Genomic DNA, 56,820 nt, shown 5'->3' on the forward strand with positions numbered 1-56,820 from the left:
GGCGCCCTTCGTGTTCGCGAAGTCGTGGCCGGATTTCAGCGTCTCGACCTTCGCCTCCGGGAAAAAGCGCGCGATCTCCTCGCGCCACACGGGCACGACGCTCGCCGGGCACACGACGATGTGGCGATGCTCGGACATCGGCCGGGCCTTGAGCAGCGCGATGACCTGCGCCGTCTTGCCAAGACCCATCTCGTCGGCGAGCAGGCCGTGGCAGCCGGTCTCGCAGAGGTGGTGCATCCACTCGACGCCGCGGCGCTGGTAGTTGCGCAAATACTCCGGCAACACCGGCGGCTGCACGGGCGGCGTGAGCACCTTCTGGCGCCACGCCTCCACCTCGGCTCCGAGTGTGACCTTGATGCGGCTGTCGTTGAAGAGGGAGAAAATCAGATACGGCGGCACCTCGCCGGCCGAATCGGCCTCCTCGAGGTTCTTTTGCCACTGATGGAGGCTGTCCCACTTTTCCTGGGCCATCGTGACGATGCCGAGATCGGGCACGAGGAACGGCGTGCGGCCGTGCTTCAGCAGCGCGAGGGCCTGCTCGTCGGTCAGCAGCTTTTCGCCAGCGCGGAAAATCCAGCGGAGATTCAGTCCGCCCGCCTCGTTCGCGCCCGCGCCGGCGCGGGCGGCTTTGCGCTCGGCGACGGCCTCGATCTCGATGGTGCGCGCGCCGAGCTTGAGCGAGTCGACCTTGGCGTCGACCTCGACACCGAAATGCTTTTTCCAGTGCGGCAGCACGTCCTTCAGGAAGCCGGGGATGTCCGCCAGCGACTCCATCGCGTAGGCGTGCGTGGCTTGGTTGTAGCGGAAGTGGGCCTTGCGCGCGTAGGTCGCGAGCGCGATCAGCTTCGCCCGCTCGGTGGCGGTCGGGTGGATCGCGGTGTTGCCGAGCGCGGGGATGCGATTCTTGCCCTGCTTCCAGTAGGCGAGAAACACCAACCCCTCGCCCGTCGCGGTGAAACTGAGCAGCAGGTCGCGGTCCTTGCCGTTGCCGTTCGTTTCCGGCTTAGCGCCGTTGCCGTTGGCTTCGCCGTTCGCGTGACCGTTCTTGGTCATCGGCATGGGCGGCGTGCTGCCGACGGCGAGCTTGCCCGACATCTCGTCGGCCACGAGTTCCTCGATTTCGTGCAGACCGGCGACCGCGATCGCGTGCGCGAGCGTGGCGTCGGTCGTCGAGGAGCGGACGCGCAATTGCTCTCCTTCCCACTCGATGACGGCGTATTCCTCCTTCTTGTCGACCTTGCGGTGGATGATCGCGTCCTTGGCGCCGAGCTCGATCTCGCGGATTTCGCTGTCGCGATACATCTGATGCCCCCGCTCCACCGGCCCCGACTCGAAGAACTGTTCCCAATCGGCCGCGAGCTTCTCGAACCAGAACTCCAGAGACTGGGGAGTGTAGACGCGCTTCGGCCCGTGGGAACTCATGCGGATAAAAGCTATCCGTTAAAAAGCGCCACCGGCCACCGGCAACCCTTATTTTCCGGTTTTTCCGAGAGGCGGGAGATTTCCCGACTCCGAGCGAAACGGCGGCGGCGCCACATGCGCTAACCGTTCGTGTAATAACGCCGGCGCGCGCGCACCTGAACGAGCTTGAGCTCGGGCAAGATCACCGCGGTCAGCGCACCGCCGAGGACGCACCCGGTGTCGATGCCGAGCGTCCACTTGGTCTCGGCAACCTTGTCGCGCGGGGTGTGGCCGTAGACGACGAATGGCGGTCCCTTCCACAATTCCGACCAATGCGGCGCGCCGGGCGCCTCGGAGCGCTTGCGCGGCTCGCCGTCCTCGTCGACGACTTGGATGCGCGTCACGACGCGCGCGGGCTGCTTGCGCCAAGGGACGTCCGGCAAAAATCCGCCGTGCACCAACACGATGTCGTGCTCCGCGTCCTCGAAGGTCAGCGGCATCGCCTCGAGGTAGTCCCACGCCTTGCCGTTGAGCTGCTCGAGCGTCGCGTAGTCGTATTTCTTGAGATGGCTCGGGTCGTCGGTCTTGCGGTAGTTGATCAGCCGCAGCTCGTGGTTGCCGAGCAGGGACGCGGTGGCGTGGCGGCGCGCGAGCTGGATGACGCGCGCGCTGTCCGGCCCGCGATTGATCAAATCGCCCAGGAGCACCACGCGGTCGTCGTCGCGCAGCGCCAGTTTTTCGAGCAACTCCTCGAGCTCGTCGGCGCAGCCGTGGATGTCGCCGATGGCGATCAGTCGTCCGCTCATTGATGGTTCAGAGCTGCGGGGCCACCTCGACGGCCGACTCGGCGCGCGCGGTGGCTTCCATCATGAAATAGGCCTGCGCCGAAAAGGCCATCTCGCCCTCGCCGCGCGGCACGGGAGCGTAGACCGCATCGGGCTGGAGGCGGCGCGCGTCGACGTTGTCGCGCAATTCGGCCGGCAGGATGTCGTCGACGATGCGGCGGCGCAGATCGGGATCGTAGATCGGGAACAGCGCCTCGACGCGGCGGAAGAAGTTGCGCGTCATCCAGTCGGCGCTGCCGGCGAAGACCAGGGGCGAGCCGCCGTTTTCGAAATAGTAGATGCGCGCGTGCTCGAGGTAGCGACCGACGATGTTGCGCACGCGGATGTTGTCGCTCTGGCCCTTGATGCCGGGCGCGAGGCAACACGTCGCACGCACCACGAGGTCGATCTGCACGCCGGCCTGCGAGGCGGCGTAGAGGTTGTCGATCGTCACGGGGTCGACGAGTTTGTTCATCTTCGCGATGATGCGCGCGGGCCGGCCGGCGGCGGCGTGCGCGGCCTCGGCCCCGATGAGTTCCTGGATGCGCGCATGGAGGTTGAACGGCGCGACGAGCAAATGCTTGAACTCGGGCGTGCGGCCGAAGCCCGTGAGCGCGTTGAAGAGCTGCGCCACTTCCGCCGTGAGGTCGACGTTGGCGGTGAGCAGGCTCAGGTCGGTGTAGAGCCGGGCGGTCTTCGGGTTGTAGTTGCCCGTGCCGAGGTGCACGTAGCGGCGCAGGCCGTCGGCTTCCTGCCGGACGACGAGGCTGCATTTGCAATGCGTCTTGTGTCCCACGAGGCCGAACACCACGTGCACGCCCGCCTCCTCGAGTTCGCGGGCCCACTTGATGTTGTTCGCCTCATCGAAACGCGCCTTCAGCTCGACGAGCGCCGTGACCTGCTTGCCCCGGCGCGACGCCTCGATGAGCGAACGCACGATGGGCGAATCGCCGCTGGTGCGGTAGAGCGTCTGCTTGATCGCGAGCACCTGCGGGTCCGTCGCGGACTGCTCAATGAAATCGACCACCGGCGTGAACGACTCGTAGGGATGATGCAGCAACACGTCGCGCTCGCGGATCACGTCGAACAGCAGGGGCTTCGCGCGCAGGAAGGGCATCTCCGCGGGCACGAAGGGCGTGTATTTCAGGTCGGGTCGGTCGGTGCGCTCCCAGAGGCTCATCAAACGCAGCAGGTTCAACGGCCCGCGCGTGCGGAAGACGTTTTCCTCGGGCAACGCGAGATGACGGCAAAGCGTGGCGAACGTGTCGTCGTCCACGCCGTCCTCGATCTCGAGGCGCACGGCCGCGCCGCGCCGGAGGTTGCGGAGTTCTTCCTCGATCTTCTTGAGCAGGTTCTCGACTTCCTCCTCGTCGATGTAGAGGTCGCTGTTGCGCGTGACGCGGAAGGCGTGGGCGCTCCGGATCGTGTAGCCCGGGAACAGCGCGCCGGCACAAAGCTTGATGATGTCGCTGAGGAAGACGAAGCGCTGCACCTTCGCGTCGCCGTCGAGCAGGATGAGGCGCGGCAGGCTGCGCGGCACCGGCAGGATCGCGAGGTGCGACTCGATCTCCGGCGTCTCCGGATTGTCGAGCGTGAGCAGCACGTTCATCGTCTTGTTGCCGAGCTGCGGGAACGGATGCGCCTGGTCGATCGCGAGCGGCGTGAGCACCGGCAGGACGTTCGTGGCGAAGTAGTTTTCCACCCACGCGCGCTGCTTCGCGTCGAGCTGCGCGGGGGTGAGGAACACGATGCCCTCCTTCGCGAGCGCGGGCAGCAGCAATTCGTGCCAACAGCGATACTGGTCGCGCACGAGCTTCTCCATCCCGGCGCGAATCTGCCGCAACTGCTCGCCCGGCGTCAGGCCGTCGATGCTCGGCTCGCCGCCAGGCGAATCCTGCTGCTGCTGCAGGCCGGCGACGCGGATCTCGAAGAACTCGTCGATGTTCGAGCTCACGATCGCGAGGAACTTCACGCGCTCCAGCAACGGGTTGGCCGCGCTCTGCGCCTGCTCGAGCACCCGGCGGTTGAAGGCGAGGTAGCTCAGCTCACGGTTGAAATATTGCCGGCTGCGGCCGGCACTTCCCGCGAGGGCGCGACCGACGGCAGCGGTGATCTTGACGGAACGCTTCGGACGTTTGGCGGAACTCATGGATTGGCCGTTTCTGGTAACGGTGCGCCGCGCCCACGGCCAGCGGCAACCCCTCGCGTCACCAGATTGTTACTTTAGTCCGTCCCGCAGCCGGTTTGTTCACGCATTCGTCACGGGTTCGCCGCGAAACAGTCACGCGCGCCCGCGATGCTCCGTCTGCTCGACGACCGGCCGCGCCGTCGCCCGGGCGCCTCTCTTTGCACCTCGTCCTCGTCACCGAAACCTACGCTCCCGAAATCAACGGCGTCGCCATGACGCTCGGCCGCCTCGTCGACGGCCTCGCCGCGCGCGGTCATCGCGTGACCGTCGTCCGCCCGCGCCAGCGCCACGAATCGCCGCGCTACACCACGACGCAGCGCCTCGCCTGCCGCCAAGTGCGCCTGCCGGGCTTCCCGCTGCCGGGCTATCCGCAATTGCGCGTGGGCTTCCCCGCCCGCCGCCGCCTGCGGCAACTCTGGACGCTCAACCCGCCCGACATCGTGCACGTCGCCACCGAGGGCCCGCTCGGCTCGTCGGCCATCACGGCGGCGCTCGAACTCGGCCTGCCCGTCACTTCGAGCTTTCACACCAACTTCGACCAATACGCGCGCGACTACCGCCTCGGCTGGCTCAAGCCGCTCGTCACCGCATGGCTCCGCCGCGTGCACAACCGCACGCGCCGCACCTTCGTCCCCACGCACGACCTGCGCGACCGCCTCGCGGCCGAGGGCTACGCGAACCTCCGCCTGCTCTCGCGCGGCGTCGACACCCGGCTCTTCACACCCGAGCGCCGCGATCAGGACCTCCGCGCCTCCTGGGGCGCCGCGGCGGATGACCTCGTGATCGTCCACGTCGGCCGCATGGCCGCGGAAAAAAACTACCCGCTGCTCTTCCGCGCCTACGACGCCATCAAGGCCGCGCAACCCCGCGCCCGCCTCGTGCTCGTTGGCGACGGCCCGATGCTCGCGACCTACCAGCGGCAGCGGCCCGACGCCGTGTTCACCGGCTTCTACACCGGCGTCAACCTCGCGCGCCACTACGCCAGCGGCGATCTCTATCTGCACGCGAGCTTCACGGAGACGTTCGGCAACGTCGTTACTGAAGCGCTCGCCAGCGGGCTCGCCGTCAGCGCCTTCGACTACGCCGCCGCGCACGAATTCATCCGCCACGAACAAAACGGCCTCGTCGCTCGTCCCGGTGACGAGGGCGCCTTCATCGCCCACGCCGTGCGCCTCGCCAACGACGCCGCGCTCCGCGCCCGCGTTGCCCGCGCCGGCCGCGCCACCACCGCCCGCCTCTCGTGGGACGCCGTGGTCGACGGCTTCGCCCACGACCTCGCCGAGGCGATCGACGAGCACCGCGGCACCCGCGCGCCGGTCCGTGTGCTCTCAACTCTCAACTCCCAGCTCTCAACTTCGCCATGAGCAAACCCGTCCTCCGCGTCCGCACCGCCATCCTCTCCGACGTGCACCTCGGCACGCCGCACTCGAAGGCCGACGAGGCCACGCACTTCCTCAAGCACGTCCGCTGCGACCGCCTCATCCTCAACGGCGACATCATCGACGGCTGGCGCCTCACCCGCGACGGCCGCTGGACAAAGGCTCACACGCGGTTCATGCGCCGCGTGCTCACGATGGTGCAGAAGAAGGACACCGACGTCGTCTACCTACGCGGAAACCACGACGACTTCCTCGCCCGGCTCCTCCCGATGCAATTCGAGCGCATCCAACTCGTCGAGGACTGCGTGCTCGAGACGCCGCGCGGCCGCTACCTCGTGCTCCACGGCGACGTCTTCGACGGCGTGATCAAGAACATGGTCTTCCTCGCCCACCTCGGCGACATGGGCTACTCGCTCCTCCTGCGCCTCAACCGCGCCTACAACTGGTGGCGCAAGGTGCGCGGCAAGGAATACTTCTCGCTCAGCCAGGCGATCAAGGCGCGCGTGAAGCAGGCGGTCTCCTTCGTCGGCAAATTCGAGGACCAAGTCGCCGCCCTCGCCCGCTCCCGCGGCTGCGTCGGCGTTATTTGCGGCCACATCCACACGCCCGCCGACAAGCAGATCGACGGCATCCACTACCTCAACTCCGGCGACTGGGTGGAAACCATGAGCGCCATCGTCGAACACGAGGACGGCCGCTTCGAGCTGATCTACTTCAAGGATTTCCTCGCGCAGTTCCCGATGCCGCAGGCCGAGACCGCGAGCGACGACGCCGACGCGACCGCGCTTCCGCCCACCCTCGCCCTCGCCGCCTTCGGCGCGTGATCCCATGCGCCGCATCCTGATCCTCAGCGCCAGCTACGGCGAAGGCCATAATAGCGCCGCCCGCGCGCTCCGCTCCGCCTTCGCCGAACATCCCGGCGTCGAGGTCGAGGTGTTTGACCTGTTCGCGCAGAAGGCCCCGCGCCTCGACAAGATTTCCCGCGGCGCCTACCTGCGCGTCATCAACCACGCGCCACTCCTCTGGAGCAGTTTCTACCAATGGCTCGACCGTTCGCCGCGCGCCCCGCTCCTCCTGCGCGCGCTCCACGGCCACGCCCAACTGCTCGCGCAAGTCCTCCGCGACCGCCGCCCCGACGCGATCCTGAGCACCTATCCGGTCTACGCCTGGCTGGTGCAGCAGCTCCGCGCCAGCGGCTACGCCGTTCCGCCGCTCTACACCGTCGTCACCGACGCGCTCACCATCAACTCGCTCTGGTATCGCGCGCCGTCGGAGGGATGGTTCGTCACCGACAGCACTTCCGCCACGTTCCTCCACAAAGCAAATGTGCCCGCGAGCAAGGTGCACGTTTCCGGATTCCCCGTCGCCGCGGCATTTCCGGACCGGGATCCGACGCTCCTGCCGCCCGATCCCGCGCGCACGCGCCAGCGCCGCATTCTCTACATGATCAACTCCGGCCGCACCCGCGCGCTCGAGACTGCGCAGGCGCTCACGCTTTGGTCGAACTGGCAGGTCACCTTCACCGTGGGACGCGACGAGGTGTTGAAACGTCAGCTCGAGCACCTCGTGCGCACCGCGCCCGCCCACTGCGAAGTCCTCGGCTGGACCGATCGCATCCCGGAACTGCTCATGACCCACCACGTCGTCATCAGCAAAGCCGGCGGCGCCACCACGCAGGAGGCGATCAACGCACTTTGCCCGATGGTCGTGAATCAGGTCGTCCCCGGTCAGGAGGAAGGCAACTGGCAACTCCTGCGAGCGCACCACGCCGGCGCGCTCGCCCAGACGCCGCACGAGATCTCCCAAACGCTCCACGCCATCTTCGCCCACGACGGCGAGCGCTGGCGCGAAATGCGCGCCGGCCTGCGCCGCATCGCCCGCCCCACCGCCGCACGCGACATCGCCACGCACGTGCTCGCGCGCGTCGGAGCCTCTCCGGCGCTCACTGCCGCGGCGCGAGTTCCGAACGGATGATCGCCAGCGTGCGCTCGGTGGCGCCGCGATTCGCTTCACTCCAAGCCCGCGCGGCCGCGGCCAGCTGCTCGCGCGCCGCGGCGTTCTCCAGCAACTCCACGGCCGTCCGCACGAGCTCGGCGTGCGTCGCGACGCGGCGCACCGCATCGGCGTCGGTCAGCGAACGGACAATGTCGCGGAAGTTCGTCATCGCCGGGCCGTGCAACACGGGTTTGCCGAGGATCGCGGCCTCGACCGGCGTTTGACCGCCATCGTGCGGCGGCAGGCTTTTCCCGACGAACACGAGGTCGGCGAGCTGCGTGAGCTTGCGAAGTTCGCCCGTGGTGTCGCCGACCGCGACGTCGACGAAGGCAGGCGCGTTGCCCTCGGAGCGAAAGTGATAAGTCAGCCCGCTGCCAGAGAGCATCGTGCGGAGCGCGTCGCGGCGCTCGGCATGGCGCGGCACGAGCAGAAGCGACACGCGATGGCCGTGCGCGCGCGCGGTCTTCAACGCCTCGACGAGCGCCTCCTCCTCGCCGGGCCATGTGGACGAGCCGAGGAGCACGAGTCCCTCGGCGGGCAGGCCGACGTCGCGGCGTAGCGCGGCGCGCGCGGCGTCGTCGAGCAACGGGATCGAAACGTCGAGCTTGAGATTGCCAGTGGTCGCCAGGCGATCGGCGGGGAAGCCGAGGGCGCGGAAGCGTTGTTCGTCGCGCTTGGCGGAGGCGAGCACCCGCGTGATGCCGCGCGCGAGCGAGCGGACGGCCCATTTGAATCGGGCCGAGCGACGAAAGCTGCGATCCGACAAGCGAGCGTTCACGCACACGACGGGCACCCCTCGCCTACGCGCCGCGCGCACGTGCTCGGGCCAGCGCTCGCCTTCCATGAGGATGCACAAGTCGGGTTGCACTTGCCGCCACGCCCGCGCGTTGAAGGTCCAGAAATCCAGCGGGAAATAGCCGATGCCGATCGTGAGCAGGGAGTATTTTTCCTTCGCGAGCGCGTAGCCGGTGCTCGTCGTCGTCGTGAGGTAGGTCTCGCAGCCGTCGCGCTTCAAGCCCTCGAGGAGCGGACCGATGGCGAGCATCTCGCCCACGCTGACGGCTTGGAGCCACACGCGTTTCCGCGTTCCTCGCGGCGGCAATTCCGGCACCGCGCCGAAGCGCCCCGAGAAGCCGTCTGCGTAGCCGCCGCGCTTCCGCATCCGCCAGAGATAATACGGCGAGGCGAGGAGGAGGGCGGGCAGGAACAACAATCGGTAAACGTAGATCACAAAACCGCCCTCCTCTGCGGAGAGCGGAGCGCAGAGCGCGGAGCGCCAGAAACACCTGTGCCGGTCAACCGTCGGTAGAGACCGGACGCTTTGGATGCGACCGTCTCGATCTGAGCGAGGAGCTGTTCTTGTTCGACGCCGGTGATGTAGCCCTCGTCCAAAGCGAGAAATGAATCCGACGCGACTTCCATCGCCGAGCCGTAGGCAATCTCCACGAACTGCGCGAAGTCAGCGTCCGAGTTCCGTCCGCTGCCCTCGGCAATGTTGGCGCTCACCGAGCGAGCGGCGCGGCGCATCTGAGAGGTCAGCCCAAACGTCTCCTCCCGCGGAAACTTCTTCAGCAACCGCGCCACCATGCGATAAAGCACGCGGCTCTCTTGCCAAACATCCAGTCGTTGAAACCGGAACCTCGTGGTCGCTTCTGGCATGTTTGGCAGTTTCTGGCGCTCAGCACTTCGCGTTCCGCACTCCGCAGCAAGGGTCTCCTCAACGACCGAGCACCCAGCTGAAGATCAGCGGCGCGACGATCGTGGCGTCGGACTCGACGATGAACTTCGGCGTTTTCTCGCCGAGTTTGCCCCACGTGATCTTCTCGTTCGGCACGGCGCCGGAGTAGCTGCCGTAGCTCGTGGTCGAGTCGCTGATCTGCGCGAAGTAGCCCCAGAGCGGCACGCCGGTGCGGCCGAGGTCCTGGTGCAGCATCGGCACGACGCAAATCGGGAAGTCGCCCGCGATGCCGCCGCCGATCTGGAAGAAGCCGATCGAGCCCTCACCGTTGCGGAGGAGCTTCGCCGTCTTCGTATACCACTCGGCGAGCCACACCATGTATTCGATGCCGGTGCGGACGGTGTGCACGTTCTTGATTTCGCCGGTGACGCAGCGGCCGGCATACATGTTGCCGAGCGTGGCGTCTTCCCAACCCGGGACGATGATCGGGAGGTTCTTCTCGCAGGCGGCGAGCATCCACGAATTCTTCGGGTCGATCTGGTAAGACTTCTTCAGCTTACCCGACCGGAGAATTTTATACATGAACTCATGCGGGAAAAACCGCTGCCCGCTCTGGTCGGCCGCGACCCACTCCTCGGCCACGGCGGCCTCGATGCGGCGCATCGCCTCGCCCTCGGGAATACAGGTGTCGGTGACGCGGTTCATGTGCCGGTCGAGCAGCGCCTGCTCGTCGGCGGCGGTGAGATGGCGGTAATGCGGCACGCGCTCGTAGTAGTCGTGCGCCACGAGGTTGAAGATGTCCTCCTCGAGGTTGGCGCCGGTGCAGACGATGGCGTGGACCTTGTCCTGGCGGATCATTTCGGCGAGCGTGATGCCGAGTTCGGCGGTGGACATGGCGCCGGCAATGGTGACGAGCATCTTGCCGCCGGCGGTGAGGTGCGCCTCGTAGCCCTTCGCGGCATCGAGCAGCGCCGCCGCGTTGAAGTGACGGTAGTTGTGCGCGATGAACTGGGAGACCGGTCCCTTCTTCTTCGCGAGGGCCGCGTTGATGTCCTCGGGACGTTTCGTCAGGCGTTTGGCTTTGCTCATTTTGCCGAGTAGAAAGCCCGTGCGCGATGGGGTCACTAAAATTCTCGCCCGCACAGCCGATGCAGCGGTGCCACGCCAGTCGGAGATCTCACCCGAATTGCCTATGGCCGCGCACTTGCCACGACGGGCCAGCTCGTAGATGGTTCCGGCCATGTTGTCCCGCATCGCGCTCCTCCTGTGCCTCGCGATCGCCCCGCTCACCGCGGCTCCGATCACCACGCAACTTCCCCACGAGACGTCCGACCTGCCCGTCGATTCGACGGTGAAATGGGGCCGCCTCGACAACGGCATCCGCTACGCGATCATGCCGAATCACGAGCCGAAAGGCCGCGCCAGCCTCCGCTTCGTCGTCCGCGCCGGCTCGCTCAACGAGACCGACGAGCAGCGCGGCCTCGCGCACTTCCTCGAGCACATGGCGTTCAACGGCTCCACGCACTACGCACCCGGCACGCTCGTGGAGTTCTTCCAGCGCCTCGGCATGAGCTTCGGCGGCGACACCAACGCCTTCACCAGCTTCGACCGCACCGTCTACATGCTCGAGCTGCCCGACACCCACGCCGAGACCGTCGACAAGGCGCTCACGCTCTTCGCTGACTACGCCGGCGGCCTGCTCCTCCTCGAGGACGAGATCAACAAGGAACGCGGCATCATCCTCAGCGAGAAACGCGCGCGCGACTCCATCGAGTTCCGCCAGTTCATCGGCGAGTTCGAGTTCCTGTTGCCCGACGCGCGCTTCATCCAGCGCATTCCCATCGGCAGCGAGGAAGTCATCGCGAAGGCGCCCCGCGAACGCTTCGTCAATTTCTACAACACCTGGTATCGCCCGGACCTCATCAGCATCGTCGCCGTCGGCGACTTCGACCCGGCCGCGATCGAGGCCGTCTTGAAGGAAAAACTCGCGCCCCTCGCCCCGCGCGCCCCCGCCGCCCTCCAGCCCTCTCTCGGCCAAGTCAGCGCGGCCAACGGTGTCGTCGCCAAGCTCCTCTCCGAGCCCGAAGCCGGCGCCGTGCAGGTATCGATCCAGAGCATCACGCCCTACAGCTACGAGCCCGACAACGCGGCCAATCGCCTCAAATACCTCCCGCGCCAGCTCGCCCTCCGCATGCTCAACCGCCGCCTCTCCATCCTCTCCAAGCAGGAAGGCGCGCCGTTCCTCAGCGGCCAGGTCGGCGCGACGGAGCAATTCGACTTCTTCCGCAACGCCTCCGTCGAGCTCACCTGCAAGCCCGAGCAATGGCGCGCCGCCCTCGGCGTCGGCGAACAGGAACTGCGCCGCGCGCTCGAATTCGGCTTCCAGGCTCCCGAGTTGAAGGAAGCCGTCGCCGCCACCCGCAACGCCCTCGAGCAAGCCGTCCGCACCGCGCCGACCCGCCGCTCCGAGGGACTCTCGATGCAGCTCGTCGACTCACTGGTCGACCAAAACGTCTTCACCCACCCCAAAGCCGAACTCGAACTCTTCGTCCCCGCGCTGGACAAGATCACCGTCGACGACTGCCTCGCCGCCCTGCGCACGACGTTTGACGCAAAGACCGGCCGCCGCCTCTGGGTCACCGGCAACCTCACGCTCGACCAAGCCGAGACGCAGATCGTCGCCGCCTACGAGGCGAGCCGCGCCATCGCCGTGAAGCCGCCTGCCAAAATCGAGGAGCTGTCTTTCGCCTACACCAGCTTCGGCGCCCCCGGCGCCGTGAAGCACGAACAGAAAGTCGACGACCTCGGCGCCACGCTCATCGAGTTCGCCAACGGCGTCCGCCTCAACCTCAAGTCCACCGACTTCGAAGCCGGACGCATCCGCGTCAGCGTCCGCATCGGCGGCGGCCGCCTCACCGAGCCGGCCGACAAGCCCGGCCTCGCGTTCCTCTCGAGCAACACGTTCCTGCTCGGCGGCCTCGGCAAGCACGGCATCGACGACCTCCAGCGCATCCTCGCCGGCAAGACCGTTGGCCAGAGCTTCGCCATCGGCGGCGACGCGTTCGTCTTCAACGCCTCCACCAACAAGAACGACCTCGCACTCCAGCTGCAGCTGCTCGCCGCGTATCTCACCGACGCCGGCTTCCGCCCCGAGTCGATGCGCGTGTTCGCCAAACGCTTGGACGAATTCTACACCCGCCTCGGCAACACCGTCGAAGGCCCGCTCCAAACCGACGTCCCGCGCATCCTCGCCAACGGCGACAAACGCTTCGGCGTCCCGCCCAAGGAAGCCGCCATGGCCCGCACGCTCGCCGAGTCGAAAGCCTGGCTCACGTCCCAGTTCGCTCGCGGCGCGATCGAAATCGCCATCGTCGGCGAATTCGACGCCAAGGCCGCCACCGACGCCGTCGCCGCCACCTTCGGCGCCCTGCCCCCGCGCGAAGCCAAGCCCGCCTACGACGCCGAGCGCAAAGCCGCTTTCGGCAAGCCGGCCGCGCAACAGTTCTTCGTCGTGACCGAAATCCCGAAGGGCATCGTGCAGATCTTCTGGCCGGCCACCGACGGCCGTGAAGCGCACCTGTCGCGCCGCCTCGGCATGCTCGCCTCCGTGCTCAACGACCGCCTCCGCGTGAAAATCCGCGAGGAGATGGGCGACACCTACTCGCCCGACGCCGGCGCCAACCTCAGCGACACCTACAAGGGCTACGGTCACATCATCGCTCAGGCTACCGTCGCTCCCGACAAGGCCCGCGCCGTCGCCGACGCCATGAAGGCCGCCGCCGCGAGCCTGTTCGAGAAAGGCGTGACCGAGGAGGAACTCGTCCGCGCCAAGCAACCCATCCTAACCAACGTCCGCCAGTCGCTCCGCACCAATCCCTACTGGCTCGGCAACGTGCTCGCCTCGGCGCAGGAAACTCCCGAACGCCTCGGGTGGGCGCGCGATCGCCTCGCCGACACCGAGTCGATCACCGCCGCCGAGCTCACGAAGCTCGCTCATCTCTACCTCGATCCGAAGAACTCCAGCGAGTTCATCTCCCTCCCCGAGCCGAAGAAGGCGAACTGAGCGCACGCCGCTTCGCATCGATCGAATTCAAATCCGCGGCCCGCAACGGCCGCGGATTTTTTCTGTTCACGCCCATGCTCGCCACGTTGAATGCGGGTTGCCAAACGGCCGCGATCCTCCGGCCTCTTGGCTCACGGGCCATTCTCAACTCCTGTTCGTGATGCACTCCGCCTCGGAGCGCCGCGCCGCGCTCCCCTTTGCCCACCTGTCCTTCGCTCCCATCGTCGTCGCATTGTTTCTCGCCGCGACCGCCGCCCTGCGCGCCGCCGCTTGGCCGATCGAGACGCCCGACCTCCACCCCGATCCCGCGTGGCGTTGGGGCACGCTCGCCAACGGCCTCCGCTACGTCGTGCGCCAGAACGCCGTCCCCGCCGGACGCGTCAGCTACCGCCTCATCGTGGAAGTCGGCGCAATGCACGAGCGGCCCGACGAGCGCGGCTTCTCGCACTTCGTCGAGCACATGGCCTTCAACGGCACGCGCCACTTCCCCGGCGAGTCGATCCGCGCCGAGATGGAACGCCGCGGCATCGGCTTCGGCCCCGAATCGAGCGCCTTCACTTTCGTCACGCACACGATCTACCAGTTCGACGCTCCGGGCAACGGGCCCGCTGAAATCGACTGGGTGCTCGGTGTCCTCCGCGACTTCGCCGACGGCGTGCAATTCGAATCGCGCGAGGTGAAACGCGAGCGCGGCGTGATTGCCTCCGAGAGCCGCGATCGCCGGTCCGTCGCGCAGCGCTTCGAGCTCCGGCGCCGCCGCGAGCTGTATCCGCTCAGCCCGCTCAGCAACAACGTCGAAGGCGACCCCGAGAAGGCCACACCGGAAAAGCTCCGCGCCTTCTACCGCAAATGGTATCGCCCCGAGCGGATGATCCTCGCCGTCGTCGGCGACGCCGCGCCCGAGACGCTGGCCGCGGCGGTCGAACGCCAATTCTCGTCTCTGGCCGCCCCGGCCGATCCCGCGCCCGTCGTCGACGTCGGGTTCCTGGAAAATCCGGCCGAGGCCACCGCCAGCATCGTGCACGATGCCGAAGCCGGCGGCCTCTATCTCGAAGTCGCCTCGGTCACGCTCCGCCGTGAAGACGGGCTCGCCGAGCGACGCCGCGCCATGGCCGCAGGGATCGCCTCGCAGGTCCTCACGGAGCGATTACAAAAAATCACCCGCGAAACCGGCGGCGTTTTCTCCAGCGCCGGCGCGCGCTTCCTCGCCGCCACGCCTCACGCGACCGAGGCCAGCGTCTACATTCAATCCACCTCGGACGCCTGGAACACCTCCGCCACCACTCTTGCCCGCGAGTTGCGCCGCACCCTCGAGATGACCGTCTACCAGGCGGAAGCCGACGCCGCCAAGTCCCGCGTGCTCCGCAGCAACGAGCTCGCTCTGGCCTCCGCCTCCACGGCCGACTCCAGCGAACTCGCCGCTTGGGTCGCGCAGGAAGCCCTGTGGCGGGTCGTCTCCACCAGCCCCGTCGAGAATCTCCGCATCGCCCGCGAGCTGCTCCCCGCCATCACCGTTTTCGAGGTCGCCGAAGCCTGGCGCTCCCTCTGGCAGCAACGCCGCGCGCGCCTGTTCGGCTACGGCTATTTCCCCGTGCGCGACAGCGCAGCCATGGTCGACGCCGCCTTCACCGCCGAGAACCGGCGCCCCCTCGAAGCTCCCGCCCGGCCGAACGTCGTCGAGTTCCCCTACCGCGAATTCGGCCCCGCCGGCGAGATTCGGTCCCGCCGCCACGACGAGGCCACCGACATCCATCTCATCGAGTTCGCGAACGGCGTGCGCGTCGCCCTCAAGCGCACCGCCTTCGAGGCGAATCAGGTGCAGTTCGCCCTCACCCTCGGCCACGGCCTCCTCACCGCCCCGCCCTACAAAGCCGCCCTCGCCCCGCTCGCCAGCGCGTCGCTCCTCGACGGCGGACTCAATCGCATCCCGGTGGCCGAACTGCACCACCTCCTCTCCGTCGAGCCGATCACGATGCAGTTCTCGGTCAACGAAGGCTCCTTCAACTTCTCGGGCACCATGCCGCCCGAGAAAGCCGATCTCACGCTGCGCTTGCTCTGCGCCTACCTGACCGACGCACGCTGGGATGAGAAAGCCATCGCCGCCGCGAAGACCAACTTGATCAGCCGACACGCGGAATCGCTTCGCACCACCGAAGGCGTGCTCGGACTGCACTCCTTCCACGAAGCAACCCATCACGATGCGCGCTACCGTGCGCCCGCGCCCGAAGACATCGCCAAGATCGAACGCGCCGATCTCCGCACCTGGCTCGAAGTCCCGCTTCGCGAGGCTCCCTTGGATTTCGCCCTCGTCGGCGACTTCGATCCCGAGACGGTCGTGCCCATCCTCGCCCGCACGCTCGGCGCCCTCCCGGAACGCGCCGAGCCGCGCGCGGAGGAATTCCCCGTGCACTTCGTGAAGAAAGGCGGCGAGTTCCCGGTGTCCGGCCCCGTCACCTCCGAGCGCGCCGCAATCCAGTTCCTGTGGCCCGCCGACCAAGGCCGCGATTTCCACGCCTCGCGGCGGCTCGAAGTCCTCTCGGCCGTGCTCGGCGAACGCATTCTCCAACGCGTGCGCGAGGATCTCGGCGCCGCCTATTCTCCGAGTGCTGACTACTGGCGATCGGATATCGGCACGGAGGAAGGCTACCTGCTCGCGTTCGTCACCACCGCCCCGAAGATGGCCGCGAAAGTCCGCAAACTCATTCTACAGGAAGCCGACGATCTCGCCCGCCACGGCGCCACCGCCGCCGAGCTCGCCACCGCCGTTACGCCCATCATCGCGCGCACCCGCGTGCAATTGAAGGGCAACGCCTACTGGCTCTGGCACATCGCACTGAAGGCCCATCGCAAACCCGAAGCCCTCACCTGGCCCGCGACGCGCACCACGGACTTCGAGCGCATTACGCTCGCGGACATCAACCACCTCGCCCGCGAAATCCTGCCGCGCGACCGCGCCCTGCAGTTCACCGTCCTGCCGGCCAAACGCTAGGCGTCAGTCCGCGGTCTCGTCCGTCGTCGCCGGCGCGATGTATTTTTCGAGCTTCAGATTCAGCAACGGCACGAGCGCCAGCAACCCGAGGCAAGTCAGCCCAAGCACCGCATACCCCGCCGTGTCGTGCACCGTGCCGTTGATCGCCTCCGGCCCATAGGCGTAGGCCCAGCCGGTGAGGAACAGGCTGCGCGCGAGATTCATCACGAACGCGAACCCCATTGCCGCGACCACGAGAAAAACCTTCTTCCACAACCGGTCGAAAAACATCGCCCCGAGAAACGATCCCGCGAACAGGCACGCCGTCAGCGACCGGATGCCCGAGCACGCCTCCGCGACGCCCACCGGCCCCTTCGGCAGCATCAGCACGTTGCCCTGCTGCTCCACCGGATACCCGAGCACGTCGAAGACGAACGCCACCACCGTCACGACCTTGCGGAGAAGGAACAAACTCACCTGCGCCTCCACCGCCGACACCAGCGGCGCCGAAATCAACCAAACGCACACCGGAAAAACAAACAGCGCCGCCACGCGAAACCGCGGTTCCCCAAACAGCTCCCGCATCGCCCGGTAGGGGCGGTTGCCCCCAACCGCCCTTCCGTCAGCCCCGCTCGCCGCAGCCACCGTCGCCACCGGCACATTGAAAAACAACAGCGACAGCACCACCGCCACCATGCCGCTCGTCAGCGCAAATGTCCCCGGCTGCGACGTCCCCGCGCCCGCGCGATAAAACGCGCCGAGCAGGAAGAACAGCGCCCCGCTCACCAGCCCGAGCGTCGCCGCCGCGTTCAACGTCCAACGCACCCACCCCGCCGCCGGTCCCACGCGCTCCGCTTCCGCGATTCGCGCCGCGATCTGCGGCCAACGATCATAGACGGCGTAGACCGTGAACAACGGCACAAGCCAGCCGAACGAATAATCCTCCTTCACCCGCCACCAGTGCGACTGATCCCACGCCACGAACGCCACGAATCCGCCCGCCAATCCCAACGCCGCGAGAAATTGCGCCGGCACGCGCGCGGGCGCGGCGACCTGGGTTGGATTAGCGGGATTCGGGACGGCTTCCATGCGTGACGCGCGCCATCGAACGGTCGTGCGCGCCGCTGAGCAATGTCAAAGCTGCCAGCGCGCCGATCAACGCCCACGCCATGTCCGACTGCGTGTCCCACGCGTAACCTTGCGTGCCCAGAAAATCATCCGCCGCCGCGCCGCTCGCCACCGCGGTCCACCACTCCATCAGCTCGTAGAACGCGCTGAACCCGAGACAAACCGCCACGACAAGAAATCCCGTCCACCGACTCGGCCGCCCGTCGCCGCGATTCCCCAGCGGCGACGTCCGCAACAAAATCTCCCGCGCCAGCACCGCCGGCACGAACCCCTGCGCAAAATGCCCGAGCTTGTCGTAATTGTTCCGCGTCCAGCCGAACCACTGCATCCACCACTCGCCCATCGGCACCCGCGCGTAGGTGTAATGCCCGCCGACGATCAGCACCACTGAATGCAGCCACACGAGCACGAGCAGCAAGGTCGACAGCGGAAAACGCCGCCGCACCGCCACGATGAGCGGCACACCGATCAACACCGGCACGACTTCGAGGAACCACGTGAAGAAATCATGCGGCCGCACCGCCGACCAGCCGAGCACCGGCAGCAGTAGGACGAGAAAGACCGTCAGTCTCCGCTCCATCGATTTTTCCTCCGCTTGGATTGTGCGCGCACGCCGCCAGCTTGCGCACCCACGCCTGGCCTTCAAGCCGGCAGGTGGCACGCCAGCCGATCGCCCGCGCCATCCCCGCCCATCTCGCCCTCTTCACCGCAACGCCGCGATAAACTCCACCGCCTGCCGCACGATTTCCGGCGTCGCCAAAATCCGATAGTGCCCCCGGCCGGGCACCGCGACCATCCGCGCCCCGCGCCACATGCCCACGAACTCCTCCGCCGCCGCGAAACTCGCATCCTCGTCCGCCGGATCGTGGAAAACCAACAACGCGCACGGTGCCTGCCGCGCCACGACCCGCATGTCCACGTCCGCACACCGCGACCGCGTCCGCCGCTCCACCGCCGCGAAGAACTTCTCGCGCAGCCCGTCCGCGAGCTGCATCCGCGCCGCCACGCGCGTCAACCGCTCCAGCTGGCTCTGCGGCGGCGCCAGCAGCACCAACCCGCGCGGCGCCGCGCCGAGCGTCGCGCTCATCGCCGCACCCGCCGCGCCCATCGAGTGGCCGATCAGCGCAAAAAACTTCCCCACCTCGCGCTCCACCTCCACCAGCGTCCGCGCCACCAACGGCACATGCGCCTCGTCGCCGGGCGAGTCCCCGTGCCCCGGCAGATCGAGCGTCAGCACGCGAAAACCCGCCGCCGCCAGCGGCGCGGCGAACGCCCCGAGCTGTGCGCCGTGCCCTTCCCAACCGTGCACCAGCCCGACCAGCGGCGCCTCCGCCGCGCCCCATTCCCACGCCGCCAGCTCGCCGTAACTCGTGTGCAGCGTCCGCGGCCGCGCGTTTTCAAGATAGCCGAGTTCGCGCGGCATCCGCCGCGCCCCGCGCATCGGCCGCACGAAAATCGCCGCCGCCAATTCCCCCAGCGCCGCCTCGTCGAGCGAGCCGGGCGGTATGGTCACGCCGCGTTTCGCCGCGGCCTTGAGCAGGATTTCGGACATGCCGCCAAGACACCGCGCGCCGCCCGATTGTCGAGCGCGCAAGCCCGGGCCGCCCGGCCAATCGGCGCTTTGACAACCCTTCCCGCCTGTCCCACCGTCCCGACTCAATGCAACACCTGCACGCCTACTGGCGCATGGAGTATATCGAGACGCCGCGGCTGCCCGACACCGGCGACATCTTCACGGCGTTGCCCGCACTCGGCGACGACGCGCAGGCACTCATCGTCCATCGCAGCGCACTGAGTTACCTCGTGCTGAACCGCTTTCCCTACAACGCCGGCCACCTGCTCGCCGTCCCGTTCCGCGCCGCCACCGATCTCACCGAGCTCACCGCCGCCGAGCGCACTGACCTGATGGACGAAATCGTTTTCGCCAAGGAACTCCTCCAGGCCGCGCTCAATCCGCAGGCGTTCAACATCGGCTTCAATCTCGGTTCCGCCTCCGGCGGCAGCATCCCGCACCTCCACGCGCACATCGTGCCGCGCTGGTCCGGCGACACGAACTTCATGCCCGTGATCGGCGAGACGCGCGTCCTCCCGCAATCCCTCGAAGCCATGTATCGCCGCCTCACCGACACGCTCCCGAAAATCCCCGCCCGCGTGTAGCTCCGCCACTCCCCTTCTTCCGTCCTCAGTCCTCAGTCCTCCGTCTTCCGCTCTTCCGTCCAGTGCCCGCCTCGAAAACCGTCCAGTTCCCCAACGCCCGCCACCTCGCGCAGCTCTACTGCAACGACGAGAAGAACCTCACGCTGGCCGAACAGAAACTCAGTGTCCGCTTCGTCACCCGCGACGACTGGCTGAAAATCGACGGCCCCGAAGCCGCCGTCGCGCGCGCCGACGAGTTCTTCGCCCGCCTCAACGAAGGCCGCACCCAAGGCATGGCGATGCGCTCCGCCGATTTTCGCCGCCTGCTCGAGACCTTCGTCGCCGACGGCGGCCCCGAGCGCCTGCGCGCCCTCTTCTCCGAGCCGCTCCAAATCGGCACCGCGAAGAAAACCATCGTTCCGAAAACGATCGGTCAAAAACTCTACCTCCAGGCCATCCAGAAAAACCCCGTCGTCTTCGGCATCGGCCCCGCCGGCACCGGCAAGACCTACCTCGCCATGGCCGCCGCGATCACCGCCCTGATGAAGAACCAGGTGCAACGCGTCGTCCTCACCCGCCCCGCCGTCGAGGCCGGCGAGACCCTCGGCTTCCTCCCCGGCGACCTCCGCGAAAAAATCCTCCCTTACCTGCGCCCGCTCTACGACGCGATGCACGACCTCCTCTCGCCCGAGGACGCCACGACGCTCGCCGAAAAGGGCATCATCGAAATCGCCCCGCTCGCCTACATGCGCGGCCGCACGCTCGCGAACTCCTTCATCATCCTCGACGAGGCGCAGAACACCACACCCGAGCAGATGATGATGTTCCTCACCCGCCTCGGCGACGAATCGCGCATGGTCATCACCGGCGACGTCACCCAAATCGACCTCCCGCGCACGAAGCCCTCCGGCCTCCTTCAGGCCCCGCGCATCCTCCGCAACATCCCCGGCATCGAGGTCCACCACTTCACCGCCACCGACGTCGTGCGCCACCCGCTCGTGCAGAAAATCATCGACGCCTACGAGCACGCCAAGACCTCCGGCGAGGACGCCCAACGCCCCGGCCACCCGACCGGACCGTAGTTTCTGCTCCGCCTTGTCATTGCGAGGTGCGCAGCGACGAAGCAATCCATCCGACCCTCCGTGCCTCCGCGTCCGATCGAAATCCAAAACCGCCATCCGCGACTCCGCGCCCCCGCCGCGCAAGTCCGCCGCGTGATCGCGTTGCTCGACGAACATTTCCGCGTCGTCCCCGCCGACCTGCCGACCTTCGCCCGCGCGCACCGCGCCAGGTTCTCCCGGGCCGCCCTCCGTTCTCGGTCCTCCGTCAACCGTCGTCAGCTCTCCGTCCCCTGTCCTCCGTCTTCAGTCCTCCGTCCACCATCCTCCGCCCTTCCGCCCGGCGAGCTCTCCCTCGTCTTCCTTACCGACCCCGCGCTGGCGCAACTCCACGAGGACTTCATGGACGACCCGACGACGACCGACGTGATCACCTTCGAAGGCGACGCGGCGGCCGGACTCGCCGGCGAGATCTGCGTCTCCGCCGACACTGCCCGCGCCTACGCCCGCGAGCACGGCCACGACTTCGCCACGGAACTCACGCTCTACCTCGTGCACGGCTGGCTGCACCTCGTCGGCTTCGACGACCTCCAGCCCGCGAAAAAGCGCCGCATGCGCGCCGCCGAGGCCCGCGCGCTGAAGCTGCTCATCGCCCACCGCGCCATCCCCGCCTTCCGCCTGCGCTGAAGCCGCCCAAGGTGGTCGCCGCCGTCCCGGCGGCGACATCCCACGCCTCCGTTCTGCGATCTTCGCACGTCGCCGACATCGTCCCGGGTCACCGCGCGCTCCAGACCACGCTGATTTGCCTTTGCGTCCGGGGCGCATTGCGTGCCCAAATCCGCGCCGTCCATGGCAGAAACCCGCCTCACCTCGCTTCGCAACGCCTTCCTCACCGGCCTCGTGCTGGTGGCGCCGTTCGTCGTGACGATCTGGGCGTTGCGCCTGATCATTAGTTTCGTCGGCGGCTCGATCACCCCGCTGTTCCAGCCCTACCTGCCCGACGCGCTGAGCCACCTGCCCGCGATCGTCTGGGACATCGCGACGACTGTCATCGTCCTCTCCCTCATCGCCGCGCTCGGCTACCTCTCACGCCTCCTGCTCGGTCAATGGGTCGGCGCGATGACTGAGCGATTCATCCAAGGCATCCCGGGCGTCGGCAGCTTCTACAACAGCGTTAAACAATTCATCGACACCTTCGGCACCAAGGACCGTGCGCAATTCAACAAGGTGGTCCTGGTGCAATTCCCGCGCCCCGGCGCGTGGACCATCGGCTTCGTCACCAACACCGCCCGTGGCGAACCGCATCAGCATCTCGCCGGCGACCACTGGGCCGTCTTCGTGCCCACCTGCCCGAGCCCGGTGAACGGCTTCTTCATGTTTCTCCCCTCGGCCGAAGTCGTCGAACTCGAGATGAGCGTCTCCGACGCCATGAAGACCGTCATCTCCTGCGGCGCCGTGCTCCCGCACTGGAACGACCCCGCTGCCGCCAAGGCCGCCCTCAAAACCTGGGCCGCCGGCACCTGAGTCCGGAACCCGCGTCAGCCTTCGCCGGCGCCGTCCTCCGTCCCCATGCCCGGCCAACAGCTCACGAGCGTCGCCTTCATCCTCGGTCGCCAGGCGTCCGGCTCCGACACTTTCGAGCAACTCACCGCCTTCAGCGAAGAACACGGCATGCTGCTCTGCCTGCGCCGCGTCTCCACGAAAGCCGCCACGAGCACGCCGCCCCTCGATCTTTTCGACGAAGCCGAACTCGCCCTCGACTCATCCTCGCAAGGCCGCACCTGGTTCATCAAGGAACACCGCCATCTCCGCCGCTTTCCGGGCATCGGCCGTAGCTACGACGCCCTCCGCGCCGCCGCCGCCCTCGCCACGCTGATCACCCGCAACCCCGTCGCGGACGAGTCCCGCGCGCCGATCGTCGCGTTGCTCCGCCAAAGCCTCAGCTCGCTCGAAACCGGCGCGCGCCCCGATTTGGTCTGGCTGAAATCGCTCTTCGTCTTCCTCCGCGACGAAGGCTACCCGGTGAAACAACAGTGGTGGCAACAACTCGGCTCCGTCGAGCGCGAGGCCGCCGCCCAGATTCTCAACCAGCCCATCGCCGGCCAGAATCCCGAGGCCGCCACCGTCGCGCAACTCACCCAGCGCCTCGAAGCCTGGGTCGCCGGCGACACCGAGATTCGCCTGCGCTGAACGGCGCGACGCCGGTGTTGACGCTTTGTCAGAGTCGTTGCACGGTGCGCCCATGAAAAAACGGACCAACTCCACGCGGCGTCCGTCGCCTGATCGCGAAAAACGCCGGCAGGAAATCCTCCGCGCGGCCACCCAGCTGTTCGCCGAGCGCGGCATGGAAAACGTCACCTTCGGCGACATCGCCCGCTCCGCGCGGTTGAGCCGGCCGCTCGTGTATTTCTATTTTCCGGACCTCGAGACGCTCTTCCTCGAAGCGGTCGTCGTCGCCACCAGCAAGCTCCAGCAGCGCTTCCTCCACTCCCTCCGGCCGAGCCTAAACGGCCTCGACCAGCTCATGGCGCTCGGCGCCGCCTACGTGCAATTCGCGCGCGACGAGCCGGCGCTCTTCCAGCTCCTGGCGCACCGCGAAACCAAATCCAATTCCGCGGAAAAATCCGCGCATCCGCTCGAGACCGAGTGCCACACGCGCTTCAGCGGCATCATGGACGTCCTCGGCGCCACCTTGCGCCAGGGCATCGCCGACCGCTCGATCCGCCCCGACGTCGGCGACCCGGCGCAGGTCGCCGTGTGCCTGTGGGGCCTGACGCACGGCCTGATTCAAATCAGCACCACGCAGCTGCCCACCATCGAGAGCAAGCTCGGCGCCGCCGCCGCAGCCGGCCTGCCCGACTTCGGCATGGACCTTCTCCGCCGCAGCCTCGCGGCGCGCACACGCCGTTCTTGACAACCTGTCAGCGCTGACAAACTGTCAGCGCCCATGTTTCGGCCGCCTGCTTCCTTCGCTCTGCTTCTGCTCGCTCCGCTCGCCTTTGGCGCAAGCGAGACCCCGCCCTGGCCCGCGCCGCCACCCGCCGTCGACGCGCTCGTCGCCGAGGCGTTTCACTCCAATCTCGCTCTTGTCGGCGAGTCGCTCGAGGTCGAGCGCGCGGCCGCCCGCCTCGCGGAGGCCCGCAGCCAGTTTCTCCCACGCGTCGATCTGCTCGCCCGCTACAGCGCCGCCGACGGCGGCCGGACCATCGACTTCCCCGTCGGCGATCTGCTCAACGGCGCCTACGGCACGCTCAACCAGTTCCTCGCCACGCAGGGCCAGCCCGCGCGCTTTCCGACGGTCTCCAACCAGTCCATCCCGCTCCTCCGTAGCCGCGAGCAGGAAACCAAGCTGCGCCTCACCCAGCCGCTCTACGCGCCGGAAATCACGCGCAGCAATGCCGCCGCCCGCGCCGGACTCGCCGCCCGGGAAGCCCAGCTCGCCGCCTATCGCCGTCACCTTCGCGCCGCGGTCATCGAAGCCTTCTTCCGCCACGAGCAGGCCGCCGCCGCCGTCGCCACCTACCGCTCCGCGCTCGAGCTCGTCACCGAGTCGCTGCGCGTCAACCGCGTCCTCGTCGCCAACGACAAAACCACCGACGATGCCGTCCTCCGCGCCACTGCCGAACTGGCGACGGTGCAACAGCAGCTGGCCGACGCGGAGAAAGACTGCGCCCTCGCCCGCAGCTATGTGAATTTCCTCCTCAACCGCCCGCTCCCCACCCTCATCGCGCCGCTCGACGAAGCCGAAGCCGAGCGCTACACCGCCGAGCTCGCACGCGCCGCGGTGCCGGCCCTCGACGCGCAATCCCGCGAGGAGATCGCCGCGCTCTCCTCCGCCCGCACCGCCGCGCGCGCCACGACCGAGGCCGCCCAATCCCGCCAGCGCCCCTCGCTCGGCCTCGCGGTCGAAACCGGCATCCAAGGCGAGTCCTACCGCACCGGCGCCGGCAGCAACTACACCATCGGCTCGGTCGTGCTCGAGTGGAACCTGTTCGACGGCTCCGAACGCCGCCATCGCGTCGCGCAGGCGCGCATCGACGAGCGTCAGGCCGACCGCGCCCTGCGGGAAACCCGCCAGCAGCTCGACCTCCAGCTCCAGCAGGCGCGGGACGAGTTTTCGACCGCCCGCCTCGCGCTCGCATCCGCCGTCGCGCGTCGCGATGCCGCCCGCGCCACCTACCACCTCGTGGCTCGCCGCGAGGCCGAAGGCATCGCCAACCAACTCACCGTGCTCGACGCCCGCCACACACTGACGGCCGCCGAACTCAATTTCTCCATCACCCGCGCCCGCCTCGCCATCGCCGCCGCGCAACTCGACCGCGCCTCGGCGCTCACTCCCCTCCCCTGATCCCGCAACTCTCATGTCGCCGCGTCCCTCCCTCCTCCTCGCCCTCGCCTCCCTCGCCAGCCTCGTCGGCTGCGATCGCGCGCCCGCCCCGACTTCCACCGCGTTGCCTCCTCTCGTCATCGAGGCCGCGCCCGCGCAACTCACCACCGACGCGATTCCCGTCGAAGGCACCGCGCTCGTCAGTCGTCGCGCGGAGTCCACGCTCTCGTTCAAGACCGGTGGACTCATCGCCACGATCCCCGTCCGCGCCGGCGACACCGTGCGCGCGGGCCAGACGCTCGCCACGCTCCGCCTCGATGAGATCGACGCGCTCGTCGCCCAAGCCCGCACCGCCGAGGAGAAATCCCGCCGCGACCTCACCCGCGTCCAGGCCCTGCAAGCCGAACGCGTCGCGACCCTCGAGAACCTCCAGGACGCCCGCAGCGCGCTCGACGCCGCGTCCGCCGCGTTGCGCGCCGCCGAGTTCAACCGCGCGCACTCCGTCATCGTCGCTCCGACCGACGGTCGCATCCTTCGCCGTCTCTCCGAGCCGGACGAACTCGCCGCGCCGGGCCGCCCGATTCTCGTCTTCGCGGGCGACACCGCTGGATGGATCGCGCGCCTCGGTGTGACGGAGCGCGAAATCGTGCGCCTCCACCTCGGCGATCGCGCCGAGATTTCCTGGCAAGGCGCCGCGCCCGTGCCGGCGACCGTCGCGCAAATCGCCGAGTCCACCGATCCCGCCACGCGCACGGTCGAGGTCGAGCTGGCGCTCGACGCCGCCGCGCCCGTCGGCGCGCGCAGCGGTTTCATCGTCGACGCGCGCATCTTTCCGCAACCGCTGCCCGCGCCGCGCACGACTGTGCCGCTCGCCGCGCTGGTCGAGGGAAGCGAGCACCGCGCGCACGTCTTCGTCGTCGCGGCCGACCAGAAGACTGTCCATCGCGTGCCAGTCGAGGTTGAGGCGTTGCGCGGCGACCGCGCTTACCTCCGGACCGCGCTCCCCGCCGGCAGCCGGGTGGCGACCACCGGCGCCGAGTTTCTCTCCGACGGACGCGCCGTGACCCTGGCCGGCGCCAAGCCCTAACCCCGCCGCCACACCGCGCCATGAAACTGACGGACTTTTCCGTTCGGAACTACCAGTTCACGATCATCGTGTTTCTGCTCCTCGTCGCCATCGGCGGCGTCGCGCTCCAGACCATTCCGCGCACCGAGGACCCGCAACTCTCGTTCCCGGGCTATCACCTCGTGATCGTGAGCCCGGGTGCCAATCCCACAGACCTCGAGCGGCTCGTCGCCCGCCCGCTGGAGGACGCGATCAAGGAACTCGACGACCTCACTAAACTCCAAAGCACCGTCCGCGACAGCGTCGTCTACATCGAGGTGGAGTTCAAATACGGCATCGATATCGATCGTAAATACGACGACCTGCTCCGGCAGGTTAACCAGGTGCGCCCGACGCTGCCGGCGGGCATCACCGATTTCGAAGTGAAGAAGGAGCAGACGAACCACGTCGCGATCCTGCAAGTCGCGCTCGTCTCCTCCGAAGCCAGCTACGCACGCCTCCAGGATCTCGCCGAGACGCTCCGCAAGCGCCTCGAGCTCTCGCCCGGCGTCGGCAAGGTCGAGAAGTGGGCCTATCCGGAGAAGCAAATCCGCGTCTCGCTCGACCTCGAAAAGATCGCGCAGCTGCAGCTCTCCATCTCGCGCATCACCGAGGCGATTGGCGCCGCCAACGTGAACATCCCGGGCGGCACCGTCGAGACCGGCGGCCGCCGTTTCACCGTGAAAACCAGCGGCAGCTACGCCTCGCTCGAGGACATCGGCGACACACCGGTCGCCGGCAGCGGCACCGCCGTCGTGCGCCTCCGCGACATCGCCGCGATCAGCTGGGACTACGAAGACCACGAGCACATCGGCCGCTTCAAGGGCGAGCGCGCCGTCTTCATCACCGTGCAGGCGCAAAAGGGACAGAACACCTTCGACGTCACCGCCGGCATGAAGCCCGTCCTCGCCGCGTTCCGCGCCACTCTGCCCGGCGACGTGCGCCTCGAGGAGGGCTTCGAGCAGGCCCAGAACATCGAGCGGCGCCTCGGCCGCCTGCGGACGGACCTGCTGGTGGCGATCGGACTGGTCGCGCTCACCGTCGCGCCGCTCGGTTTCCGGGCCGCGCTGATCGTGATGATCTCGATTCCATTGTCGCTCGCGATGGGCGTCGCCGCGCTGCAATGGTTCGGCCACACGCTCAACCAGCTCTCGATCGTCGGCTTCGTCATCGCGCTCGGCCTGCTCGTCGACGACTCGATCGTCGTCGTCGAGAACATCGCGCGCTTCCGCCGCGCCGGCTACGCGCCGCAGGAAGCCGCCATCCAAGCCACCAACCAGATCGCCGTCGCCGTCCTCGGCACCACCGCGACGTTGTTGTTCGCGTTCCTGCCGTTGCTTCTGCTCCCGGGCGGACCGGGGCTGTTTATCCGCGCGCTGCCGCTCGCCGTCGAAGTCACCGTGCTCGCCTCGCTCGGCGTCGCGCTGACCATCGTGCCGTTCCTCGCCAGCCGTTTCCTCGCCGCCCATGAAGAGGCGGAAGGCAACTGGCTGCTGCGCGCTCTGCAACGCGTCATCCACGTCACCTACCGGCCGGTGCTGCACTGGGCGATGCAACATCGCATGGCCACGCTCGCCGGCGTCGCCGTGCTCTTCGCGGCCTCGCTCGCGCTGGTGCCCGTAATCGGCTTCAGCCTCTTCCCGAAATCCGGCACGCCGCAGTTCATCATCAATCTCGAGGCCCCCGAGGGCGCCGGCCTCGCCGCGACCGACCGCATCGCGCATCAGGTCGAGGACGCCCTGCGCGCCACGCCGGAGATCGACTGGTGGTTCACCAACGTCGGACACGGCAACCCGTTCATCTACTACAACTCTTCCCCCGCACAGCAGAAGGCCAACCTCGGCGAAGTCTACGCGCAGGTGAAACCCGAGTTCGCCAGCGACCAGCGCACGCCCGCCATCCTCGCCGGCTTGCGCCGGAAACTCGCGGGCATCGCCGGCGCGCAGATCCTCGTGCGCGAATTCGAACAAGGGCCGCCGATCGAGGCGCCGATCGCCGTGCGCATCTTCGGCGACGATCTCGACCGCCTCGCCACGCTCGCCGGCGACGTCGAAACCGTCCTGCGCCGCACGCCGGGCACCGAGAACATCGGCAATCCAGTGCGCACGCGCCGCACGGATCTTCACGTGCGCATCGACCGCTCGGCCGCCGCACTCCTCGGCGTGCCCGACGCCGAGATCGACCGCGCGGTTCGTCTCGCGCTGGCCGGACTCGACGTCGCCCGCTTCCGCGACGACGACGGCGACGAATACAACATCCAGCTCGCCCTCCCGCGCGGCGAGCACGCCGATCTCTCGCGCTGGCCCAAGATCCAAGTGCAGACCGCCAGCGGCGCATTCGTGCCGCTCGCGCAGGTTGCCACGCTCGAATTCGACTCCGCGCCCGCCGTCATTCTCCGTTACCTGCGCGAGCGCTGCGTCATCGTCACCGCCTACGTGCGCGACGGCTACAACGTCGGCAAAACCACCGAACTCGTCGCCGCCGAACTGGCGAAGCGCGACTGGCCGGCCGGTTATCGCTTCGAGTTCGGCGGCGAAGTCGCAAGCCGCAAGGAGAGCTTCGGCGGCCTTGGCTCCGCGATCCTCATCGCGGTTTTTGGCATCCTCGCGATCCTCGTCCTCGAATTCCGCAGCTTCCGCGGCACCTTCATCGTCGCGTCGATCATTCCCCTCGGGGTCATCGGCGGCATCGTCGCGCTGTGGCTCACGGGATATTCGCTCTCGTTCACCGCCACCGTCGGCTTCGTCGCGCTCATCGGCATCGAGATCAAGAACTCGATCCTCCTCGTCGACTTCACCAACCAGCTCCGCGCCCAAGGCGTGCCGCTCCGCGAGGCCATCGAGCAAGCCGGCGAAGTGCGCTTCCTTCCCGTCGTGCTGACCACGCTCACCGCCCTCGGCGCGCTCGTGCCGCTCGCCGTCCAAGGCGCCGGCCTCTACTCGCCTCTCGCCATCGTCATCATCGGCGGACTCCTGAGCTCGCTCCTCCTCTCGCGCGTCGTCACGCCCGTGCTCTACAGCCTCATGCCCCCGCCCGGACCGGAAACAGAAACCGTTCCCGCGACGCCGTCCCCGAAACCTGCGCTGTAACCCACGCCCAAAGCGCGTCGGTCTCGCCGCGCTCGCCGCAAGGTAGCCCGCGCTCTCCAAGCGCGGGCCAGCGCGGTCGCCGAGCGCCCCGCCGCCCGCCCGCACTCCTCGCTTGCGCCCTGCGGTGAAGCGGAGAATTCATCTCGGTTCCCGATGCAATTCTCCCTCGCCACCCGGACCGCCAGCCTGAGCGTGGGCGAATTCTCGGACTTCGCCCTCGGCCCGCGCGAAGCCGGCAGCGGTGGCTCCGCCGGCCTCTGGCGCGCGCAACTCGGCCAGCACTGGCACAACGAGCTCCGCGTCCAAACGGAACGCGCCCACACCCGCGATGGCGCGCTCGCGCCCGATGTCGCGTTCGAGGTTTCCATCGAAGGCCGCCTCGCCCACCGCGGCTGGACGCTCACGCTCGGCGGCCGCATCGACCAGCTCGTCGGCTCGACACTGCGCGAGATCAAGACCGTCACGCGTCCGCTCCCCGCCGACGAAGCCGAGCTGCGCGCCGACTACGGCCCCTATTTTCTCCAGCTCGCCACCTACGTCGTCCTCGCGCGGACCAAGGCTCTCAACTCTCAGCTCTCAACTCTCAACTCCTCGGCCCTCCGCGCCGAACTCATCTTCGTCGAAGCCGGCTCCGGCCTCTCGCAAACGCTCACGCTCACCGCCTTCGACGAGGCGCTCGTCACGCACCAGCTCGATGCCGTGGTCGAGTTTCTCGAGCTGCAAAGCCGCGCCGCCGAGCGCCGCCACCGGCTGAACTTCCGTTCGCCGTTCCCCTCGCTCCGCCCCGGGCAGGAAACGATCCACGCCGACCTCGCCGCCGGCTTCGCCCGCGCACCCGTCGTCCTGCTCGAAGCCCCCACCGGCTACGGCAAGACCGGCTGCGCGCTCGAGTTCGCCCTCGGCGAGCTCCGCGCCGCGCGCTACGACCGCCTGATCTGGCTCACCGGCAAATCCACCGGCCAGCTCCAAGTCGTCGAAACCCTCCGCCGGATGACCGCCCCGCCGCCGAGTAACCTAATAGGTTACTCCGCTGGAGAGTCGCACGCCAACTCGGGTAACCCAATAGGTTACCCGGCACGCGAGCCGCTCGCCTTCTGGCAGGTGCGGAACAAGGGCGAGCATTGCGTGAACGTCGAGTTCCACTGCGTGCGCGACAACTGCGGCTACCTCGCCGGCGCCGAGGAGCGCTGGCCGGCGAGCGGCCTCTCCCGCTTCTACCGCGACCCGATGCAAGCGCGCGATCTCGACACTCTGCGCGCCGCCGGACGCGAGGCGTTGATCTGCCCCTACGAGATCACGCGCACCGCGCTCGCGTTCAACGACGTCTGGATCGGCGACTACAACTACGTCTTCGCGCCCGACAACCGCGGCCTCTTCTTCGAGCAGCCGGGCTTCGATGCCGCGCGCACGTTGCTCATCGTCGACGAAGCGCACAACCTGCCCTCGCGCGTCGCCGACGCCTACTCGCATGCCGCCCACGACGGCGACGTGCGCGCGCTCCTCGCCGAACTCGATCACCAACGCGCGCCGACTCCGCTCATCCTCGCCGTCGAAACCTGGGCCCGCACACTCGCCAGCGTTTCGCCCTGCGAAATCCTCGACGGCGCGCTCGAGGCCGATGTGCGCGACGCGCTCGACCGCCTCGCCGAACTCGTCACCACGCTCCCGCTCGACTACGCCGCGCTTGGCCCGCACCACAGCGAGACGCTCTGGCAATTCGCCAAGCTGAACGACTTCCTGCACGACACCCGCCTGCGCCGCCTGCTCTGGTCCCGCCGCGAGGGCGAGCTGGAGTTCACGTGCGTCGACGCCACCGAGGCCATCGGCGAATCGCTCGCGGCTTTCGGCGGCGCGCTCCTGATGTCGGCGACGCTCGCGCCGTTCGATCAATTCGCCGCATCGTGCGGTGTTCCCGCCTTCGCCACGCTGCGGGCGCCCGCGCCGTGGCGCCACGGTGCCTACGACGTCGCGGTCGACCTGCGAGTGTCCACGACGCTGCGCGAGCGCACCGCGAACTACCCAGCCACCGCTGCCACGATCGAGCAGCTCTTCGGCACCGCCGGCCGCGCGGTGGTGGTGTTTTTCCCGTCCTACGCCTACGCCGAGGCCATCCAACGCACACTCGCGCAAATCGGCTCCGTCGTGCGCGTGTCCCTGCAACCCAAGCTCCCCGACCTCGCCGCGCAAGCCGCCTGGGTGGAGGAAAACCTCGCGCTCTCCGACGCGCTGTTCCTCGTGCTCGGCAGCAGTTTTGCGGAGAGCATCGACCTGCTCGGAGGGCGCGTGTCGCACGCCATGGTCGTCGGTCCGGCGTTGCCCGAGGTAAACGCTGTGCAACGCGCGCGCCTCGACGCCTTCAGCGCGCTCGGCCGCGACGCCGCGTTCCGCCGCGTCTACCAGATTCCCGGCCTGCAAAAAGTAAACCAGGCCCTCGGCCGCCTCGTGCGCGGTCCCGGCCATCACGCGAAAATTCTCCTGCACTGTCGCCGCTTCGCCGAACCGAGCTACGCCGGCCTGCTCGACCCCGAGTGCCAGCAGTATCGCGAGGTCGTGACGACGGCCGATCTCGGTGCCTGGCTGGACGGAACCTGAAATCACTGGCCGGGCATCGGAAGCGTCAGCCCGCACTGGCGTTGCGCACGAATCGTTCGAGCATAATACGCGACGGCAAGCGTCGGAGTCTCGTCTGCACCCGGCGCGAGTTCCCACGCGTCACCGCGTCGCACCCGGGGCCGGTCGAATAAAACGTTCTCCCACGAAAACGGCGCAAGCACGACAAACCACAGGCCGCGCGCGGTTCTTGGATTGTTTTGAACCGACACCACGCCTGTCGAGCGTTGGAACACCGCATTGAGCCAGCTCTCGTTGAACGCGTCGTAGCGCACGATCGAATATACGTCCCGGGTCGTTTGCGTTTTCTCTTTTCGATCCCTGGCATCCGAGACCACCCGAACTCGTGCGCCACCGCCGACCGCTTCTGCTCCGGCGACGAGCGGCGCTTGCAACTGCGGCACCGGACGACGGAAATCCAACCGCACGTCCGCTTTGCATTCGGGCCTTTGCCAGGAGAAGCGGTCCGCCAGCTCCACCGGCACAAACAAATCTCCGGTCAACTCGACGATATCCCCGCGGTCGACCTGCGGCATGTTCCGATCTTTCGCGCGCGCCGCCTTGGCGTCGGCAATCTTCTTTTCCCGAAACGCCTTCGTTTCCTCGTCCGTCAAACGAATGTCGGGCCCGACGCCGAGCATACTGCGCGCAACCCACACGCTTTCGGCCGCGCGGAGTCCGGGATTTTGGATCACCTTTCGACCATCCGGCCAAATCAGCGAAATTCTTGCGCGCCCACCGGCGAGGCGCAGCCACTCCGGAACATTGCGCACCTCGAGCCTCAACTGAAATCGCGCGTAGCCGGGAGCCAACTGGAATTTGTCCGCCGTCGTGGAGCGAGTCAGCGAAACCCACCGCACCTCGACCGCCTCGACTCCCGCGTCGCTCATAGTCTCTCCCCGCCAACTCTGCGTGAACGCCCATGGCCAGGCCCGACCGGCCCAGATGCCGAGGACAATTCCCGCCGCCGCCAGAGTGGTGCTCAACACCGTTCGCCGCGCCCGGTATTGGCACCAAACCGCACCGAGCACGCCTGCGGCGATCAAGACTGCCGCCGCGATTTCGCGCGCCAGTGAAACATCGCTGTCCACCACTGGAGCGGCGAGATATCGACCGGCCGAAAACAAACCCGCCACGAGCAACAGCAGCAGAGCCGTCAGCAGCAGAAGCAGCAAGCGACTCGATTTGCCGGTAAGTGCCGCCGTGAACAGCGCGGCCAGCGCAGCGAGGCCATACAAGAACACAACCGACATCGCGCCCGCCCACAGCGCCCATCCTCCACCTCCGCAAGACAACCACCACGGCATCCACACCAGCACCGGAACCACCACGAAGAACAGCCCGAGACCGATTCCCTTTGCGGCCAGCAGCCGCAACCCGGAGATCGGGCGCGTCGCCCAGAACATGCGCGCCCCCACCAACTCATCTTCGAGCGCGAAACTAGCCGCCAACAGAAATCCGGCCACCGCGGCAATCGCGGTGGTGAGTCCGTAGGCGAGTTGCAACTGCTCGACGCGCTCGGCCTCACTCGAGGCGAGTGCTTGGATGCAGATCACGATCTTTGCCACCAACAATCCCACCCACAGCAGATACGGTATCCAGTGCCGGCGGATATCTTTGCCGACGATGTGCCAGACGAGTTTCATGGGCGGAACGGGGCGTCAGCTCGATTGCCAGTTGGCGATCAACGCGGCGCCGGCGACGCCGACACCGAGGAGCACGCGCGACAGTCGCTCCTGTCGCCGGAAGTATTGGTTCGCGATCACCAGCGCGGCCAGGGCCACGCAAAACACATCCGAAGCCACGCCGCGCGCGGGCTTGAAGTTCATCCCGAGCTGCGTGTTTCCGCCGCCGCTGAAGAAGCTCACGCCGTTCTTCAGGATCACATACGCAAAGAGGCACGCGATGGCCACGATCACGAAGCGCCCCTGGTCCTTCGTGCACGCGCCGATGGCGGCGCTCATCGCGGCGATCGTCAGCCACAGGAAGAGAGTCGAGTTGACCGTCTCGAAATTCATCGGCGCCGCGCCGCGAAACAGGAAGAGCGACACCGCCGCCGGCACGAGCACGAACGTGAACCCGATGAGCGAGAGCTTCACCGTGAGCAGCCGCCCCGGGCTCACCGGCCGGGTGCGCCAGAAGACGTTGGATTCGGTCGGGTGATCCTGCTGCATCGCCTTCGCGGCGAGCACGCCCGAGAGGAGAATCACGAGGAGCGAGCCGACCGCGTAGACGAAGAGAGCCCCGACTCCTTGGTCCCTCGGCGAGGGACGCCCGGCGAAAATCAGGCAACCACCCGCGAAGGCCCAAACAACCAGCCCCCAGCCGAGTTGGCGCACTTCGTGGCGAATTTGATGGAGGAAAAGGTTCATGCTGCCGCTCCTTTCCCGGCGCGCCGGCCGTGGCGCGCGAGGGCAATGAAGATTTCCTTCAACGTCATCGGGTGCGCCGTGACGCTGCCCGTCGGGAAGCGTTCACGGCAGGCGCGCTCGGTCGCGGCGGCTTCGAACGCGCTGTCCACGAATTGGACGCGCGGCCCGCGCTGCTCGAAATCCCACCACGAGGGCAAGGGAGCCGCGCCGGACGGAGTCGCGCCGTCGAGGGTCACCTCCACGCGGCGGAATCGCTGCGCGAGCGCTTCAGTGGACTCCTGCAAAATCAACCGGCCGCCGTCGATCACCGCCGTGCGATCGACGAGTCGCTCCACGTCGTCGATGTCATGCGAGGAGACGAGGACCGTCCATTCGCCGAGGCGCGCCGCCTCGATGAGACCGGTGACGAAGTCGTGCCGCGCCAGCGGATCGAGGCCGGTGAACGGCTCATCGAGCACCAGCAGCCGCGGCCGATACGCCAGCGACGAGAGCAGCACGGCCTTCATCAGCATGCCGCGCGAGAGGTGCGCGAGCTTGCGGTCCGGCGGCAGATCGAAGTCCGCGAGCAACTGCTTTTCGAGCGTCGCGTCCCACGTCGGATAAAACGGCCGGCAGTAGTCGAGCAACTGGCGCACCGTCATCCACAGCGGCTGCTGCTGGTTTTCCGAGACGTAGCCGATCTGCTGGAACTCGCGTTCGCCGAGCTGGCGCGAGTCGACCCCGAGCACGCGCGCGCTGCCCGACGTGGGTGCCAGCAGGTTCATGAGCATCTTCAGCGTCGTGGTCTTGCCCGCGCCGTTCGGGCCGAGGAGCGCGCACACGCTGCCCTCGGGCACGGCCAACGAAATTTCGTGGACGGCCTCGGTGCGCCAGTAGCGGCGCGTCAGTCGGTCGGTTTCGATCAGGTTCATAGGGAGATCATCTGCGGCCCAATTTCTTCCAGTGCGCGGCGAGGCCGCCCTGCACTTCGTCGAGCGTCAGGCCGAGTTTCTTCGCCTCCACGACGACGCGCTCGAGTTCGTCGCCGAGCAGCTCCGCCTTCGCCACGCGATCCGTCGCGCCGCGCTCGGCCACGACGCTGCCAACGGCCGGCGTCGTCACCAGCACGCCCTCGGTCACGAGCGTCGCGATGATCTTGTGCGCGGTGTTCGGGTTGATGCGCAATTCCGTGCTCAGCACGCGCACCGACGGAAACGGCTCACCGGGCTTCAGCTGGCCGGCGACGACCGCCTTCTTCACGGCGAACAGCACCTGCTCCGTGATGGGCAGGCCAGGCTTCAGTTCGACCGGGAAGGACAGCATGGGCAACCTTGGTCAGTTCCGCTCTTCCAGCATCTTTCGGATCGCCCGCAACTCGTCGTGGCACTTCTTCGCCCACGCTTGGGCGGAGTAGGCGCAGATCAGGAGGCCCAGCAGGGCGACTGAAGCGAAGGTGGTCGTTGCCATGCCGTCCTAGTTGCGCTAGGACAGATAGGACGGCAAGCAGAATTTAAATACCGCTCTTTTGCCGCACTGCGGCGCGTTCAACCGGCCTCGGCTTCGCCCAGCAGGTTGGCGAAGATCATCTTGCCGCCGCTGGTCGGCAGCACGCCGGTGATCTCGGCCGTGACGCGCTTGCCGAGGTAGGCGCGTCCATTGTTCACGACGATCATCGAGCCGTCGCTCAGGTAACCGACCGCCTGGCCCTCGTCCTTGCCGGCCTTGCTGAGTTCGACCTCGACGCTTTCGCCGATGACGATTTCCGGGCGCAGCGCCTTGTCGAGCGCGTGGAGGTTCAGCCACGGCACGCCGTGGAACTGCGCCATCTTCGCGAGATTGTAGTCCGTCGTGAGCAGTTTCGCGCGCATCGACTGCGCGAGGAACACCAGCTTGGCCTCCAAATCCTGCCGGCGCGTGACTTCGCTCTGGTGGATGCGGATGTCGAGGTGCTTGATGCGGCGCAGCTCGTTGAGGACCTCGAGGCCGCGTCGACCGCGGGCCTGTTTCACGGGATCGGGCGAGTCCGCGACGTGTTGCAGCTCCGTGAGCACGAACGACGGGATCACGAGCGCCGCGCCGAGGAACTGCGTCTCGCAAATCCGCGCGATGCGCCCGTCGATCAACGCGCTCGTGTCCACCACGACCAGCGGCACATCGACCTCGTGCGGCACGAAGCGCACGTAGGGAATCACGAGATTGAACTCATCCTTGCCGCGCAGCGCGACGACGGCGCCGAGGTAGCTGCAGATCACGAAGAGGGCGAGCTGGCTCAGGTAGATCATCTGCTCGTCCGCCCGCTTCAGCAGCGGCGAAGTGCCGAGCAGCCACGCAATCACGGCGCCGATCGCCAGTCCGAACGTGATCGCCGACAACCCGCGCAGGGAAAATCCCTTCAGCAGCACGTCGACGAGCACGACGAGCACGCCGATCAAGCCGCCGACGGTCACCGCCAGACCGCGATAACGGTCCCACTCGGGGATCGTGTAGCACAACAGCCACGACCCGAGCACGCACAGCACGAGAAAGCAGATCCGGATCGTGAACAGCGTCTTTTTCATCGCTCAATGCGCCGCCGACCGCCGGAGAAACCACAGCACGACGAACGGGATCACGAGGAACAAGATCATCACCCCGTAAAGGATCCATTGCGCCCGCTCGGCCTTTTTCTTCAACTCGGGGTCTTGCTCCTCCATGGCCGCAAGAAACCCCGCTCCTCCACGCATGACAACGCAATACTGGCTCGTGAAACAGGAACCCGAGGACTACTCGTGGGCCGACTTCGTCCGCGACGGCGCGACCGCCTGGACCGGCGTGCGCAACTACGCCGCTCGCAACCACCTCAAAGCCATGCGCGCCGGCGACGAGGTATTCTATTACCACAGCGGCGACGACAAATGCATCGTCGCCCTCGCGAAGGTGAAGCGCGCCGCGTTCCCCGATCCGACCGCAGATTCGCCCGACGAGGGCTGGGTCGCCGTCGAACTCGTCCCGGTTAAGCCGCTCCCCTCTCCCGTGACGCTCGCGCAGGTCAAAGCCGAGCCCTCGCTCAAGGACATCGCGCTTGTCCGCATCAGCCGCCTCTCCGTGCAACCGGTCAAACTCGCCGAGTTCGCCCGCATCCTGAAACTCGCCGGCGCCAAATAGCGCGACGCCAGCGCGAGAACTTCGCCCGCCCCGCGAAGCGCCCGACCGACGAACAATCACCCGTAGGCAGCGAGCTTGCTCGCGCCACAGCACCACGCCGCGCGACTTACTCGACCGCGTCGAGTCGCGCCAAGTCCACTTCGACCACCACGCGGAATCCCCGCGTGCGCGAGCGCTCCGCGCGCGCCGCCGAGGCGACGCCCTCCGCACCGCGCCACACGTTCGCCTCCGGCGTTTCGCGTCCGCCCGTCGAAGCGAGCCACTCCTCCAGCCCGCCGTTCACGTTCTGCGCGTCACTCCCGGCGTCACGCAACTCGTCCGCACTCGGCAACCGCACGCGCCAGCCGAGCAACCAGCCCAGCCGCCGGCAAAACTCCTCGGCCTCGACATACGTCACCGAATCCACCGGCAACGCGCGCCCCGGATTGCGGCTCGGATTGCTGCTCATCACCTTGGCAAAATCCGCCTGGAGCACTTCGGTCTTCAGCAGCGCACGCGCGCCGGTGAGCGGCACGAGCTGATCGAAAACGCGATCCTGCAGGAGCGCGATGTCCGCCGAGCGAACGTTCAGGTAAGCCAGGGTTGTCCGCACGGAATCGTCGGCCTGTCGCAGTTTCGGAAAACGCTTCGCGACGCCCTCGCTGATCTCCAATCCCTCGCGCACGCTCTGCTGCGCTTGGAAGACCTGCCGCTTGCGCAGGAACCGGCGGGCCGAGGCCTCAGCCGCCGCCGCCGCGCGCAACGGTTCGGTCGCCAACATGGTCTGGCGTGCGACCTCGATTTGTTCGAGCCGCTCCATCGAGAGAAACCGGCTTTTCGCAAACCGCTCGTTCAGCTGGCGCTGCGCGTCGGCCGCCGCGACGAGCTCCTTCACGGCGCGGTCGACGTCGCCCGCCGCACGAAACTCGTCGGCCCGGCGCATGGCCGCGCGCACCTCCGCGTCGAGACCGCTCGCCGTCAGCGCCGCAATTTCCGCGTCGAGACGCCCGATGGCCTGCAGATCGGAGAAACGGGTGCGCGGAAAATCGCGGTTCAATTGATCCTGCGTGTCGCGGGCCTCGCGGAACGCCGCCAGCGCGCGCTCCCATTCAGCCGCGCCCAGCGCCGCCTGCGCCTCCGCCGTCTTCGCGGCGACGGTCTTCACCAACGGCTCGGCCACCCGCTCCTCCAGTTCCCGCTGCAGCCGCAGTTCGCGATCGAAATTCGTGCCCTTGTCCACCGTCGACACCTTGCGTTGCAGCTTCAACGCCTCGTGGAGCAGCGCGACACCGCCTTCGCTGTCGCCTTGCGCGAGGAGCGCCCGCGCAGCCGCTTCCTTTTCCTCCGACGCCTTCTGCGTCAGGTCGGCGTGCATCGTCTCGATCTGCCGTTCGGTCCGGCGCAGTTCCTCGACTTCCGAGGCAAAACGCTCCGGACGCATCGCGGCGCGCCGGCGCTGCCAGCCCGCCAGCTTTTCCCAGCGACGCACCGCTTCCTCCGGCGAGAGTCCCGCTTCCTGCGTGGCACTCCGGGCTGAGGCGAGCTGTGCATCCACCGCCGCGATCGCGGCGAGTTCCTGCTCTTTCAGCCGAGCGGCTTCGTGCTGCTCGTTCCACAACCAGACGCCGCCGGCCGCGACCGACGCCGCCAAAGTCAGGCCAATCAGCCACGCGCGCCGCCGCCACCGCTGCGCCGCTGTCTCCTCCACGAACTCGGCCTCTTTTTCAAACCGCACGGAGCCAGCGCAGCGGGCTTTTCGCGTCATGGCAACGCCATTGGTCGGCGCGGGGCTCGACAAGCGTGTGTCACCTCGGTTTCGTGCCCGGGATGTTCACCCGGCTCGCGATTCTCGCTCCCGGCCTGCTTGGCGGCTCCGTCGCGCAGGCAGCGAAACATTTCGGCGCGGCCGCGCAGGTGACAATTTGGTCACGGCGACCCGAAACGCGCCTCGCCCTGCGCGGCCAGCCGTGGTGCGACGCCGTCGCCGACACGCCGGCCGACGCCGCCCGCGGCGCCGATCTCGTCGTCATCTGCTCGCCCGTCGACCAAATCGTTCCTCTCGCCCGCCAGATCGCCGACAGCCTCACGCCGCACGCGCTCATCACCGACGTCGGCAGCGTGAAGGGCGAGATTTGCCGCCACGCCACCGCCGCGCTCGCTGGGCGTGCAACGTTCGTCGGCTCGCATCCGATGGCGGGCTCGGAGAAGACCGGTTGGGAACACGCCCGCACCGACCTGTTCAAGGGACGCATCGTGTTCGTCACGCCGCTCCCGGAAACCGCGCCCGCCGCCGCCGATCGCATCGCGGCATTCTGGCAGGCGCTCGACGCGCAGGTCGCCACCGTCGCGCCCGACGCGCACGACGAGATCGTCGCGCACATCAGCCACCTGCCCCAAGTGCTCGCCTCCACGCTCTGCGCCTCGCTCGCGAAACGCGATCACGCCTGGCGCAATTTTTCCGGCGGCGGCCTGCGCGACACCACGCGCATCGCCGGCAGCGACCCGAAGCTCTGGAAAACCATTCTCGAGCAGAACCGCGACGAAGTCCTCCGCGCCCTGCGCGCCTACCAGGACGAGTTGCACGGCATGGAACGCGCGCTCGCCAACCGCGATTGGTTCGAGGTGCAGGCCATCCTCGAGCGTGGACGCGCCTACCGCGACCAGTTCCGCCCGATCCCATGAGCGCGCTGCCGCCGGAGTTGCCGATCCGTCCCTTCACGCGCCCGGTGCGCGGCAGCGCCACGCTGCCCGGCTCGAAGAGCATCACGAACCGCGCGCTGATTCTCGCCGCCCTTTCCCGTCGCACGGTCACGCTGCGCGGCGCGCTCTTCAGCCGCGACACGCGCATCATGATCGCCGCGCTCCGCGCGCTCGGCTTCGCGGTGGAATTCGACGAGGCGGCGCTGACGATCACGATCACCGGCCACGGCGGCCAGATCCCGAATCGCGAGGCGCGCATCGACGTCGGCAACGCCGGCACCGCCGCGCGTTTCCTCACCGCGTTCGTCTGCCTGCGCCCTGACGGCGTCTATCATTTCGACGGCGACGAAGCCATGCGCCGCCGGCCCATCGGCGCGCTCCTCGACGCGCTCGCGATGCAAGGCGCGCAAGCCGACTCGCGCGCGTTCCCCTTCACGCTGCGCACCGCCGGCCTGCCCGGCGGCACGGTCGAACTCGACGCCTCCGAAAGCAGCCAGATGCTCTCCGCGCTGTTGATGGTCGCGCCGCACGCGCGCACGCCGCTCCGGGTGCAACTGACCAGCGAGGCCGGCTCGAAGCCGTTCGTCGTGATGACCGAGGCGATGGTGAAACAGTTTTCGCCCGCGCCCGCCGTCTACGACATCGAGGGCGATGCGTCCGCCGCGAGCTACTTCCTCGCGCTCCCGCTCGTCACCGGCGGTGAACTCGCACTGCCCAACTACCACGGCTCGCTGCAGGGCGATTTCAAGTTCCGCGAAGTCCTCGCGTCCGTCGGCCTGCTTTCCGGCGCGGAGGCTGGTGCATTCACCTGCTCGGCCGCGCGCGGCGCACGCCACCTCGGGGTGACGCGCAACTTCCGCGAGTTTTCCGACACCTTCCTCACCCTCGCCGCCATCGCCCCGCTGCTCGACGGCCCGACGCTCATCAGCGGCATCGCCCACACGCGCAAACAGGAAACCGACCGCGTCGCCGGCATGGCGCGCGAGCTGCGCAAGCTCGGCCAGCACGTGATCGAGCAGGAAGATTCGCTCGAAATCCACCCGCGCCCGCTCGTGTCCGGCGTGCCGATCGAGACCTATCACGATCACCGTTTCGCGATGAGCTTCGGCATCCTCGGCTGCCACGACCTGCACGGCGACGGGCGCCCCTGGCTCACGATCAAGGACCCGGCCTGCTGCGCGAAGACCTTTCCCGCATTCTTTGACTTGCTGGCCCGCCTTCACGCTGGCTCACATTGAGGCGCGCATGGGCCTCCCGTTCATCATCGTCGCCATCGACGGCGGCGCCGCTTCCGGCAAATCCAGTTCGTCCCGCATCCTCGCGGAGCGTTTCAACCTGCTCCACGTCGACACCGGTTCGTTCTATCGCCACCTCACCAGCGAACTGCTCCGCCGCCGCGTGCCGCACACCGATCTGCCCGCGCTGCGCGCCGTGCTGCCCGAGCTGAAATTCGACACGCGCCTCGAAGGCCGCTCGGCCCGCATGCTCATCGGCGGGCAGCCCGCCGGCGACGAGATCCGCAGCGCCGCGGTGAACGAACACGTCGCTCAATACTCCGCCGTGCCCGAGGTGCGCGAAGTCCTCATCGGTTACCAGCGCGGCCAGGCCGACGTCGCGAAACAACACGGTTTCCGTGGTCTCGTGATGGAGGGCCGCGACATCGGCTCGAAGATTTTCCCCGCCGCGGATTGCCGCTTCTTCCTCTTCGCCGATCCGGCTGAGCGCGCGAAACGCCGCGCCGCCGAGGGTCGCCAGGATGTCATCGGCAAGCGCGACACGATCGACAGCGTGCGTCTCAACCAGAGCGCGCAGGGCGCGATCGCGATCGACAGCACGTTCCTCACCCTCGAGCAGGTCGTCGACTCGATGGCCAAGCTCATCGCCGAAAAAATGGGAGCCTGATCCGCCATGCCGCGCACGACCGACCACCTGACGATGCGGCCGTTCTACTCGTTCTTCCACTATTGGGTGGCGCAGTGGCACTCGATGTGGTTCCGCGGCGAGGTCGCCGGCACGCACCACATTCCCGCGACCGGCCCGTTCCTCATCGCCGGCAACCACGCCAGCCTGCTCGATCCGCCGTTCGTCGGCTGCCAGGTGCCGCGCCAGATGCGCCCCTTCGCGCGCAAGACACTCTGGAGCGGCAAGGTGTTCAGCTGGTGGCTCGACCAAGTGGAATGCATCCCCGTCGATCGCGACAGCGGCGACGTCGGTGCCATTCGCAAGGTCCTCCAAGCGCTGCACGACAACCGCGGCATCATTCTTTTTCCGGAAGGCACGCGCTCGCCCGATGGCCAATTGCAAAAGCCCAAGGCCGGCGTCGGCCTGATGGCGTGCAAGACCGGCGCGCCCGTCGTGCCCGCGCGCATCTACGGCTCGTTCGAAGCGTTTGGCCGCGGCGCATCCGTGCCGCGCTTCGGCACGCGCGTCGATGTTGTGTTCGGCCCGCCGATCACCGCCGCGGAATACGACGATCCGTCCGCCGGCAAGGAGCGCTACCAACTCGCCTCCGAGCGCATCTTCGCCCGCATCGCCGCCCTGCCGCGCCCGCACTACGCGGTGATTTGAAGTAGCGCAGGCTTCCAGCCTGCTCCGAAAGAGGCTGGGCGCCGATCTTCTCACCTGCCGAGCGACAGCGTAATAGGCAGCGAGCTTGCTCGCGCCTCGAGCGATTGGCGCGAGCAAGCTCGCGGCCTACCTATCCGCGCACCACGCACTCGCGCGTGATCTCGCCCACGCTCCGACACCCCGCGAGGCCCATCGTCAGGTCGAACTCCGCGAGGACATTCGCGAGCACTTCGCGCACGCCGTCCTCGCCCGCGAGCGCTAGTCCATAGACGTAGGGCCGCCCGAGACACACCGCACGCGCCCCGAGCGCCAGCGCCTTGAACACGTCCGCGCCGCCGCGCACGCCGCTGTCGAAGAGCACGGGGATTTTCCCGCCCACCGCTTCCACGACGCCGGGCAACGCGTCGAGCGACGCGATCTCGCCGTCGATCTGTCGCCCGCCGTGATTCGAAACGATAATCCCGTCTGCACCGTGCGCGACCGCGAGCCGCGCGTCGTCGGCGTGCAGGATGCCTTTGAGCACGATCGGGAGTTTCGTGTGTTGCCGGAGAAACTTCAGGTCGTCCCACGTGATATTTGACCGCGAGTAAGTCGCCACAAACCGCGCCACGGCCGCGCGCGGGTCGGACGACGCGAGATTCTTCAACAAGCCGCCCGGAAAATTCGCCTTCTGCGCCAGCGCCGTGGCGATGGTCTGCAACGACAAGGTAGGGCGAACCGTCCCCGGTGAGCCGTCGCCCGAACGCGGCTCGTCGGGACGACTCGCCCTACCCGCCTCGCGCACCTCGCGCATGAACACGGGATCGCTCGTGTATTGCGCGATGCCCTTGCCTTCGAGAAACGGCAGGTAGGCGAGATCGAGATCGCGCGGCCGCCAGCCGAGCATCGTCGTGTCGAGCGTCAGCACGATGACGTCGCAACCGCAGGCCTCGGCGCGGCGCACGAAGCTGGCGACGACGTCGTTCGACTTGCTCCAATAGAGCTGAAACCACCGCGGCGCCGCGCCCATCGCCGCCGCGCAACGCTCCATCGGCACAGAAGCTTGGTTGGAGAAAATGTGCGGCACGCCCCAATGAGCCGCCGCGCGTGCCACGGCGAGATCGGCGTCGCCGTGCGCCATCTCCGCCACGCCGATGGGCGCGAGCAGGAGCGGCGTCGGGAGCTTGCGGCCGAACAGCTCGACGGAGAGGTCGCGCGTCTCGCAATCGCGCAGCCGTCGCGGGACGATCTGCCAGCGGTCGAGCGCCGCGCGGTTGTTGGCCATCGTGCCCTCGCGCCCCGCGCCGCCCGCGACGTAGGCGAACGCCTCCGGCGCGATCACGCCCTGCGCCGCCTTCTCCAACTCCACCTGCGCCACCGGCACGCGCGGCCGCCGTCCGCCAACACCGGCGACGTAAACTTCACGCTGCCGCTGCCGTCCGATGTCCGATGAGTCTGAATTCATTTAACCACGGATTTCACGGATGACACGGATGAGAACCAGGTAGGAAGGCGCTAAGCGTGATCCGTGAGATCCGTGCAATCCGTGGTCAAAACTCTGCCCGATTGATCAAGAGAGCTGGAGCGCCAGTCCCGCCTGCGCCTCGCGGTATTCCGCGATGGCCTCGCGGATGTTGGCGAGAGCCTCGTCGCGTGTCGCGCCCTGCGAGCAACAGCCAGGCAACTGGTCGCACCAAACGGCCCAGCCCTCGTCCGACTCGATGAGAGTCACGGCGTATTTCATGCGCGGAACCTAGCTTCAGCGGATGCTGCGTCAAGTCGACCAACACCATCTACTTTCTCTGCGGTCGCCTTCGCGCTTCTCCGGGAATGGTTAAATCTGGGCGAACCGGAAACGACGAGTCCTCAAAGGATAGCCATCTCGGTGCCATAGGCAGCAAGTGCACCGCAGAGGCAAACTCCGTTGGCAAATAGACGCTCGTGCCGAGGCATTGATCCGGATTTTTCCTACGCCATTCGGCAAAGTTCTTCGCTAACTTGAAGTCGATATGGAGAAGGCATGTCAGCCCGTGGCGGACAGCCGTAAGGACGTGATAGGCATCAAGGCTGTTTGCTTGGCCGAATATCGACAGCAGCGACAAGAACAGCGGATCCTCACACGCCTGCACCCTCTCAAGTTGTTTCCTTTGCGCGTCGGCCAGATCCACAATGCGTCCATCGACACTTCTTATGTCCAAGCCCGAGAGCAGATTCAAATCAAAGGAAGAATAGCCGGAGAATCGACCAGCGGGCTGCCGAAACTGCTCCGCCAGCAACTCTGCAGACGTGAGTAACTGGACATAGCCTAGTCGAGCGAGGTGTGCGATTCCTGGCAGGAAACGTATCTGCTCGAAACTCTTGGCGTTGCAGTCAAGGCCATGAACTGGAATGCGGGCCGCAAATCCCGTCTCGATAGGATGCGTTCCCCAGTTCGTCTTTCCGGTCGAGACCCACGCGGTCTCATGAGTTACCGCATGAAAGTGAATCGTAGTGTCTAGCAATACGCGAATCGGCTTACGCCTACTCAGGCGAAAACGTGCCGGGGCCGTAGTGATGAATCGAAGAAGACGACCGAAGCGCTGAAGTATCACCCTGCGTCGCGGAGAAGGCGGTCGATCATGCATCGCAGGAACAAACTTGGCCCGCACGGAGCGTGCGGAGATGCACAAATCACCGCAGCCCGCAATTCTTCCGCGCGCGGGCTAGCGTCTGCTCGGCGACGGCGCGGGCGCGGGCGGCGCCTTCGCGGAGGACTTGCTCCACATAGTCGGGCGCGGCGGCGAGTTCGGCGCGGCGGGCGCGGTAGGGCGCGAAGTGATTCCAGTAGTGCTCGAAGAGCGCCTTCTTCAGGTCGCCGTAACCGAGTCCGCCGGCGCGGAGCCGGTTCTCGAAGTCGAGCGTGACGTCCTTGGGCGCGAAGTAGCGGAGGAGTTGGATGGCGAGGTTCTTGTCGGCGTCGGGCTTGGGCTCCTGCGGCGTGCGGGAGTCCATGACGATGCCCATGATTTTTTTCCGCAGCGCCTTCTCGTCGCCGAAGATCTCGATCGTGTTGCCGTAGCTCTTGGACATTTTCTGGCCGTCGAGGCCGGGGATGACGGCGACTTCCTCGGCGATGCGCTCCTCGGGGACGACGAAGGTCTCGCCGTAGGTGAGGTTGAACTTGATCGCCATGTCGCGCGTCATCTCGAGGTGCTGCTTCTGGTCCTTGCCGACGGGGACGACGTGGGTGTCGAAGAGGAGGATGTCGGCGGCCATGAGCACCGGGTAGGCGAAGAGGCCGAAGTTGGGCGCGATGCCCTTGGCGAGCTTGTCCTTGTAGCTGTGGGCGCGCTCGAGCAAGGCCATGGGCGTGAGTGAGCCGAGCATCCAGGTGAGTTCGCAGACCTCGGGAATGTCGCTCTGGCGCCAGAAGACGGACTTGGCGGGGTCGAGGCCGCAGGCGAGCCAGTCGAGGGCGATGCCGTGGCTGTAGGCGCGGCGCTCGGCGGGGTCGGTGATGACCGTCATCGAGTGGTAGTCGGCGATGAAATAGAACGCGTCGCCGCCGGCCTGCAGCTCGATGGCCGGGCGCATGGCGCCGAAGTAATTGCCGATGTGCAGGGTGCCGGAGGGCGTGATGCCGGTTAAAACGCGAGGCATGGCTGAAAAGGAAAGGTCTGGATCGTTCTCGTTCTCTTAATCGTTCTCGTTCTCTCGGAGATTCCCGAAAGGACCCAACAGAGAGAACGAGAAAGAGAACGAGAACGAGAAAGATTTCTGTCTCGTGCGGGCCGGCCGGGCGAGGCCACTCAATCGCGGCGCGGGATCTGCGTCAGCGACGTCCGGGCGTGGGCGATGGTCGCCGCCGGCAGGTAGCCGCTGAACGGCACGCAAGGCATCACCAGCGCGCGCTTGCCCAGCACCGAACCGGGATTCAGGACGGCGTTGCAACCGACCTCGGCCGCGTCGCCGAGCACCGCGCCGAACTTGCGCAGGCCAGTGCCGACGGGGCCGGACGGCAGGCGCACGGTCACCTCGGCTTGGTCGAGGCGAAGATTGGAGCAGATGACGCCGGCGCCGAGGTGGGCCTTGTTGCCGAGGATGGTATCGCCGACGTAGTTGTAGTGCGGCGCCTGGACGCCATCGAGCAGGAGGCAGTTCTTGAACTCGCTGGCGTTGCCCATGACGCAGCCCTCGCCGGCGATGACGTTGCCCCGGATGAAGGCACCCGGGCGGATCTCCGTCCGCGGCCCGATCCACGCCGGGCCGATAATCGTGGCGTAGGGCGGAAGCTTTACCGAGCGATCGAGCCATACCCGGCCTTCGAGGTGGACTCCCGCCGGGACGTGTTGCCCGAGGTGCCCGAACTCCACGGAACCGAGCGCGGCGCCGATTTGCTTCAGCCACTCCCACGGCGGCACATCGGCCGGGAAGAACGGGGCGAAACGCGCCAACGACGGCGGCAGGGCGAAGAACTCGGAGGCGTTCACGCTTCGAGGGATAAGGAAAAAACCGCTGGAAACCAGCGGTTTTTGAAAGTGCCGTCGCCTTTCCCGTCCGGAAAAAAGAAGAGGCCGCCGGGGTTGATTCCGGCGGCCTTTTCAAAATGGAGCGGGCGAAGAGACTCGAACTCTCGACGTCCACCTTGGCAAGGTGGTGCTCTACCAACTGAGCTACACCCGCGAGAGAGAGGCCGAACAAAGGGAGCGCGCGCGGCGTCGTCAACGAGAATTTTCTCGGAAGCGATTTCTCCTCCGGCATCCCGCGAAAATCCCTCTCGCCGGTGCCGCATTTCGCGTCAAATTCCCAAAATCCTTGGCACGGTTCCGGCATCCATGAAGCGACACTTGATCAGCCAACAGCACATCGCCCAGACCGTATCCGGCGTCAGCGCCGAGGAGATTGCCGCGCACTTCAATCTCCTCCCCGAGCGCTATTTCGCCCAGACGGACGAGGCCGACGTCGCCCTGCACATCGGCATGGTCAATCGCCTGCTCCACAACATCTCCGCCGCCGACTCCCTCGGCTCGCTGCGGCCCGTGATCGAGTGGCGCGACCTGCCCGAGCGCGGCTGTAGCGTGGCCCACGTCGTCACGTGGGACCGGGCGGGCCTTTTCTACAAGCTCGCCGGCGCCCTCAGCGTCGCGGGCCTGAACATTCTTTCCGCGCGCATCACGACGCGCACCGACCACATCGCGATCGACAGCTTCGTCGTCACCGACGCCGCGCACGGCACCGTGCAGGACGAGGTCGCCCGCGAAGTGTTCACCCGGACCGTCGAGTCCGCCCTCGTCGGCAACAAGGACCTCGCGCCCGCCATCCGCGCCCAAGCAGCCAAATTCGCCTCGCCCGCCTCGTCGCTCGATGCGCCGGTCGTCGAGGTCTACCTCGAGATCGCCACGCCGCGCGTCATCGTCGAGGTGCACGCCGCCGACCGCTTCGGTCTTCTTTATCGCGTCGGCCACGTCATCGCCGACCAAGGCTTCAGCCTCACCGCCGCGCGCGTGCACACCGAGCGCGGGCTCGCGATCGACGCCTTCCACTTGGAGCCCTCCGACACGCGCCCCGTCGACGCCGTGCGCCTGCGAATCCTCCGCGACGCCCTCGTCGCCGCAGCGGGTGCGGCATTGGGCTGAGAAAACCGGATTGCGGATCGCGCAAACCGGATAGACTGGCCGCGCATGACGCGCGAACAGTTCAAAGCCCGCACGAAAGCCTTTGCGCTGCGGGCCGTATCCGTGGCCGAATCGCTGCCGAGTGACCCCATTTCGCAAGTCTTCGTCCGCCAGCTCGTCCGCTGCTCCACGTCGGTCGCGGCCAATTACCGCGTGGCCGTCCGGGGCAAATCACGAGCCGACTTCATCGCCAAGATGGCGATCGTCGAGGAAGAGTGCGACGAAACCCTCTTCTGGCTCGAAATGCTCGTCGACACAAAGCGTCTGCCCGCAGCTCGCATCGCCAACCTACAGCGAGAGGGCGATAAAATCCTCTCGATTGTCGTAGCTTCGATCAAAACCGCTCGACGTGGACGCTAACCCTAACCTTTCCGACTCTCCGGTCTCCGGTATCCACGATTCCGCGGCCGACCTCGCAGTCCTCTATCGCATCGCCGCGCTGGCGTCCGAGGACGAATCCGTCGCCGCCGCCGAAAACGCGCTCCTGAGCGAACTCATGCGGGCCTTCCCCGCCGACAGCGGTTCGCTCTGCCTGCTCAATCCGCACACGGGCTACCTCGAGATTTCCAAGCACCACGGCCTGCCGACCGACACCGGCAATTTCGCCCTCAAGCTCGGCCAAGGCGTCACCGGCTGGGCCACGCTGCACAAGGAGCCGCTGCTCATCCCCGACGTCGTCGGCGACCCCCGTTACATCGCCGCCCGCGCCACCGTTCGCTGCGAAATGGCCGCACCGCTCATCTATCAGGAGCAAGCGATCGGTTGCCTGAATCTCGATTCGGATCACCCGCACGCGTTCACGGAGCAGGACCTCGCCCGCCTCGCCCGTTTCGCCGCCCAAGCCGGACGCACGCTCCACCGCATCTGGCAGCTCGACCGCCTCCAGCGCGAGTCCGCCCAGCTCGAGACGCTCGTCGAACTCGGCCACTCGCTCGTCGCCCGCCTCGAGGAAAGCGACCTCCTCACGACCCTCACCCGCTCCGGCCGCAGCCTCTTCGACGCCCGCCTCTGCACGCTGCACGCCTGCGATCCGTCGCAACGCATGTTCGAGCTCCAGGCGTGGAGCAGCGAAATGTCGTTCTCCGACTCCACGCTCCGGCGCGAGCCGTTCGGCGCCGAGCACTCGCTCATCGCCACCGCGCTGCGCGTCGGCAAGGTCGTCGAATTCCAGGAACTCACCGGCACCGCCGGGCACGGCGCGGTCGACCTGCCGGCCGATCCGGAGCTTTGCTCGATGCTCGCCGCCCCGCTTCTCGTCGACGGCGCGCCGACGGGCGTCCTCGCGATCTACACGAACCGCCCGCACCGTTTCTCCGACGCGCAGAAGCGCCTGCTCGCCGCGCTGGCCAGCTTCGCGTCCGTCGCTCTGCACAACGCCCGCCTCTACGCCCGCGTCTTTCAATCCGAGGAATCGCTCCGCAAGGCCCAGACGCTCACCACGCTCGGCCTCCTCGCCGCCGAGATCGCGCACGAGATCCGAAATCCCCTCACGGTCATCAAACTCCTCCACGGCGCACTCGGCACGGACTTCGCCCCCGACGACCCGCGCCGCCGCGACCTACAGGTCATCACCGAGAAGATCGAGCAACTCGAAGGCATCGTCGCCCGCGTGCTCTCGTTCGCGCGGACGCCCGGCGTTATCCACTCGCGCTGGCAACTCGCCGGCATCATCGAAGACACGTTGCTCCTCTTGCGCGCGAAGCTCGGCCAATCGGGCGTTCAGTTGCGCTATGCGCCCCCGCCGCGTCCCTTCCAAGTCGAGGCGAACAAGGGCCAGCTCCAGCAGGTTTTCCTCAACCTCGCGCTCAACGCCGTGCAAGCCATGCCGCACGGCGGCACGCTGGGGGTGAACTTCACCGAGGCCGCCGGAGCGGTCGGACAGGTCGTGCACATCGATTTCACCGACAACGGCACCGGCATCCCGGAAGCGATCCGCACGCGCATCTTCGAGTCGTTCCTTTCCGGGCGCGCCGACGGCACGGGCCTCGGCCTCGGCATCGCGCAACGCATCGTGAAGGACCACCACGGCGAACTCTCCCTCGTCAGCACCGGCAGCCAAGGCACCACGATGCGCGTCACTCTGCCGCTGCGCTCCTGATTTCTCCGCCCCCACCCTATGCCCTTCGTCCGCCTCGCCGCGCTGCCCGCCAAGGAGATTTTCAACGGCACCATTCGCGGCCACTACGCGCATCTCGAGCGCAGCACGTTCGGCGAGGTGCACCTGGCGCCGCACACGGTCGTGCCCGTGCACCAGCACCCGCACGAGCAATTCACCTACGTGATCGAGGGACGTTTCGAGTTCACCGTCGGCAAAGAAACAACCGTCCTCGAACCGGGCATGGTGGCGATCATCCCGGCCAACGTCCCGCACGGCGGCAAGACGCTGACCGCCGTCCGCGTCATCGACGTGTTCGCCCCCACGCGCGAGGACTACCGCGTTTGAGCAACGGCACCGACAACCCCGCGCGCCGCTCGCGCTTCGCCGCCGCCGCGGTGATGCTCGCTTGGCTCGTCGCGTGCGTCGCGGTCCTCGTCGTCTTTCGCGGGACGCCGCCGCGCTTCCGCGTCTACTTCGCGATCTTCACGCTGCTCGGGTTGATCTGGGCCATCGGAGCGCTGAAGGCGCGTTTAGCGAAGTAACTCCGTCCGCCATCCCGGTAGCCCGCGACCTCCGGGCGCGGGACTGGGTTTCCGCATCCCCCGCCCCGTCCTCGGAGAGAGGCAGGGCCACCTGCCCAGCCGCAGCCGCAGGCGGCGCACCTTCCGCCCCCCAAACAAAATCGGCCGGTGCGTGGGCCGGCCGTTTTCGGGTTTGCTTGGGGTAGCTAACGCAATGGCGGGGTGGTGCCACTATTCCTCGAGCTCTACATTCCAATACGCGAGGTCGAGGAAATCCTTCCACTTTTCGTGGCCGTGGTTGCCGAGCACGAGCGAGATCACCGGACGCCACTTCGGGCGGACCGGCTTGCGCATCAGGCGCATGTGAGCCTCGTGCGGGAGGCGATTGGCCTTTTTCGTGTTACACTTGATGCACGAGCACACGATGTTCTCCCACGTCGTCTTGCCGCCGTAGTGGCGCGGGATCACGTGATCGAGGTTCAGTTGCTCGCGGTCGAACACGCTCCCACAATACTGGCAGCGATCGCCGTCGCGCTCGAAGACGTTGTTGCGCGTCAGCTTCAGCTCCTTGCAGGGCAGCTTGTCGAAAAACGTCAGCAGGATCACGCGCGGCAAACGGATCGAGCGGTTGATCGTGTGCACCGTCTCGAGCGCATCGATCGGCGGGTTGTAGGTCGAGAAGTCGACCCAATCCATCAACGAGAAGGTCTTGAACGCGTCGTCGGTCTGGTGGACGACCTGCGCATGCCCGCGAGCCAGGAGCGCGAAGGCCCGGCGCGCGCCGATGATGTTCACCGCCTGCCAAAGGCGGTTGAGCACCAACACCGGCTGATCGAGCGCGGTAAGCATGACGCCAATTGGGTTACGGGTGTGAATAACCTCTGTCAAGCGGCACGTCCGGCGAATCCGCTCAACGCGTGAGCGCCGCGATCTCCGCCGCGAAAACCGGATGACTGGCCACGAGTTCCGCCCGCGCGCCGAGCACAAAACCCGCGTCCACATATTCGGGAGCCACGACGCATGACACCAGCCCCCAACGCCCGCCGGCCTTCAAGCGCGCCCCCTGCCACGCCCCCGCCGGCACCATCTCCTGCAACGTCTGCCCCGCCGCCACCTCGCCCCCGAGAATCGCCCTCCGCCCGGCGTCGCCGCCCTCGGCGAGCACCAGCAGCTCGATCGGATCGCCCGCGTGGAAACACCACGTCTCGACGGCATCGACCCGATGCAGCGCCGAAAAGCCCTCCGGCGTGACGAGGAAATAGATTGCGGAACACGCGCGACGCCCGCCGTCGGCCGCACGCAGTTCCGACTCCGCCACGCGCCGAAACCACCCTCCCTCGCCGGGCAGTGGCGCCAAGCGCAAGAGGCGAATGACGTCGTCCGCCGAGTGCGTTTCGGGCGAAAGCGGACGCGATTTCACGACGGCAAACGCCCCGACGCTCAGCTCTCCGGCACTACGACGGCCGGATGCAGCGGGACATCCTTCAACCGGATGCCCTCGAGCTTTTTCACGACCGTGTCCGCCACCTCGGCCGCGACATCGACGTGCGAATGGGCCTCATGGATGTCGATCGCGCCGACCACAGCGGCCGGCAGGCGCGTGACGCCCGCAATCTTGCCGACGATGTCCGCCGGCGTGATCTCGTGCTGCGCGCCCACGTTGAGCGAAACAACCGTGTAGCCCGGCTCGCGTCCCGTGCGCGGCTTGCGCTCGTAACCGCGCTTCTTGGGTTTCTCCACCGGTCGCGCGCCGCCTTCCGGCTCGGCCGAGCGGGGCGAGGCTGGCGCAACGGGTTTGGCGGCGGGAGCCTTGGGCGCTTCCGGTTCGACGCGCGCCACCTTCTCGGCTTTCGCCGCGGCCACCCACGCGGGCGGCGGCTTCACAGCGGTCGTCGCGGCAGCGGGTTTCGACGGCGCAGGCTCATCCGCCCCACCCGCCTCGACCGCTCCGCCTTTCAGCAAATGAATCAGCGCCGACGCGATGTCGGTGCTCGCGTAACCCTGCTCCAGCAGCGCATCCACGATGCGATCGTGCGAACCAAACTGCTTCGCATCGAGCACACGACGGATCTTTTCGACGAAGGCCTCTTCGCGCGCCTCCTCCACTTCGTCGAGCGACGGGATGCGGCCGCGCGCGATCTTCAATCGCGCATAGTGCGCCATGCTCTGCAGCTTGTAGATCTCGCGTCCGCACACGAACGTCATCGCCACGCCCGTCTTACCGGCGCGGCCCGTGCGGCCGATGCGGTGCGTGTAGTCCTCGGCATCGTTCGGGAGATCGTAGTTGAACACTACCTCGAGGTCGTCGACATCGAGGCCGCGCGCCGCGACGTCGGTCGCGATGAGGAACTCGAACCCGCGCCGGCGGAACTTCTCCATCACGCGGTCGCGCTGCATCTGGCTGAGATCGCCATGCAACCGATCCACCGCGTAGCCGCGGGAGTGCAGCTGTTCGTCGAGTTCGTCCACCATCACCTTGGTGCTGCAAAAAATGATGCCGTAGCGGAAATCGTGCAGATCGATCAGCCGCGTGAGCGCCTCGCCCTTGGAACGGCGGTCGACTTCGTAGAAAACCTGCTCCACCTGCGGCGCGTTCGCCGCGTGCGCCTCGATCCGCACCCACGCGGGGTCGCGGCTGTAGCGCTTGATCATGTCCTGGATCAACCGCGGCATCGTCGCCGAGAAGAACAACAGCTGCCGCGTCTCCGGCACCGCGCTCAGAATGTGCTCGATGTCGTCGCGGAAACCCATGTCGAGCATGCGATCCGCCTCGTCGAGCACCACGACGCGCAAGCCGTCCAGCTTCAGCGAGCCGCGTTGCATGTGATCCATCACGCGCCCCGGCGTGCCGATCACGATCTGCGCTCCCGCCGCGAGCCCGCGGTATTGGCGCTCGTAGCTCTGTCCGCCGTAGATCGGCAGCTCGAGCAGCCCCTTCTTGAACGCGCCGAGCTTGCCTACCTCCTCCGCCACCTGCACCGCCAGCTCGCGCGTCGGACAAAGCACCAGCGCCTGCACCCCGCGCTTGGAGGCGTCGACTTTTTCGATGGCCGGAATGGCGAACGCCGCCGTCTTGCCGGAACCGGTCGCCGATTGGCCAACGACGTCGCGGCCCGTAAGCGCGTGGGGAATAACCGCGGTTTGAATCGGCGACGCCTCCTCAAAGCCCATCTTGTCGACGGCTTTCAAAATTTCCGGCGAGAGGCCGAGTTCGCTGAACGGGCGTTTTTCCATGCCCGCAGCGTGCCCGCAAGCCGCGCGAAAGCACAGCGCAAACATCGTGCGCCTTCCACGCGCCCACCGCCTCGCGGACAAAGTTGCTCATTAAGAACTTTGTCTCCCCGCACGCCACCTCCACCCGCCGGCCCAAACGGGATGTTCCTAATACGCAACTTTGCCGCCGCTCACCTGCTGCCGGCGGAAGGGCGTTGTTGCTCAATAGGAACATTGGCGGAGCCGCTCACCCCAACGCTGCTTCGGCCTTCCGCCGTCCCGCAAAATCTGCTGCGCTCCGCTCGTGCACCTTACCCACCTCGTTTGCACCGCCTGCAGCGCCACGCACGACGCGAGTCGCCCGCAAAACGTCAGCTCGTGCTGCGGCAAGCCCCTCTACCCCGCCTACGATCTCGCCGCCGCCGCGCGCACGCTGACGAAGGACGCGCTGCGCGGCCGCGTCAGCTCGATGTGGCGCTACCGCGAGGTCATGCCGGTGCGCACCGACGCCGACATCGTCACGCTGAACGAAGGCTTCACGCCGCTGCTACCCGCCCCGCGTCTCGCCGCCCGCGTCGGCGTCGGCCAACTCTGGATCAAGGACGAGTCGCAGAATCCCACGCAGAGCTTCAAGGCCCGCGGCATGTCGGCCGCCGTCTCGATGGCGAAGCAGTTCGGCCTGAAAAAACTCGCCGTGCCCTCCGCCGGCAACGCCGCCGGCGCGATGGCCGCCTACGCTGCGCGCGCCGGGATGGAGGCGCACATTTTCATGCCCGCCGACACGCCGAAAGCCAACGTCATCGAGTGCCGCGAACTCGGCGCGCACGTCACGCTCATCAACGGCCTCATCACTGATTGCGGCGCCGAAGTCGCGAAGCGCAAGGCGGCCGAAGGCTGGTTCGATGTCTCGACGCTGAAGGAACCTTACCGCGTCGAGGGCAAGAAGACGCTCGGCTACGAACTCGCGGAGCAGCTCGACTGGCAGTTGCCCGACGTCGTGATTTATCCGACCGGCGGCGGCACCGGTCTCGTCGGCATGTGGAAGGCCTTCGACGAGATGGAGCGCATGGGCTGGATCGACACGAAACGCCCGCGGATGTTCAGCGCGCAGGCCACCGGGTGCCAGCCGATCGTCCGCGCCTTTCAGGCCGGAGAGAAATTCGCCGCCGAACATGTCGGCGCGCAAACGCGTGCGTCCGGCCTGCGCGTGCCAAAGGCGATCGGCGATTTCATCATGCTCGACATCCTGCGCGCGTCTGGCGGCGGGGCGGTCGCCGTGCCGGATGACGAGATGATCGCCTGCACGCGCGAAGTCGGTGCAACCGAAGGCCTCTTCGTCGCGCCGGAAGGCGCCGCGACCTACGCTGCGCTGAAACACCTGCTCGCGAGCGGCACGGTGAAACCCAGCGAGTCCGTCGTCCTCTTCAACACCGGCGCCGGCGTGAAATACCTCGAATGCTACGGCGGCTGAGGCTTCGCGCTCTGTGGGAGCGAGCTTGCTCGCGACTCAGCGCATTCGTAGCTCTGCAAGATGTCCACCGACCCGGCTAAAGGCTATCGAGCCCTCCGGGAGGGTCGCTTCTCGGCGAATGGCGAGACATATTTCCTGACCTTTTGCTCAACTGCGCGTGCGCCCGGGCTGCACCACACCGAACTCGCCCAGGAGATCGTCGAAGAGCTGAAACTCATGGAGCGCGACTGCATTTGGACGATGCGCTGTGCGACCATCATGCCCGATCACGTGCATTTGCTCGTTACGCTGGGAAACCGACTGCCGCTCGGCCGCTCCTTGGCGCGGCTAAAGGCCAGAACCGCGTCGAAGCTACGCCGATCAGGGTTAAGCTGGCAGCAAGGCTACTTTGACCACCGTCTTCGCCCGCGAGAAGAGCAACTCGGGTATTTCCATTATGTTTTCCTGAACCCATATCGCGCCGGACTGATTGCCACGGGAGACAAATGGCCGTGGTTCGTCTGCGGCAAAGAGGACGAGAGATGGTTCATGACCTTGCTGAACGAAGCCCTACCGGAGCCGGCATGGTTGTCCGGATTGCCATAGCGGCAGCTGTCGCGAGCAAGCTCGCTCCCACATCCAACCCCCGCTGCGACACCTTACTTCACTTCACCGCACCTGCAGCGTGCTGCCGTCGTATTCCAGGCCGAGCGAGGGAATGACGACCGCCTTGCGCGCGCCTTCCTTGCGCACACGGCCGGCGATCCAGGCATCGTAGCCGGACGCGCGCGCCGCGGCGACGACCGCATCGGCGGTTTCCGGCGCCACGTAAGCGGCGAAGCCGACACCTTGGTTGAAGGTCGCATACATCTCGCGGCGCGAGATCGGGCCGGCTTGCTCGAGAAACTTGAACAGCGCCAGGGGCTCGCGCGGCGTCGTGATCTCGTAGACGAACGACTCGTCGAGCCGCATGAGCTTGCGCCAGCCGTGGCCGGTCACGTGCGCGACGTAGTTGAGCTTCAGTCCGCGGCGCTGGCACTCGCGCACGAATGCCACGTAGATGACCGACGGCGCGAGCAGCGCCTCGCCATAGGTGCGCGCGTCGCCATGGCCGATCGGCGTCTGGTAACCTTGCGGGAGCTTCGACGCGATGAGCCGGCAGAGCGACAGGCCATTCGTCTGCACGCCCGAACTGGCGAGGAAGACAATGGCGT

The 56,820-nt window shown here is 67.2% G+C and carries 52 protein-coding genes and 1 tRNA gene (2 of these 53 running past the window's edge); 27 read left to right on the forward strand and 26 right to left on the reverse strand.

Annotated features, from left to right (window positions below; all coding sequences use genetic code 11):
• The 3 genes from HZA32_02285 to ppk1 all read right to left on the reverse strand — a co-directional run.
• Positions 1 to 1,422, reverse strand: partial view of a DEAD/DEAH box helicase gene (locus HZA32_02285; GenBank protein ID MBI5422886.1) — the 5' portion only. Its footprint begins 1,131 nt before the window's first position; only the first 1,422 of its 2,553 coding nucleotides appear in the window; the start codon lies at positions 1,420 to 1,422; its stop codon lies beyond the left edge, outside the window.
• A 119-nt stretch (positions 1,423 to 1,541) separates the two neighbouring features.
• Positions 1,542 to 2,207: a metallophosphoesterase gene (locus HZA32_02290; GenBank protein MBI5422887.1), complete on the reverse strand. Its 666-nt coding sequence runs from the start codon at positions 2,205 to 2,207 to the stop codon at positions 1,542 to 1,544.
• 7 nt (positions 2,208 to 2,214) lie between these two features.
• Complete coding sequence (gene ppk1 / locus HZA32_02295) at positions 2,215 to 4,374, reverse strand: polyphosphate kinase 1 (protein ID MBI5422888.1); 2,160 nt, start codon at positions 4,372 to 4,374, stop codon at positions 2,215 to 2,217.
• Positions 4,375 to 4,625: 251 nt separating this feature from the next.
• Here ppk1 and HZA32_02300 point away from each other — a divergent pair, with 251 nt between their 5' ends.
• The 3 genes from HZA32_02300 to HZA32_02310 are packed head-to-tail and all read left to right on the forward strand — an operon-like array spanning position 4,626 to position 7,766.
• Positions 4,626 to 5,777, forward strand: a complete 1,152-nt coding sequence (locus tag HZA32_02300; protein MBI5422889.1) for a glycosyltransferase family 1 protein — start codon at positions 4,626 to 4,628, stop codon at positions 5,775 to 5,777.
• A complete protein-coding gene (locus HZA32_02305; protein ID MBI5422890.1) occupies positions 5,774 to 6,616 on the forward strand; it encodes a UDP-2,3-diacylglucosamine diphosphatase in 843 nt (280 codons plus the stop codon). The genes HZA32_02300 and HZA32_02305 overlap by 4 nt, the downstream gene beginning before the upstream one ends.
• A 4-nt stretch (positions 6,617 to 6,620) precedes the next feature.
• Positions 6,621 to 7,766, forward strand: coding sequence for a galactosyldiacylglycerol synthase (locus tag HZA32_02310; protein MBI5422891.1), 1,146 nt, complete (start codon positions 6,621 to 6,623; stop codon positions 7,764 to 7,766).
• Here the strand turns inward: HZA32_02310 and HZA32_02315 are convergent.
• Genes HZA32_02315 through HZA32_02325 form a run of 3 tightly spaced genes read right to left on the reverse strand, consistent with a single transcriptional unit; the run spans position 7,735 to position 10,554 of the window.
• Positions 7,735 to 9,018: a 3-deoxy-D-manno-octulosonic acid transferase gene (locus HZA32_02315; GenBank protein ID MBI5422892.1), complete on the reverse strand. Its 1,284-nt coding sequence runs from the start codon at positions 9,016 to 9,018 to the stop codon at positions 7,735 to 7,737. The genes HZA32_02310 and HZA32_02315 overlap by 32 nt on opposite strands.
• Positions 9,015 to 9,446, reverse strand: a complete 432-nt coding sequence (locus tag HZA32_02320; GenBank protein ID MBI5422893.1) for a four helix bundle protein — start codon at positions 9,444 to 9,446, stop codon at positions 9,015 to 9,017. Before HZA32_02320 ends, HZA32_02315 begins: the two co-directional genes overlap by 4 nt.
• A gap of 58 nt (positions 9,447 to 9,504) precedes the next feature.
• Positions 9,505 to 10,554, reverse strand: coding sequence for a deoxyhypusine synthase family protein (locus tag HZA32_02325; GenBank protein MBI5422894.1), 1,050 nt, complete (start codon positions 10,552 to 10,554; stop codon positions 9,505 to 9,507).
• A 151-nt stretch (positions 10,555 to 10,705) separates the two neighbouring features.
• Here HZA32_02325 and HZA32_02330 point away from each other — a divergent pair, with 151 nt between their 5' ends.
• Positions 10,706 to 13,528 (forward strand): insulinase family protein, encoded by a 2,823-nt coding sequence (locus HZA32_02330; protein MBI5422895.1) that lies wholly within the window; start codon positions 10,706 to 10,708, stop codon positions 13,526 to 13,528.
• 160 nt (positions 13,529 to 13,688) lie between these two features.
• Positions 13,689 to 16,517, forward strand: coding sequence for an insulinase family protein (locus HZA32_02335; protein ID MBI5422896.1), 2,829 nt, complete (start codon positions 13,689 to 13,691; stop codon positions 16,515 to 16,517).
• 3 nt (positions 16,518 to 16,520) lie between these two features.
• On the opposite strand, the gene HZA32_02340 is transcribed toward HZA32_02335, so the two are convergent.
• From HZA32_02340 to HZA32_02350, 3 genes are all read right to left on the reverse strand, one after another.
• Entirely contained in the window at positions 16,521 to 17,585 is a 1,065-nt protein-coding gene (locus HZA32_02340) for an exosortase/archaeosortase family protein (GenBank protein MBI5422897.1), read from the reverse strand.
• Positions 17,560 to 18,204, reverse strand: a complete 645-nt coding sequence (locus HZA32_02345; protein MBI5422898.1) for a DUF2238 domain-containing protein — start codon at positions 18,202 to 18,204, stop codon at positions 17,560 to 17,562. Before HZA32_02345 ends, HZA32_02340 begins: the two co-directional genes overlap by 26 nt.
• Before the next feature lie 123 nt (positions 18,205 to 18,327).
• Complete coding sequence (locus HZA32_02350; GenBank protein ID MBI5422899.1) at positions 18,328 to 19,176, reverse strand: alpha/beta hydrolase; 849 nt, start codon at positions 19,174 to 19,176, stop codon at positions 18,328 to 18,330.
• Positions 19,177 to 19,283: 107 nt separating this feature from the next.
• Between HZA32_02350 and HZA32_02355 the strand changes: the two genes are divergently transcribed.
• The 10 genes from HZA32_02355 to HZA32_02400 all read left to right on the forward strand — a co-directional run bounded on the left by HZA32_02355 (position 19,284) and on the right by HZA32_02400 (position 31,931).
• Positions 19,284 to 19,781 (forward strand): HIT domain-containing protein, encoded by a 498-nt coding sequence (locus HZA32_02355; GenBank protein ID MBI5422900.1) that lies wholly within the window; start codon positions 19,284 to 19,286, stop codon positions 19,779 to 19,781.
• 62 nt (positions 19,782 to 19,843) lie between these two features.
• On the forward strand, positions 19,844 to 20,842 hold the full coding sequence (locus HZA32_02360) for a PhoH family protein (protein MBI5422901.1): 999 nt from the start codon (positions 19,844 to 19,846) through the stop codon (positions 20,840 to 20,842).
• Between the two features lie 177 nt (positions 20,843 to 21,019).
• Entirely contained in the window at positions 21,020 to 21,505 is a 486-nt protein-coding gene (gene ybeY, locus HZA32_02365) for an rRNA maturation RNase YbeY (GenBank protein MBI5422902.1), read from the forward strand.
• Between the two features lie 162 nt (positions 21,506 to 21,667).
• Entirely contained in the window at positions 21,668 to 22,342 is a 675-nt protein-coding gene (locus tag HZA32_02370) for a DUF502 domain-containing protein (GenBank protein MBI5422903.1), read from the forward strand.
• Positions 22,343 to 22,387: 45 nt separating this feature from the next.
• Positions 22,388 to 23,008, forward strand: coding sequence for a hypothetical protein (locus tag HZA32_02375; protein ID MBI5422904.1), 621 nt, complete (start codon positions 22,388 to 22,390; stop codon positions 23,006 to 23,008).
• 52 nt (positions 23,009 to 23,060) lie between these two features.
• Positions 23,061 to 23,732, forward strand: a complete 672-nt coding sequence (locus HZA32_02380) for a TetR/AcrR family transcriptional regulator (protein MBI5422905.1) — start codon at positions 23,061 to 23,063, stop codon at positions 23,730 to 23,732.
• A gap of 33 nt (positions 23,733 to 23,765) precedes the next feature.
• Positions 23,766 to 25,166, forward strand: coding sequence for a TolC family protein (locus tag HZA32_02385; protein MBI5422906.1), 1,401 nt, complete (start codon positions 23,766 to 23,768; stop codon positions 25,164 to 25,166).
• 13 nt (positions 25,167 to 25,179) lie between these two features.
• Positions 25,180 to 26,232 carry an efflux RND transporter periplasmic adaptor subunit gene (locus HZA32_02390; protein MBI5422907.1) on the forward strand — a complete coding sequence of 351 codons (1,053 nt, stop codon included), beginning with the start codon at positions 25,180 to 25,182 and terminating at the stop codon, positions 26,230 to 26,232.
• 20 nt (positions 26,233 to 26,252) lie between these two features.
• Positions 26,253 to 29,339 (forward strand): efflux RND transporter permease subunit, encoded by a 3,087-nt coding sequence (locus tag HZA32_02395; protein MBI5422908.1) that lies wholly within the window; start codon positions 26,253 to 26,255, stop codon positions 29,337 to 29,339.
• A 153-nt stretch (positions 29,340 to 29,492) separates the two neighbouring features.
• Positions 29,493 to 31,931, forward strand: coding sequence for a helicase (locus HZA32_02400; protein MBI5422909.1), 2,439 nt, complete (start codon positions 29,493 to 29,495; stop codon positions 31,929 to 31,931).
• A 2-nt stretch (positions 31,932 to 31,933) separates the two neighbouring features.
• Here the strand turns inward: HZA32_02400 and HZA32_02405 are convergent, their stop codons facing one another.
• From HZA32_02405 to HZA32_02430, 6 genes are all read right to left on the reverse strand, one after another.
• Complete coding sequence (locus HZA32_02405) at positions 31,934 to 33,595, reverse strand: hypothetical protein (protein ID MBI5422910.1); 1,662 nt, start codon at positions 33,593 to 33,595, stop codon at positions 31,934 to 31,936.
• 15 nt (positions 33,596 to 33,610) lie between these two features.
• Complete coding sequence (locus tag HZA32_02410; protein ID MBI5422911.1) at positions 33,611 to 34,321, reverse strand: hypothetical protein; 711 nt, start codon at positions 34,319 to 34,321, stop codon at positions 33,611 to 33,613.
• On the reverse strand, positions 34,318 to 35,232 hold the full coding sequence (locus HZA32_02415) for an ABC transporter ATP-binding protein (protein MBI5422912.1): 915 nt from the start codon (positions 35,230 to 35,232) through the stop codon (positions 34,318 to 34,320). Before HZA32_02415 ends, HZA32_02410 begins: the two co-directional genes overlap by 4 nt.
• A 7-nt stretch (positions 35,233 to 35,239) precedes the next feature.
• The gene (locus HZA32_02420; GenBank protein ID MBI5422913.1) at positions 35,240 to 35,623 is read right to left on the reverse strand and encodes a GntR family transcriptional regulator; all 384 of its coding nucleotides are present in this window, start codon (positions 35,621 to 35,623) and stop codon (positions 35,240 to 35,242) included.
• A 221-nt stretch (positions 35,624 to 35,844) separates the two neighbouring features.
• Positions 35,845 to 36,858, reverse strand: a complete 1,014-nt coding sequence (locus HZA32_02425; protein ID MBI5422914.1) for a TRAM domain-containing protein — start codon at positions 36,856 to 36,858, stop codon at positions 35,845 to 35,847.
• A gap of 3 nt (positions 36,859 to 36,861) precedes the next feature.
• Complete coding sequence (locus tag HZA32_02430; GenBank protein ID MBI5422915.1) at positions 36,862 to 36,993, reverse strand: DUF2116 family Zn-ribbon domain-containing protein; 132 nt, start codon at positions 36,991 to 36,993, stop codon at positions 36,862 to 36,864.
• 28 nt (positions 36,994 to 37,021) lie between these two features.
• Here HZA32_02430 and HZA32_02435 point away from each other — a divergent pair, with 28 nt between their 5' ends.
• Positions 37,022 to 37,444 (forward strand): EVE domain-containing protein, encoded by a 423-nt coding sequence (locus tag HZA32_02435; GenBank protein ID MBI5422916.1) that lies wholly within the window; start codon positions 37,022 to 37,024, stop codon positions 37,442 to 37,444.
• Positions 37,445 to 37,550: 106 nt separating this feature from the next.
• Here HZA32_02435 and HZA32_02440 read toward each other — a convergent pair whose 3' ends face one another.
• Entirely contained in the window at positions 37,551 to 39,188 is a 1,638-nt protein-coding gene (locus HZA32_02440) for an SUMF1/EgtB/PvdO family nonheme iron enzyme (GenBank protein MBI5422917.1), read from the reverse strand.
• A gap of 62 nt (positions 39,189 to 39,250) precedes the next feature.
• Here HZA32_02440 and HZA32_02445 point away from each other — a divergent pair, with 62 nt between their 5' ends.
• The 4 genes from HZA32_02445 to HZA32_02460 are packed head-to-tail and all read left to right on the forward strand — an operon-like array spanning position 39,251 to position 42,691.
• Positions 39,251 to 40,105, forward strand: a complete 855-nt coding sequence (locus HZA32_02445; protein ID MBI5422918.1) for a prephenate dehydrogenase/arogenate dehydrogenase family protein — start codon at positions 39,251 to 39,253, stop codon at positions 40,103 to 40,105.
• Entirely contained in the window at positions 40,102 to 41,361 is a 1,260-nt protein-coding gene (gene aroA / locus HZA32_02450) for a 3-phosphoshikimate 1-carboxyvinyltransferase (GenBank protein ID MBI5422919.1), read from the forward strand. Before HZA32_02445 ends, aroA begins: the two co-directional genes overlap by 4 nt.
• Before the next feature lie 7 nt (positions 41,362 to 41,368).
• A complete protein-coding gene (locus HZA32_02455; protein MBI5422920.1) occupies positions 41,369 to 42,025 on the forward strand; it encodes a (d)CMP kinase in 657 nt (218 codons plus the stop codon).
• A 33-nt stretch (positions 42,026 to 42,058) separates the two neighbouring features.
• Entirely contained in the window at positions 42,059 to 42,691 is a 633-nt protein-coding gene (locus HZA32_02460; GenBank protein ID MBI5422921.1) for a 1-acyl-sn-glycerol-3-phosphate acyltransferase, read from the forward strand.
• Between the two features lie 130 nt (positions 42,692 to 42,821).
• Here the strand turns inward: HZA32_02460 and HZA32_02465 are convergent, their stop codons facing one another.
• The 6 genes from HZA32_02465 to HZA32_02490 all read right to left on the reverse strand — a co-directional run bounded on the left by HZA32_02465 (position 42,822) and on the right by HZA32_02490 (position 47,332).
• The gene (locus tag HZA32_02465; GenBank protein ID MBI5422922.1) at positions 42,822 to 44,135 is read right to left on the reverse strand and encodes an alpha-hydroxy-acid oxidizing protein; all 1,314 of its coding nucleotides are present in this window, start codon (positions 44,133 to 44,135) and stop codon (positions 42,822 to 42,824) included.
• Positions 44,136 to 44,240: 105 nt separating this feature from the next.
• The gene (locus tag HZA32_02470; GenBank protein MBI5422923.1) at positions 44,241 to 44,414 is read right to left on the reverse strand and encodes a type II toxin-antitoxin system HicB family antitoxin; all 174 of its coding nucleotides are present in this window, start codon (positions 44,412 to 44,414) and stop codon (positions 44,241 to 44,243) included.
• Between the two features lie 49 nt (positions 44,415 to 44,463).
• The gene (locus HZA32_02475) at positions 44,464 to 45,294 is read right to left on the reverse strand and encodes a hypothetical protein (GenBank protein ID MBI5422924.1); all 831 of its coding nucleotides are present in this window, start codon (positions 45,292 to 45,294) and stop codon (positions 44,464 to 44,466) included.
• 46 nt (positions 45,295 to 45,340) lie between these two features.
• Positions 45,341 to 46,309 carry a tryptophan--tRNA ligase gene (trpS, locus tag HZA32_02480; protein MBI5422925.1) on the reverse strand — a complete coding sequence of 323 codons (969 nt, stop codon included), beginning with the start codon at positions 46,307 to 46,309 and terminating at the stop codon, positions 45,341 to 45,343.
• Between the two features lie 149 nt (positions 46,310 to 46,458).
• Entirely contained in the window at positions 46,459 to 47,139 is a 681-nt protein-coding gene (locus tag HZA32_02485; GenBank protein MBI5422926.1) for a UDP-N-acetylglucosamine diphosphorylase, read from the reverse strand.
• Positions 47,140 to 47,256: 117 nt separating this feature from the next.
• A tRNA-Gly gene (locus tag HZA32_02490) sits at positions 47,257 to 47,332 on the reverse strand.
• A gap of 152 nt (positions 47,333 to 47,484) precedes the next feature.
• On the opposite strand from HZA32_02490, the gene HZA32_02495 reads away from it, so the two are divergent.
• Genes HZA32_02495 through HZA32_02515 form a run of 5 tightly spaced genes read left to right on the forward strand, consistent with a single transcriptional unit; the run spans position 47,485 to position 50,964 of the window.
• Complete coding sequence (locus HZA32_02495; GenBank protein ID MBI5422927.1) at positions 47,485 to 48,285, forward strand: hypothetical protein; 801 nt, start codon at positions 47,485 to 47,487, stop codon at positions 48,283 to 48,285.
• 45 nt (positions 48,286 to 48,330) lie between these two features.
• Positions 48,331 to 48,684 (forward strand): four helix bundle protein, encoded by a 354-nt coding sequence (locus HZA32_02500; GenBank protein ID MBI5422928.1) that lies wholly within the window; start codon positions 48,331 to 48,333, stop codon positions 48,682 to 48,684.
• Complete coding sequence (locus tag HZA32_02505) at positions 48,674 to 50,422, forward strand: GAF domain-containing protein (protein MBI5422929.1); 1,749 nt, start codon at positions 48,674 to 48,676, stop codon at positions 50,420 to 50,422. The genes HZA32_02500 and HZA32_02505 overlap by 11 nt, the downstream gene beginning before the upstream one ends.
• A gap of 18 nt (positions 50,423 to 50,440) precedes the next feature.
• Entirely contained in the window at positions 50,441 to 50,767 is a 327-nt protein-coding gene (locus tag HZA32_02510; protein ID MBI5422930.1) for a cupin domain-containing protein, read from the forward strand.
• Entirely contained in the window at positions 50,764 to 50,964 is a 201-nt protein-coding gene (locus tag HZA32_02515; GenBank protein MBI5422931.1) for a hypothetical protein, read from the forward strand. Before HZA32_02510 ends, HZA32_02515 begins: the two co-directional genes overlap by 4 nt.
• 210 nt (positions 50,965 to 51,174) lie before the next feature.
• Here HZA32_02515 and HZA32_02520 read toward each other — a convergent pair whose 3' ends face one another.
• The 3 genes from HZA32_02520 to HZA32_02530 all read right to left on the reverse strand — a co-directional run bounded on the left by HZA32_02520 (position 51,175) and on the right by HZA32_02530 (position 54,177).
• A complete protein-coding gene (locus HZA32_02520) occupies positions 51,175 to 51,792 on the reverse strand; it encodes an HNH endonuclease (protein MBI5422932.1) in 618 nt (205 codons plus the stop codon).
• Positions 51,793 to 51,853: 61 nt separating this feature from the next.
• A complete protein-coding gene (locus HZA32_02525; GenBank protein MBI5422933.1) occupies positions 51,854 to 52,363 on the reverse strand; it encodes a cupin domain-containing protein in 510 nt (169 codons plus the stop codon).
• A 20-nt stretch (positions 52,364 to 52,383) separates the two neighbouring features.
• Complete coding sequence (locus tag HZA32_02530; protein ID MBI5422934.1) at positions 52,384 to 54,177, reverse strand: DEAD/DEAH box helicase; 1,794 nt, start codon at positions 54,175 to 54,177, stop codon at positions 52,384 to 52,386.
• A 283-nt stretch (positions 54,178 to 54,460) separates the two neighbouring features.
• On the opposite strand from HZA32_02530, the gene HZA32_02535 reads away from it, so the two are divergent.
• Positions 54,461 to 55,627 carry a threonine synthase gene (locus HZA32_02535; GenBank protein ID MBI5422935.1) on the forward strand — a complete coding sequence of 389 codons (1,167 nt, stop codon included), beginning with the start codon at positions 54,461 to 54,463 and terminating at the stop codon, positions 55,625 to 55,627.
• Between the two features lie 60 nt (positions 55,628 to 55,687).
• Positions 55,688 to 56,212, forward strand: a complete 525-nt coding sequence (locus tag HZA32_02540; GenBank protein MBI5422936.1) for a transposase — start codon at positions 55,688 to 55,690, stop codon at positions 56,210 to 56,212.
• 63 nt (positions 56,213 to 56,275) lie between these two features.
• Here the strand turns inward: HZA32_02540 and HZA32_02545 are convergent, their stop codons facing one another.
• Positions 56,276 to 56,820 carry the 3' end of a phosphoribosylformylglycinamidine cyclo-ligase gene (locus HZA32_02545; GenBank protein ID MBI5422937.1) on the reverse strand. 562 nt of this gene lie beyond the right edge of the window, so the window shows 545 of its 1,107 coding nt (coding positions 563–1,107); its start codon lies off the right edge, out of view; the stop codon is at positions 56,276 to 56,278.

The sequence above is a fragment of the Opitutia bacterium genome (genome assembly GCA_016217545.1).
Classification (GTDB): Bacteria; Verrucomicrobiota; Verrucomicrobiia; order Opitutales; family Opitutaceae; genus Didemnitutus.

Coding starts and splice junctions, on each gene's coding strand:
- HZA32_02290 (MBI5422887.1), bottom strand. CDS start 2,207: ATGAGCGGACGACTGATCGCCATCGGCGACATCCACGGCTGCGCCGAC.
- ppk1 (MBI5422888.1), bottom strand. CDS start 4,374: ATGAGTTCCGCCAAACGTCCGAAGCGTTCCGTCAAGATCACCGCTGCC.
- HZA32_02300 (MBI5422889.1), top strand. CDS start 4,626: ATGACGCTCGGCCGCCTCGTCGACGGCCTCGCCGCGCGCGGTCATCGC.
- HZA32_02305 (MBI5422890.1), top strand. CDS start 5,774: ATGAGCAAACCCGTCCTCCGCGTCCGCACCGCCATCCTCTCCGACGTG.
- HZA32_02310 (MBI5422891.1), top strand. CDS start 6,621: ATGCGCCGCATCCTGATCCTCAGCGCCAGCTACGGCGAAGGCCATAAT.
- HZA32_02320 (MBI5422893.1), bottom strand. CDS start 9,446: ATGCCAGAAGCGACCACGAGGTTCCGGTTTCAACGACTGGATGTTTGG.
- HZA32_02325 (MBI5422894.1), bottom strand. CDS start 10,554: ATGAGCAAAGCCAAACGCCTGACGAAACGTCCCGAGGACATCAACGCG.
- HZA32_02330 (MBI5422895.1), top strand. CDS start 10,706: ATGTTGTCCCGCATCGCGCTCCTCCTGTGCCTCGCGATCGCCCCGCTC.
- HZA32_02335 (MBI5422896.1), top strand. CDS start 13,689: ATGCACTCCGCCTCGGAGCGCCGCGCCGCGCTCCCCTTTGCCCACCTG.
- HZA32_02340 (MBI5422897.1), bottom strand. CDS start 17,585: ATGGAAGCCGTCCCGAATCCCGCTAATCCAACCCAGGTCGCCGCGCCC.
- HZA32_02345 (MBI5422898.1), bottom strand. CDS start 18,204: ATGGAGCGGAGACTGACGGTCTTTCTCGTCCTACTGCTGCCGGTGCTC.
- HZA32_02350 (MBI5422899.1), bottom strand. CDS start 19,176: ATGTCCGAAATCCTGCTCAAGGCCGCGGCGAAACGCGGCGTGACCATA.
- HZA32_02355 (MBI5422900.1), top strand. CDS start 19,284: ATGCAACACCTGCACGCCTACTGGCGCATGGAGTATATCGAGACGCCG.
- HZA32_02370 (MBI5422903.1), top strand. CDS start 21,668: ATGGCAGAAACCCGCCTCACCTCGCTTCGCAACGCCTTCCTCACCGGC.
- HZA32_02375 (MBI5422904.1), top strand. CDS start 22,388: ATGCCCGGCCAACAGCTCACGAGCGTCGCCTTCATCCTCGGTCGCCAG.
- HZA32_02380 (MBI5422905.1), top strand. CDS start 23,061: ATGAAAAAACGGACCAACTCCACGCGGCGTCCGTCGCCTGATCGCGAA.
- HZA32_02385 (MBI5422906.1), top strand. CDS start 23,766: ATGTTTCGGCCGCCTGCTTCCTTCGCTCTGCTTCTGCTCGCTCCGCTC.
- HZA32_02390 (MBI5422907.1), top strand. CDS start 25,180: ATGTCGCCGCGTCCCTCCCTCCTCCTCGCCCTCGCCTCCCTCGCCAGC.
- HZA32_02395 (MBI5422908.1), top strand. CDS start 26,253: ATGAAACTGACGGACTTTTCCGTTCGGAACTACCAGTTCACGATCATC.
- HZA32_02400 (MBI5422909.1), top strand. CDS start 29,493: ATGCAATTCTCCCTCGCCACCCGGACCGCCAGCCTGAGCGTGGGCGAA.
- HZA32_02405 (MBI5422910.1), bottom strand. CDS start 33,595: ATGAAACTCGTCTGGCACATCGTCGGCAAAGATATCCGCCGGCACTGG.
- HZA32_02410 (MBI5422911.1), bottom strand. CDS start 34,321: ATGAACCTTTTCCTCCATCAAATTCGCCACGAAGTGCGCCAACTCGGC.
- HZA32_02415 (MBI5422912.1), bottom strand. CDS start 35,232: ATGAACCTGATCGAAACCGACCGACTGACGCGCCGCTACTGGCGCACC.
- HZA32_02420 (MBI5422913.1), bottom strand. CDS start 35,623: ATGCTGTCCTTCCCGGTCGAACTGAAGCCTGGCCTGCCCATCACGGAG.
- HZA32_02425 (MBI5422914.1), bottom strand. CDS start 36,858: ATGAAAAAGACGCTGTTCACGATCCGGATCTGCTTTCTCGTGCTGTGC.
- HZA32_02430 (MBI5422915.1), bottom strand. CDS start 36,993: ATGGAGGAGCAAGACCCCGAGTTGAAGAAAAAGGCCGAGCGGGCGCAA.
- HZA32_02435 (MBI5422916.1), top strand. CDS start 37,022: ATGACAACGCAATACTGGCTCGTGAAACAGGAACCCGAGGACTACTCG.
- HZA32_02440 (MBI5422917.1), bottom strand. CDS start 39,188: ATGACGCGAAAAGCCCGCTGCGCTGGCTCCGTGCGGTTTGAAAAAGAG.
- HZA32_02445 (MBI5422918.1), top strand. CDS start 39,251: ATGTTCACCCGGCTCGCGATTCTCGCTCCCGGCCTGCTTGGCGGCTCC.
- aroA (MBI5422919.1), top strand. CDS start 40,102: ATGAGCGCGCTGCCGCCGGAGTTGCCGATCCGTCCCTTCACGCGCCCG.
- HZA32_02455 (MBI5422920.1), top strand. CDS start 41,369: ATGGGCCTCCCGTTCATCATCGTCGCCATCGACGGCGGCGCCGCTTCC.
- HZA32_02460 (MBI5422921.1), top strand. CDS start 42,059: ATGCGGCCGTTCTACTCGTTCTTCCACTATTGGGTGGCGCAGTGGCAC.
- HZA32_02465 (MBI5422922.1), bottom strand. CDS start 44,135: ATGAATTCAGACTCATCGGACATCGGACGGCAGCGGCAGCGTGAAGTT.
- HZA32_02470 (MBI5422923.1), bottom strand. CDS start 44,414: ATGAAATACGCCGTGACTCTCATCGAGTCGGACGAGGGCTGGGCCGTT.
- HZA32_02475 (MBI5422924.1), bottom strand. CDS start 45,294: ATGCATGATCGACCGCCTTCTCCGCGACGCAGGGTGATACTTCAGCGC.
- trpS (MBI5422925.1), bottom strand. CDS start 46,309: ATGCCTCGCGTTTTAACCGGCATCACGCCCTCCGGCACCCTGCACATC.
- HZA32_02495 (MBI5422927.1), top strand. CDS start 47,485: ATGAAGCGACACTTGATCAGCCAACAGCACATCGCCCAGACCGTATCC.
- HZA32_02500 (MBI5422928.1), top strand. CDS start 48,331: ATGACGCGCGAACAGTTCAAAGCCCGCACGAAAGCCTTTGCGCTGCGG.
- HZA32_02510 (MBI5422930.1), top strand. CDS start 50,441: ATGCCCTTCGTCCGCCTCGCCGCGCTGCCCGCCAAGGAGATTTTCAAC.
- HZA32_02520 (MBI5422932.1), bottom strand. CDS start 51,792: ATGCTTACCGCGCTCGATCAGCCGGTGTTGGTGCTCAACCGCCTTTGG.
- HZA32_02530 (MBI5422934.1), bottom strand. CDS start 54,177: ATGGAAAAACGCCCGTTCAGCGAACTCGGCCTCTCGCCGGAAATTTTG.
- HZA32_02540 (MBI5422936.1), top strand. CDS start 55,688: ATGTCCACCGACCCGGCTAAAGGCTATCGAGCCCTCCGGGAGGGTCGC.